Genomic DNA, 54921 nt, shown 5'->3' with positions numbered 1-54921 from the left:
TCCGCTGGAGGCCGGGCTGGAGATCATGTGCATGCCGCCGGGCAAGAAGCTCTCGACGCTGTCGCTGCTCTCGGGCGGCGAGCAGACGCTGACCGCCATGGCGCTGATCTTTGCCGTCTTCCTGGCCAATCCGGCGCCGATCTGTGTGCTGGACGAGGTGGACGCGCCTTTGGACGACGCGAACGTCACCCGCTTCTGCGACCTGCTCGACGAGATGGTACAGCGCGCTGACACCCGCTTCCTGATCATCACCCACCACGCGGTGACGATGAGCCGGATGGACCGGCTGTTTGGCGTGACGATGCAGGAGCAGGGTGTGAGCCAGCTCGTCTCTGTCGACCTCAAGAAGGCGGAAGCGCTGGTCGCCTGATCATCGCTTTCAGAAATGTCGGTCAGGGGGCGCTCCCGCCCGTCTCAGTTCAGAGCGCGTTCAAAAGCTCCGATGTCGGCCAGGCATCCGCAGGCAGACCCAGCCTGACTTGCTCGGCCTGAACCGCTTCGCGGGTGCGGGCGCCGAGGATGCCGTCGATTCCGCCCACGTCATATCCGCGCGCTTCCAGCTTGCGTTGCAGGGACTGGATCTGCTCGCCCGAAAGCGCAGGCGCCGGGTTGCCGGCCTCGTAGACCGGAGCGCCCTCCAGCCGGGTGGCGAAATAGGCAGCGGTCAGCACGTAGGTGAAGCTCTGGTTCCATTCGAAATAGATGTTGAAATTGGGATAGGCGAGGAAGGCCGGGCCGTTGCGGCCCTGTGGCAGCAGGAGCGAGGCGGGCAAATCCGGGGCGGCCAGCGCGCCCGAGCGCGGCGTGACGCCGAGGGCTGCCCATTCGGAGGCGGGCAGGGGGTGGTCCAACCCGGTGCGGGACCAGTCGAGCCCTCCCGGCACGCGCACCTCCTGCATCCAAGGCTCGTTCGGCCGCCACCCGAGCGCGCGCAGCATGGCGCCACCGGACAGGAGCGCATCGGGCACGGAGGTCTTCAGCGTAACCTTGCCGTCCCCATCGCCATCCACCCCGTTTTCGAGAATGTCGCGCGGCAGCATCTGCACCATGCCGATCTCGCCGGCCCAGGCGCCGGTCGTCGTGGCCGGGTCGAAATCGCCGCGTTCGAACAGCTCCAGCGCGGCATAGACCTGCGGCTGGAAAAGCTCGGGGCGGCGGCAATCGTGGCTGAGCGTCAGCAGCGCGTTGAGCGTGTTGAAATCGCCCTGCACCGCGCCGTAATCGGTTTCCAGCGCCCAGAAGGCGAGGAGCACGCCGGGGCTGACGCCGTATTCCTGGCGGACGCGGTCGAAGGTGGCGGCGTGCTTGCGCAGGTTGGCCTGTCCGTTCTGGATGCGGTTCTGGCTGATAACGCGGCGGGAGAAGTCGATGAAGGGCAGCTGGAATATGCCCTGCGCGCGGTCGGCGCGGAGCACCTTGGGGTCCTGCGCGGTGCCGCGGAAGAAGGCGTCCACGTCCGCAGGGGCATGGCCGCGGGAAATCGCCTCGGCCTTCATGGCATTGGTGAAATCGGCGAAGCTGCCGCCGCAGGGGATTTCCGCCACGGCCGCGGTGGCCATCTGGGCGAGAAGAAGCGAGGCGAGTATCCGTTTCATGCGGCTCTCCGATATGCGGTTCGGCGCCACCCTAGCGAAGTGCCCGAGCGCGGCAAGCGCAAGCGGTTGAACTCTCGGTGAAGTGGCGTTCAGCCGGGGCCGATCACATGCGCATAGGAACCCGCGACCTTGCCCACCCGCAGCCCCATGTCGCGCAGCGGTGTTCCGGCGGCGTCGGTCGCGGTGAATAGCCGCTCGGCCGCGCCTTCCTGCAGGATCGTGGCATAATGGAATTCATGCCCCCTGAGCGCGCCCTTCCATGGGGCGCCGGGCAGGGCGGTCAGGCGGCGATAGCCCAGCGTAAGGCGCCGTTTCTGGAACGTGGTGGCCAAAGGGAGCAGGCCCAGCATCTCGTGGCGCTTGCCATCGGCATCGATCAGCCCGTTGCCGAGCGCCATGAACCCTCCGCACTCGCCATAGATCCGCGCGCCGCGCTCGGCGGCTTGCCGCGTCCGCGTCAGGAATTTCTCGGCGCTGGCGAGCTGTCCGGCGAAAAGCTCGGGGTAGCCGCCTGGAAGGAAGACCGCATCGGCCAGCGGGTCCGGCCCCTTGTTGTCAAGCGGCGAGAAGGGGAGGATCTGCGCCCCCTGCGCGTGCCAGTCCGCCAGCAGGTGCGGATAGGCAAAGGCAAAGGCTGCGTCACTGGCAACGGCGATCCGGTGGCCCAGCGGAGAAAGGCGGGGGAAATCTTGCTCGGGCGGGGCCAGCGGGCCGGCGGCCAGCAGGAGCGCGTCGAGGTCGAGCGACTTTTCCACGATCTCGGCGGCATGGTCGAGAAAAGCGTTGAGCCCTTCCGTCTCACCTGCCTGCACAAGGCCCAGATGCCGCTCGGGCAGGTGCAGCGTGCTGTCGCGCAGGATCGCGCCGAAGACATCGGTGCCGGCCTCCTCCAGTGGTCCGCGCGCCATGTCGGCATGGGAACGGGTTCCGGCGCGGTTCAGGATTGCGCCGGCAAGCGGCAGGTCCGGGCGCAGCGCCTGCAGGCCGATGGCCGGTAGCAGCGCCGATTGGCCGGATTTGGCGATGTCGAGCACGAGCACGATCGGCAGGCCGAGCGCCTGCGCCAGGTCGGCCGCCGAGCCCTTGCCGTCGCGCCCGGCATCGAGCACGCCCATCGCGCCCTCGACCACGAGGATTTCGCCGCCCTGCGCCGCCGCCCGCGCCCTGAGCGCATCCGGCGGCATGGCCCAGGCATCGAGATTGACGGAAGGCGCGCCGCAGGCCGCGGCGTGAAAGGCGGGATCGATATAGTCCGGGCCGCTCTTGGCCGCGCGCACGTCCAGCCCGCGCCGCTTCAGCGCCCGGAGTAGTCCCAGCGTCAGGGTTGTCTTGCCCGCGCCCGAAGTCGCGGCCGCAATCACGAAGCCCCTTGCGCTCATGACACCTGACGGGATGCCCCGAGGCCAAGCGGGTCCATGTCGCGGACGGCTTCGCCACGCAGCTGTCCCATCCAGTCGATCACCTGCCGCATCGCGACGACCCGCCCGAGGCAGACGATGGCCGGGGCCTGCATGTCATTGGCTTCGGCCTCGGCGGCTGCCCGCCCGAGCGTTGTCTCCAGCACCTTCATGTCCGGCAGGGTGGCGTTCGAGACGATGGCGAGCGGTTCGTTCGGGTCGCGCCCGGCCTCCAGCAGGTTGCCGGTGATCTGGTCGAGATGTTTCATCGCCATGTACATGACGATCACCGGGCTGCCGCGCGAGAGCGCCTCCCAGTCGATGGCCGAGGGCGTCAGCCCGGATTGATCGTGCCCGGTCAGGAAGGTGACGGCCTGGTTCACGTCGCGGTGGGTGACCGGGATGCCGGCAAAGGCCAGCCCGCCGATTCCGGCCGAGATGCCCGGCGTCAGCCGAATCGGCACGCCGGCTTGCACAAGCGTCTGCGCCTCCTCGCCGCCACGGCCAAAGACGAACGGATCCCCGCCCTTGAGCCTGAGCACGCGCTTGCCGGAGCGCGAGAGCTCGATCAGCCGCAGGGAAATGTCGCGCTGGACGGCCGAAGGACGTCCGCCGCGCTTGCCGGCATATTCCAGCTCGGTGCCGGGACGGCGCCACTCGAGAATGCGCGGGTCCACCAGCGCGTCATGCACGATGATATCGGCGCTGCGCAGTGCATGCAGCGCCTGCAGCGTGAGCAGGCCGGGCTCGCCGGGTCCCGCGCCAACAAGCCAGACGAGGCCGGCCGGGAAGTCGGGCCAGTCATGGTTCGGCAGGGAAATCTGGGTGTCGTCGATCATGGCGCACAGCATATCGCTGCAGAGCGGCAATGGCGAGATGGCGGAGCGCGCTTCTTTCACCCTGTCGCGACATGTCGCAATCCGGCTATACCGCGCGCATGACTCGCAAACCCGCAGGAGAGCTACGCACCGGCTTCACCACCGGCGCATGTGCCACCGCCGCCGCCACCGCCGCGGCGGGGGCGCTGGTGACGGGCGAATGGGTCGACCCGGTGGAGGTCACCCTGCCACGCGGGCAGAAGGTGTTGTTCCCGTTGGAAGAACGCGTCAGCGGCGACGGCTGGGCGCGCGCCGTCGTGGTCAAGGATGCAGGCGACGATCCGGACGTGACCCACGGCGCGCATGTCACCGCGACGGTCGCGCGCGGCGCGCAGGGGCGGGGCCTGCGCTTTTTCGCGGGCGAGGGGGTGGGCACTGTGACGCGCCCCGGCCTTCCGGTGCCCGTCGGTCAGCCTGCGATCAACCCGGTGCCGCGCGAGATGATCGGGCGGTCGCTCTCGGAGCTTGCGAGCGCGGCTGGAATCAGCGCCGATTTCGACGTGACGCTCTCGATTCCCGGCGGCGCGGCGCTGGCCGAACGTACCTGGAACCCGCGTCTGGGCATTCAGGGCGGGCTGTCGATTCTCGGCACCACCGGGATCGTGCGCCCGTTCTCCTGCGCCGCGTGGATCGCTTCCATCCATCGCGGTATCGACGTGGCCCGCGCGGCGGGGCTCACCCATGTTGCGGGCGCGACCGGTGCCACCTCGGAGAAGGTGGCGCAGGCGCGTTTCGGCCTGCCCGATCACGCCATGCTGGACATGGGGGACTTCGCCGGCGGCATGCTGAAATACATCGCCCGCCACCCGGTGCCGCGCGTGACCATTGCCGGTGGCTTCGGCAAGCTGACAAAGCTTGCGCAAGGCGCGATGGACCTGCATTCGGGCCGCAGCCAGGTCGATTTCGAGCAACTCGCCGATCTTGCCGCCACGCTCGGCGCTGACCGGGGGGAGATCGCCACCTGCAATACGGCGAACCAGGCGCTCGGAATTGTCGGGGCACCGTTGGCCTGTGCCGTGGCCGAGGCTGCGCGGGCGCGGGCACAAGCCGTGCTGTCGGACGCGCCGGTGGAGGTCGATGTCCTGATCATCGACCGGGTCGGCAACCTCGTCGCGCTGGCCGATTCCACGGGAGCCCACGCGCCATGAGCAAGCCGCACATCCTGTTGCTGGCCGGAACCGCAGAAGCGCGGCACCTGGCCGAGCCGTTGTCCGGCAGGCCGGTGCGCCTGACCGTGTCGCTTGCCGGGGCCACGCGCAGGCCGGCCCGCTATCCGGGCGAGGTCCGAATGGGCGGCTTCGGCGGCGAAGACGGGCTCGCGGAGTGGTTGATAAAGGAAGATGTCTCGTTGCTGCTGGACGCGACACATCCCTATGCCGAACAGATCTCGGAGAACGCGTTTCGGGCGGCGAAGCGCAAGGATTGCCCACTTCTGCGTTTCACCCGTCCGGCCTGGGAGCCGGAAGAGGGCGAGAACTGGCAGCCTCACCCCACGCTCGCGGCGGCTATAGCGGCGCTTCCGGCAGGGGCGCGGGCGTTCCTTGCCACTGGCTCCGGCTCGCGGGAGGCGGTGGAGATTCGCTCCGACCTCAGCCTGATCCTGCGGGCGATCGAACCGCTCGACGACCTGCCAGACCATGTCGAGGCGCTCATCGCCCGTCCGCCCTTTTCCGAGGCGCAGGAGCGGGAACTGATGAAAAGCCGGGCGGTGACGCACCTGGTGACGCGCAATTCCGGCGGGGGCGGGCGGGCGAAACTTGCCGCTGCCGCCTCGCTTGGCCTGCCCATCCTGATGATCGAGCGGCCGAAGACCCCCGGCACCGCACCTAGCTTTCACGACATTGCGGAAATTCTGCGTGCCGTTGCAGCGTGGCTCGCGCTTGACACGCCTTCCGGCTCGCCCCCATAACCGCCCGACACGAGGTTCCCGGGCAAGCCCCGGGCCAAGAGGGAATGCGGTCACCTGCGATGCGGCAGGCCGAACCGCAGCGGCCCCCGCGACTGTATGCGGCGAGCCGGCCCCCGATGCCACTGGTGCAAGGCGCACCGGGAAGGCCGGGCCGGCGGTGACCCGCGAGCCAGGAGACCTGCCTCGTGACGCCGGCCCCGTGGGCCGGTGCGGGGTGTGTTCCGGGCGGGGTGCCCTGGGCGCGCTCGGGCAATTGCCCGTCCCCGCGTGAGAATATTCCGCACCCGGATACAGGCGCTTCAAAGGAGCCAGACACAATGGCACAGAAGATTCCCGCAACGGTCGTGACCGGCTTTCTCGGAGCCGGCAAGACGACGTTGATCCGGCATCTGGTCGAGAATGCCAATGGCAAGCGCATCGCGCTGATCATCAACGAGTTCGGCGATCTCGGCGTAGATGGCGAGATCCTCAAGGGCTGCGGCATCAAGGGCTGCAAGGACGAGGACGTGGTGGAACTCAGCAACGGCTGCATATGCTGCACCGTGGCCGAGGACTTCCTGCCCGCCATACAGAAGCTGATCGACCGCGACGATGCCCCCGATCACATCGTCATCGAAACCTCCGGCCTTGCTTTGCCGCAGCCGCTGGTGCGCGCCTTCAACTGGCCCGACATTCGCACCCGCGTAACCGTGGACGGCGTGGTGGCCGTGGTCGATGGCCCGGCGCTCTCCGAGGGGCGCTTTGCCGCCAACGAGGCCGCCGTCGATGCGCAGCGCGAGGCCGATGACACCATCGACCACGAGACGCCTCTTTCGGAGCTATTCGAGGACCAGTTGGCCTGTGCCGACATGGTCATCATCAACAAGGCGGACCTGTTGGGCGCGGAGGCGTCGGCCCGACTGACCGAGAAGCTGCGCGGCGAAGTGCGCGACGGCGTGTCCGTCCTGCATTCGGAGATGGGCGTGGTGGATCCGGCGGTCCTGCTGGGGATGGGTATCGGTGCAGAGGATGACATGGACGGGCGCCACGAGGTGCACCACCACCATCACCACGACGACGATGACGACGATCACGATAATGAGCACGCCCATGGCCATGACGAGTTCGAGAGCTTCGTTGTCACCCGCGCCGAGATCCTCGACCCGAAGATCTTCTCCGAACAGGTCGCCGAGGTGATCCGCGCGCATGACATCCTGCGCCTTAAGGGCTTTGCGGCCGTAGTGGGTAAGCCGATGCGCCTGACGCTTCAGGCCGTTGGTCCAAGGATCGATAGTTATTTCGATCGTCCATTCGCCGCCGCCGACCAGCGCGAGACGCGGCTCGTTGTGATCGGGCAGGCCGGGCTGGACCGGCTGGCCATCGAGAAGGCGCTTCAGGTATGACAGATTTTTCCATTCGCCGCGCGAACCCGCGAGAACCCGGGGCGACGTCCCTTCTGAAGGCCAGCCATGGGCTGATGGAGGAGCTGTATCCCAGCGACGCCAACTATTTCCTGCCGATTGACGCGCTCTGCATGCCGGGCATCCATTTCTACGTCGCCGAACGTGGCGGGCGGAGCCTCGGCTGCGCGGCGCTGGCCGAGCGGGAGGGCTATGGCGAGATCAAGTCGATGTTCGTCGATCCGGATGCGCGCGGCATGGGGATGGCCGATCGGCTGTTGGAGCAGTTGACCTCCGTTGCGCGAGAGCGTGGCATCACACTGCTGCGGTTGGAGAGCGGTAAGACGCTCGAACTGGCCCACCGGCTTTATCGCCGGCACGGGTTTGTCGAATGCGAGCGCTTCGGCGAGTATCCCGACAGTCCGCATTCGATCTTCATGGAAAAGGCGCTCTGAATGCATCTGCTCGCGGCCACGCCCGGCCAGGTTTCGGACGGGAGCGAACCGGTCGATCCGGGGCAGTCGCCGGCCGATGTGATCTTTCTCTCGGCCGCTGATACCGAGCTGGCCGCGCTGTCGGAAGCGCGTCAGTCGCTCGGGGAAGAGGCGCCGAGCCTACGGCTGGCCAATCTTGGCTGGTTGTCGCACCCGTTCTCGGTCGACAAGTATATCGGGGATACGGCGGAACGTTCCCGGCTGGTCGTGGTGCGGGTTCTGGGCGGGGCGGCTTACTGGAGCTATGCGGTCGAACAGCTCGCCACGCGGCTGCGCGAAGCGGGTGTGCCGCTGGCGCTCTTGCCCGGCGATGACAAGCCAGATCCGGAATTGTTGTCGCTCTCCACGGTATCCACCGAGGATTGGCAGGCGCTTTGGGCCTACTGCATCGAGGGTGGTCCGCAGAACGCCGCGCGTTTCCTGCTACTGACGCGCCACATGCTGGGCGATGGCGAACGCCCGCCCGAGGCCGAGCCGCTGTTGCGTGCCGGGCTCTACTGGCCGGGCGAGGCGCTGGCCGATCTGAGCCTTTTGCGGCGACACTGGCAGGACGGCGCGCCGGTGGTGGCGATCACCTTTTACCGCGCCCTGTTGCAAGGGGCGGGGCTGCACCCGGTCAACCAGCTGGTCAAGGCGTTGCTCCGGCGTGGGTTGAACCCGCTGCCGGTTTTCGTGGCCTCTCTGAAGGACCCGGTATCGGTTTCGACGCTGGAGCAAATCTTTGCCGAGCACGCGCCGGACGTGGTTCTGAACGGCACCAGCTTCGCCGTCTCTTCGCCCGATCCGGCCCGCTGGCAGCAGGGCGAACGACCGGCTACTGTTCTTGACGCAACCGGCGCGCCGGTATTGCAGGTGGTCCTGTCGGGCAGCTCCGAGGAGGCCTGGGAGGGCGCCGAGCGCGGTTTGTCGGCCCGCGACATCGCGATGAACGTGGCCCTGCCGGAGGTCGATGGCCGGATCCTGACCCGCGCGATCAGCTTCAAGGGGCAGGCCTATTTCGACGAGGCAACCGAATGTGCCATCGCCGCCTATCGGGCGCGCGGCGACCGGGTGCAGTTCGTGGCCGATCTGGCGGCGAACTGGGCGGCTCTGCGCAAGGCCGCGCCGAGCGAACGGCAGGTCGCGATCATCCTTGCGAACTATCCCAACAAGGACGGCCGGCTGGCGAATGGTGTCGGGCTGGACACGCCGGCCGCGACCGTCACCGTGCTGAATGCCTTGCGCAGGGCGGGGTACCGCGTGGCCGGCGCGCCGGGGACATCGGCGGAGCTGATGGAGCAGATCCTCGCAGGCCCGACAAACTGGCTGACCGATCGTGCGGCGCGGCAGGGTGGCGAAACGCTGCCCTTGGCCGCGTACCGTGCGCTGTATGATCGCTTGCCGCTGGACGTTCGCCAATCCATGGAGGAGCGCTGGGGGAGGCCGGAGAACGACCCGTTCTGTAGTGAGGACGGGTTTGCGCTGTCGATCCTCCGCTATGGCAATGTCGTTGTCGGCATCCAGCCGGCGCGTGGCTACAATATCGACCCGGAACAGACATATCACACGCCGGACCTTGTGCCGCCGCATAACTACCTCGCCTTTTACTTCTGGCTGCGCGAGAGCCTCGGGGCGCATGCGATCGTCCACATGGGCAAGCACGGTAACCTTGAGTGGCTTCCGGGCAAGGCGGTTGCGCTCTCGGAGAGCTGTTTCCCGGAAGCCGTGCTCGGACCGCTGCCGCATATCTACCCTTTCATCGTCAATGACCCGGGCGAGGGGACGCAGGCAAAGCGGCGCAGCCAGGCGGTGATCGTCGATCACCTGACGCCGCCCTTGACGCGCGCGGAGAGCTACGGCCCGCTGCGCGATCTCGAAGCGCTGGTCGACGAGTATTACCAGGCGGCGGGCGTGGACCCGCGGCGCATTTCCTACCTGCGCGACGAGATCCTGTCGCTGATGGAGTCGACCGGGCTCGCGGTCGATGCCGGTATCAAGGCGGGCGACGATTCCGACAGCCGGTTGCAGAAGCTGGACGCCTATCTTTGCGAACTGAAGGAAAGCCAGATCCGCGATGGTTTGCATATTTTCGGTGAGGCTCCAGAGGGGCGGTTGGCGACTGATCTGATCGTCGCTTTGACGCGCGTGCCGCGCGGAAACGGGCAAGGCAAAGATGCCTCGCTGCTGCGGGCGTTGGCTGCGGATTACGGTATGGATTTCGATCCGCTTGATTGCGACATGGCGGCACCGTGGTGCGGAGCCCGGCCGGACGCTCTTGCCAAGTTGGACGTTTCGCCTGTTGACACAGGCGACCCGGTGGAGGGGGGGGCGGGCGCGCTGCGCGCGCCCGCCCCCCCCTCCACCCCGCGCTCTCCAAAAAGAGAGCGCAACCCATGGCGCAGCCATGGTGACAGCGTTGAACGGCTGGAGATTTTCGCGGCACGTCTTGTCGCGGGCGAGGAACCTGTGGCACCCGGCCCCCGATCCGCCTTGGTGCTCGAAGGGATCGATACATGGCTGCGCCGGGTGGTTTCGGAGACGGGAAAATCTGAGATCACCGGGCTGTTGCGTTCCTTGAACGGGGAGTTTCTTTCTCCCGGTCCTTCGGGGGCGCCAACGCGGGGGCGGCTGGATGTGTTGCCCACGGGGCGAAACTTCTTCTCGGTCGACAGCCGTGCCATCCCGACCCGTGCCGCCTGGTCACTGGGGTGGAAATCGGCCAGCCTTTTGGTCGAGCGCCACTTGCAGGAACATGGCGATTGGCCGCGCGCCATGGCGCTGACTGCCTGGGGCACCGCAAACATGCGGACCGGTGGTGACGATATTGCGCAGGCGTTGGCGCTGATGGGCGTGCGGCCGAAATGGGACGAGATGTCGGGCCGCGTGACCGGTTTCGAGATCATCCCGATCTCGGCGCTCGGCCGGCCGCGTGTCGATGTCACGCTGCGGGTGTCGGGCTTTTTCCGGGACGCTTTCCCGGCGCAGATGGATCTTGTGGCCTCGGCGGCCAAGGCTGTAATGGAGTTGGACGAGGCGGAGGCGGACAACCCGGCCGCTGCGCGGTTCCGGGCAGAAGCGGCAGAGGTCGGCGAAGCCCGTGCCGCCTTCCGCGTCTTCGGTTCCAAGCCGGGTGCCTATGGGGCAGGGCTTCAGGCGATGATCGACGAAAAACTCTGGGCGAACCGCTCGGACCTGGCCGCCTCCTTCCTCAATTGGGGCGGCTACGCCTATGGCGAGGGCGCCGAGGGGACGGCCGCACGCGAGGATTTCGCCGAGCGGCTGGGGCGGGTTGAGGCGGTGGTCCAGAACCAGGACAATCGCGAGCACGACCTGCTGGATAGCGACGACTACTACCAATTCGAAGGCGGCATGGCCGCGACGGTCGAAACGCTGCGTGGCGAGGCGCCGGAAGTCTATCACAACGACCATTCCCGCCCCGAACGCCCCGTCATCCGTACTCTGGACGAGGAGATTGGCCGGGTGGTCCGTTCCCGCGCCGCCAATCCGAAATGGATCGAAGGCGTCAAGCGGCACGGCTACAAGGGCGCTTTCGAAATGGCGGCGACGGTCGATTACCTCTTTGCCTTCGCGGCCACCACGCATTCGGTGCGCAACCACCATTTCGACCTCGTCTACGACGCCTACCTGGAGGATGACGAAACGCGGGCGTTCATTGCCGAGGTGAATGCACCGGCCTTGCGCGAAATGGCCGAACGCTTTCAGGAAGCGATCGATCGGGGGCTATGGACACCGCGTTCCAACTCGGCCCGCGCACGGCTTGCAGAGTTGGCTCCGTGAGCGCATCAGCTAGGATCGCCAAGGTTTCATTCCGGTGCAGTGCGCGTGCCGTACTGCCCCGCCCGCCCCGAAACAAGAAGACGCAAGCCTGCCAGTGGCGCTTTTGGCAAGGCACTTCCCCAACAGATCAGGAGATTTCCGCATGACCAACGATGTTGAACGCCACAATACCAAGATGGCCAAGAAGAAGGCCGCGCGGGACAAGATCATGGCCGGAAAGACCGAGGAAAAGGGCCTGATCATCGTCCATACCGGCAAGGGCAAGGGCAAGAGCTCGGCCGCTTTCGGCATGATCTTCCGCTGTATTGCCCATGACATGCCCTGCGCCGTGGTGCAGTTCATCAAGGGGGGCATGGATACCGGCGAGCGCAACCTGATCCAGTCGCATTTCGCCGACAAGTGCCAGTTCTACACGATGGGCGAGGGCTTCACCTGGGAGACGCAGGACAAGTCGCGCGATATCGAAATGGCGCAGGCGGCTTGGGCGAAAGCCAAGGAGCTGATCCTTGATGAGACAAACCGCATGGTGCTGCTCGACGAGATCAATATTGCCTTGCGCTACGACTATATCGACACCGCCGAGGTTATCGCCTTCCTCGCCGAGCACAAACCGCCGATGACCCACGTCGTGCTGACCGGGCGCAATGCCAGCGATGCGCTGATCGAGGCGGCGGATCTGGCCACCGAGATGGAGCTGCTGAAGCACCCGTTCCGCTCGGGCGTGAAGGCGCAGGCCGGCGTCGAATTCTGAGCAGAGCGGATATCGGAAAGAGATCCCACCGATGGCACGAAGCTTGATGATACAGGGGGCCGGCTCCAATGTCGGCAAGTCGCTGATGGTGGCGGGGCTGGCGCGGGCCTTCGTGAAGCGCGGGCTCAAGGTCCGCCCCTTCAAGCCGCAGAACATGTCAAACAATGCTGCCGTCACGGTGGATGGCGGCGAGATCGGGCGGGCGCAGGCGCTTCAGGCGTTGGCCTGTGGCGTTGATCCGGTGGTGGATATGAACCCGGTGCTGCTCAAGCCGGAAACCGATATTGGCGCGCAGGTGATCGTGCAGGGAAAACGCGTGGCAACAGTACCGGCGCGGGAATTCTCGGCGATGAAGCCGAAGCTGCTTGCCGCGGTTTTGGAGAGCTTCCAAAGGCTGGGGCAGGAGGCCGATCTGGTGCTTGTCGAGGGGGCGGGCAGCCCGGCCGAGGTGAACCTGCGCGCGGGCGACATTGCCAATATGGGCTTTGCCCGGGCTGCGAATTGCCCGGTCGTGCTGGTGGGCGATATCGACCGTGGCGGCGTGATCGCGCAGCTCATCGGCACGCAGGAAGTGCTCGACCCCGAGGATGCCGCAATGATCGCCGGCTTTGCCATCAACAAGTTCCGCGGCGACCCGACGCTTTTCGACGACGGCTATCGCCTGATCGCGGAGCGCACGGGTTGGCGGGGGCTCGGCGTCGTGCCGTGGTTTGCCGATGCGCGCAAACTCCCGGCGGAGGATGCGCTGGATATCAGCGGTTCGGACAGCAATGGCGCGTTGCATGTTGCTTGCCTCGTGCTGTCGCGGATTGCCAATTTTGACGATCTCGACCCGTTGGGTCTCGAACCGGAGGTCAGGCTGAGCATGATCGAGGCCGGCGACGTGATCCCGCCCGATGCCGACCTCGTGATCATCCCGGGCACGAAATCCACCCGTGGGGACCTCGCTTTTTTGAGGGCACAGGGCTGGGACATCGATATAGCCGCGCATGTGCGGCGCGGCGGGCGGGTGTTGGGCCTGTGCGGCGGCTACCAGATGCTGGGCCGCCGGATCGTGGATCCCGAGGGGCTGGAAGGCCCGGCGGGCGAGACGGAAGGGCTCGGCCTGCTCGATATCGAGACGGTGATGGTACCCGACAAGCGGCTGACACGCGTGCAGGCGCGCCATGTTGCCAGCGGTGAGGCGGTCTCGGGCTACGAAATCCATATCGGGCGCAGCGATGGGCCGGACCGGGCGCGCCCCTTTGCCGAGGTCGCGGGAAGCCCGGAAGGCGCGATCTCGCCGGACGGACGCATCATCGGCAGCTACCTGCACGGGCTGTTCTCGGATGACGGCTTCCGCGCCGCCTTCCTGCGCAGCACTGGCGGGGAGGCGTCCGGATTTGGTTATGACGCGGCTGTCGAGGAGACGTTGGACAAGCTGGCCGATCATCTGGAACGGCACATGGCGCTGGACGCGATGCTGGCGCTTGCCCACCCGATCTGAGCCGGGTCAGTCGAGCGGCGGCACCCGCGAGACAAAATGCCCCTTCACGCCCTGCGGCCACTGGCGAAAGGGCACGATGCCTTTCTCGTTTTCGGCGTGTAGCGTCGCGTATTCCACCAGCGCCTGCGCGTCTTCCTCGGTGCCCTCGAAGCGACCGAGCACATAGGTCATCTTGCCCTCGGCGGAGATTGCCGTGTTGCATCCATGGCCGCAGCCCATCAGGCAAGCCACACCCCGCAGTTTCACCGGCGCATCCTTCGCCGCCGCCTGCACGGTTTCGAGAAAGGCTTCGCCTGTCGGGCTGCCATCCTTGCTGCCGCGTGTCGCTTCGTTGCGGCAGGTTGTGCAGACGGTAATGGTGGTCATCGGATCTCCGCTGGTTTGGCGTTTGCGGGGGATGGAAGCCAGAAACGGCTGCGAGTGGCAAGGAGATTTGGCGGCTCTTTTGCCGGGATCAAGTGCTGGACGCCGTTCGTGAGCCTTGCAGCTGTTCGATTTCGTGCGTGGTACCGATCCTGCGGATCGTGCCTCTGACAGGGATATTTGCTGTCGGAAGAAGTCTCGGGCGCTGCTTGGTTTTCTTCTGACGGGAAATATCTCGGGGGTTTGGGGGCAGCGGCCCGAGTAGTCTACCGTTGAGAGCCAGCGCCCGGTCAAAAGTCCGAGAGACCGGAAGCAGGAAGAATCGTCCCGCTGCATTCCCCAAATCCGATGCGGTAACCATCGCCCTGCGCATGGCCCTGCAAGTTCAGTCGGTCACCGTCCTCGATGAAGGTCCGCTGTTCTCCATCCGTCAACGTCAACGGCTCCTGTCCGCCCCAGGTGAGTTCCAGCAATGAGCCGAAACTGTCTTTCTCAGGTCCGGAAATGGTGCCGGATCCGAGCAGGTCTCCAACCCGCATTGCGCAGCCGGACGACGCATGGTGGGCAAGCTGTTGCGCGGCGGAGTAATACATCTCGCGAGAATTCGTCCGCGTGATTGTCGTGGGTGTTTCCCGCCCGGAAGGGGTGAGCGTCACCGACAGATCGATGTCGTAGAGCATCGGCCCCGGTTCCGCGAGATAGGGAAGCAGCGGCACCTCGCGCGGGGGCGTCGAGCAGCGGAACGGTTCCAGCGCGGCGCGTGTGACGACCCATGGGCTGATCGAGGTGGCGAAGGCCTTGGCCTGAAACGGGCCCAGCGGCTGGTATTCCCAGGCCTGGATGTCGCGTGCGGACCAGTCATTGAGCAGCACATAGCCGAAGATCATTCGGTCGGCTTCGGCAACGGAGATGGGCTTGCCCATCTGCGAAGGCTGTCCGACAACCGTGCCCATTTCCAGTTCGATATCGAGCCGCCGCGACGGACCGAAGTAGGGAATGTCGGCGTCCTTCGGCTTGATCTGGCCCATTGGGCGCCGGATGTCAGTGCCGGATATGACCACGGTGGAGGCCCGACCGTTATAGCCGATCGGGATATGCAGCCAGTTCGGCGGCAACGCATTCTCCGGGCTGCGGAACATGGAACCGACATTGAAGGCATGTTGGCGACTGGAATAGAAATCCGTGTATTCGGAGACTCGGAAGGGCATATGCATCCTCACCTGCTCCATCGGATAGAGATGCGGTAGCACCATCGCCGCAACGTCGCTTTCCTCGCCGAGAAAGCCGAACAGCATCACACGCAGGCGGTCCCAGGCGTCTGGCCCATGCTCCATCAGCCCGTTCAGCGCCGGCTCTGTCAGCCCGAGTGGTTTCAGCAGCCCGGCGCGCTGCATCCCGCCAAGGTCCAGAACCTTGTCTCCGATCGCGGTGCAGCAGCGCGGCGCCTCATCCGTAAGAGAAAAGACGCCATAGGGCAGGTTGTTGAGCGGAAACGGGCATTCGGGTCCGTTTGCCGTCTCGATCCAGCTTCTCAATAGGGTCACGGGCTTCCTCCAGATCTCTTTGGGCGGGCTCGCCTCGGGGCGTATCGTTGCCCTTTCAACGGTATTTTTCTCCGAGGCAACGAACAAGTCATAAACCCCATCCGATCAGGGGGTGAATGGGCCGACAGTCTGGAGCGATGGAAAACGTCTTGCGCTCGCGCCAGCGGCGCGTATCCCTTTGCGCCAACCGGACGACAGGAGCGAGCATGCTTAAAACGACATTGGGAACTTCGGATCTGCAGGTCAGCCAGTTCTGCCTTGGAACAATGACCTACGGCACCCAGACGAGCGAGCAGGACGCGCATCGCCAGATCGACATGGCTCTCGCCGCGGGGATCAACTTCGTCGACACGGCCGAGATGTACCCGGTCAACCCGGTCAAACCCGAGACCATCGGCAAGACCGAGGAGATCGTCGGGCGCTGGATCGCGGAGTCGGGACGGCGCGACGAGATGGTGCTGGCCACCAAGATCATTGGCAACAACAAGGGGCACACGCGTGGTGGGCGCGGGATCGACGGCGAGACCATCGTCGAGGCAGTGGAAGGCTCGCTGCGGCGGCTGCAGACGGACGTGATCGACCTCTACCAGCTGCATTGGCCCAATCGCGGCTCCTATCATTTCCGCCAATACTGGACCTACAAGCCCGGCGATCAAAGCAAGCAGGAGATCGAGGGCAACATGGTCGAGGTGCTCGAAGCCATGCGGGAGCTTCAGGCTGCAGGGAAGGTTCGCCATTTCGGTCTGTCGAACGAGAGCGCCTGGGGCACGTCGGAATGGCTGCGGCTGGCGCGTCAGACGGGCACGCCGGAGATGGTCGCGATCCAGAACGAATACTCGATGATGTGCCGGATTTTCGACACCGACCTAGGTGAACTTTGTGTGCGCGAGAATATCGGCCTGCTGGCCTATTCGCCGCTGGCGACCGGACTGCTGACGGGGAAATACCGTGGCGGAGTGGTGCCGGAGGGCAGCCGGATGTCGATCAACAAGTCATTGGGCGACCGGGTGAACGAGCGCTCGACCGCTGCCGTGGAGGCCTATGCCGAAATCGCCGAACGGCATTGTCTGGACCTTGCGCAAATGGCGCTGGCCTTCTGTGTCGCACGGCCCTTCATGGGCTCGGTGATCTTCGGAGCGACCAGTTCCGCGCAATTGGCACATATCCTTGAAGGCGCGGACTTGACCCTTACGGAAGAGCAACTGGCCGAGATCGACGCGGCCTACCGGTCCCACCCGATGCCCTTCTGATGCCCGGAGCGGTGAGATGCGCATAACGAAACTCCTGTTGGCTGGGGGCCTGGTTCTGGGGGGCTGCATGCCGTCGTCCAAAGCGCCGGAACCCACGGCGCCGCCCGGCACAGCGGCGTTTTTCGAACAGCAGCGCGCCAATTGCGCGGCCCGTGGCGGCACCTTCGGGAACGCCCCGGGCGATGCCAGCAAGATCTGTTTCATCACGCCGAAGGATGCCAACCAGGCCTGTCGGCAGGGCTCCGATTGTGAAGGGCACTGCCTTGCGCGTTCGCAGACCTGTGCGCCCGTCACGCCGCTCTTCGGCTGCCACGAGGTTCTGCTCTCCGGCGGGCGGCGGGCAACGGTCTGCCTGGACTGACCGGCGCCATGGAGCCCTGGATCGCCGCCACCCTTGCCGCCGTCTGTTTCCAGACGGCGCGCTTCGCGATCCAGAAGCGGTTGAAAACGGCGGGCCTTTCGGCGGCCGGGACAACCTGGGCGCGGTTCGTATTCTCGGCGCCGCTGCTGGTGGTCGCCCTGTTCGGTGTGCAGTGGTTATCGGGCGCGCGGTTGCCATTCCCGAACACGGAATTCTGGGCCTATGGCCTGATGGGCGGCGTTGCGCAGATCCTGGCGACGATCTGCGTCGTCGCGCTCTTCTCGCGGCGCAATTTCGCCGTGGGCATCACGCTCAAGAAATCCGAAGTGCTGATGACGGCACTGGTGGGATGGCTGCTTCTGGGAGAGGCGGTGTCGTTGGCCGGTTTCGGCGCGCTGCTGCTCGGCGCGGTGGCGCTGCTGGTGCTTTCCAGGGAACCGGCAGGGCAGGGCGGGGCGCGGCAGAGCCTTGCGCGGCGCCTTCTGACCCCTTCCGCCGTGCTCGGGCTGACGAGCGGGCTGTTTTTTGCGCTTGCAGGCGTCGGCTATCGCGGTGCGATGCTGGCGCTTGGAAACGATCCGCTCTGGCTGCGGTCCGCGCTGGCGCTGACCTTGATCAGCCTATCGCAGATGCTGCTCATGCTGGGCTGGTTTCTCTGGCGCGACCGGGCGGAGATCGCACGCGTGCTCGCTGCCTGGCGGCCGGGGATCGCGATGGGGCTGGCGAGCCTTGGCGGCAGCTACTTCTGGTTCACCGCCTTCGCGCTGCAGAACGCGGCCTATGTCTATGCCGTCGGGCAGGTGGAGCTGCTGCTCAGCATCCTCGGCGGGGCCGTTTTCTTTGGTGAGCGGCTGTCGCGGCGCGAGATCTCGGGGGTGATCCTGTTGGGGGTCAGCGTACTCGTGCTGGCGGTCGTCGTCTGAGGATCAGGCCAGCCGGGTTATGCCGGAGACGACGTCGTCATTGCGTACGAAGGGGACCGTCTTGGGCAGCCCGCCGCGTGCGATCAGCGGCGCAAGTTCGGCCAGCACGACCTCGGTGATGAAGGGCAGGTCGAAATCGCGGGCGCTGACGAGCGGGATCCATTGCAGGTGGCGCAGCTCGTCGCAGGCATGGGTGAAATCTTCCGGATCGCCCTGCACCGCGCCGGCGGAGACGAGGAAGAACCGGGCATCGAAGCGGCGCGGCCGGCCCGGAGGGGTGATCGCCCGGAAAACGTAGGACAGCCCCGCCGCCGACGGCGCGAACCCGGACGCGGCAAAGCCGGCCCAATCGGGGTTGGGCGCTTCCCAGTCGGCCTTGCGACCCAGAACAAGCCCGGTTTCCTCCCAGACCTCGCGGACGGCCCCGGCCAGGAGCGCCGGAACGCGGGCGGGATCGGCCTCTATTGCCAGCCGTCTCAGGCAGGTGCCGTCGGGTTTTCCGGCCAACTTCACCTCGGCATCCGCCGCGTCGATCGCGCCGCCGGGGAAGACGAACTTGTTGGGCATGAAGGCCGCGCCGGAGCCGCGCTGGCCCATCAGAACTTCGGGCCCCGCACGCCCCTTGCGCCACAGGATGACCGTGGAGGCGTCCCGAATGGCGGTCTTGTCGATGGTTTCGGCCATGCGGCGCTCCTGAATCGTTTTGCCTTCAACTTGAAATACCACGTATCGCCTTTTGCGTTCGAGGCGAAGTCGAGAGGCAGGGAAAGGCGATTCCGGTGAAAGGCCAAACGTTCTAGTGGCTGTAGCCGGCGCCGCTGGTATCACTACCGAAGCCATGCATGCGGCGCGCCCATTGCAACCCGATAAAGGCGCCCTTGATCCGGGGCAACAGGTAGAGCGAGAGCGCAATGCACAGGACCGACAGGATCGACGCCATCACCAGCGGTTCTAGATGGAGCCGGGCATAGAAGACGTGGATCAGCGGTGCCAGAAGATGCCCGACGATCAGGATCGTGATATAGGCCGGGCCATCATCGGCCCGCTGGTGGTGGAACTCCTGCTCGCAGACGGGGCAGTGATCGGCAACCTTGAGGTAGCCCGACAGCAGCGGTCCGCGGCCGCAATTGGGGCAACGACGTCTCCAGCCACGCGCCATGGCCGGCCGGACGGGCCGTTCTTCGGGCATTTGCTGAACAGCGCACATATCGAAGCCTTCTCGTTCCTGCCCCTTGGGGCGTTTCCTGTTCGCAGCCCGTAACATGGCACTTTTCGGTGGTTCTTGCAGGGTTTTGCACGGTCTTGCGGCGCGATGTCGCGAAAGGCGTTCTGAAAAAAGTTGCGCAAGGTGCGACGGAACCGCCGCTCCCCGGCGTTGGAGAAGCATAACGAGGCGCAAAACGCCGCGTTCGAGCGAAAAAGAAACCGAGAACAGGAAATTGGAAATGACCCGTATCGTGCTTTTGACAACCGCTATCGTGACCGGCCTCGTCGCCGCGAATTCCGCCGTTGCCTTTGGTGGGCCGATGGGCCCCGGTGAGCGCCCGGGCTTCACGCAGATCGACACCGATGGCGATGGCAAGATCTCGGCCGAAGAGCTGAAGGCATTCCCGGCCGCCCGCGCTACCGAGCGCTTCAAGGCCGCCGATGCCGATGGCGACGGCAAGATCTCCAAGGAAGAAATGGCCGCCGAGATCGAGACCATGAGGGCTGCCCGCGAGAATAACCGCCTGGACAACATGATTGCCCGCTTCGATACCGACAAGGACGGCTTCATCAGCCAGGAGGAAATGGAAGCCGCGATGGGCCAGGGCCGCGCGCAACGTGATCCGGGCGACCGGATGATGCGCTTCGCCGATACCGACAAGGATGGCGCGATCAGCGAGGCAGAATACGCCGCCATGGCCGAGCGGATGCAACAACGCGGGGATCGCTTCGGCGGCAAACGCGGCGACCGCGACGATTTTGGCAAGCGTGGCGAACCTGGTGAGCGCGGGATGCGCGGTGGCCGTGGAGATCAACGCGGCGGCGACTGGATGCCGTTCTGGCGCAACTGAGACTGCCGAGAGAACCTGTTCCGCGCGGCAAGCGGCCGCGCGGGACCTTCCGCAACGGACCATTGCGTCCGGTGGGGGATCAGGGCTAGGCCACGGGTACCATGACCATGCCATTCGATGCCGACTCCGAACTGACGGACGAAGCCCTCCTGGCGCTCTATGCGAGCGGCAACCGGGGGGCGGCGCGTACGCTGACGCTTCGGCTGACGCCGCGGGTCCTGTCGCTGTCGGCACGGATGCTGGGCGACCGCTCCGAGGCCGAGGACGTGGCACAGGAAGCCATGTTGCGGCTGTGGAAGATCGCGCCGGAATGGCGCACGGGCGAGGCGCAGGTCTCGACCTGGCTGTACCGGGTGGCGTCGAACCTGTGCACGGACAGGCTGCGCCGGCGGCGCGGGGTCGGGCTGGACGATGCTTTCGGAGAAGGTGTCGAGCCCACGGACGAGCAGCCCCGCGTCGAGGAGCGGATGCAGACCACGCAAAGGGCCACGGCCTTGCGCGAAGCGCTGGCCGAATTGCCCGAGCGGCAGCGGCAGGCGGTGGTGCTCCGCCACCTGGAGGGGTTGTCGAACCCCGAGATCGCGGCTGTGATGGAAATTGGCGTCGAGGCGGTCGAAAGTCTGACCGCGCGGGGCAAACGCGCATTGTCCGCACTTCTGAAGGGGCGGCGTGCAGAACTGGGGTTGAGCGATGATGGCTGAATTCGAAAAGCAGAGCGAACAGGAACTGGAAGCGCTGTTCAAGGCGCTGCGAGACGAGCCTGAAGAGCCCTCTTCGGACCTTCTGGCCCGCGTGCTGGCGGATGCCTACGAGGCGCAGGATGTGCGGACGGCAGAAGCCGTGCCCGAACCTGCCCCGGTTGCTCCGCAGCCTGCCCGTCGCGGAGGGATCCGTGGCCTGCTGGACATGATCGGCGGCTGGCCGGCGGTGGCTGGACTGGCCACGGCAACGGTGGCCGGGATCTGGATCGGGTATAACCCGCCCGCCGCGCTCGATGACCTGACACTGTCGGTCATGGAAAGCAGCTACAGTTATGACACCAGCCTCGGCTCGATGCTGCCGGTATATTCCGAGCTGCTGGCGGAAGGATAGGAACTGCAGAAGATGACGGATCAAACGCCGATGCCCGAAGACCAGAGCAAGCCGCGCCGCCGTATCGGGCTGCGCGTGCTGTTGTTCGTTTCGCTGGCGCTGAACATGGTGATCCTCGGTGTCGCCGGCGGGGCCTGGCTGAATTTCTCGCGCGGGGAGGACCATCCGCGCCTCATCGCCCGCGATCTGGGGCTTGGACCTTACCTTATGGCGCTCGAACCACAGAGCCGCAGGCAACTCGAGCAGGCGGCCCGCTCGCAGCGTGGCAAGGTCAACGTCAACCGGGCGGAGTGGCGCAATCTCTATACTGAGACCCTTGAGGCGCTGCGCACGGACCCGTTCGACGCGGATCGTCTGCGGGTCGCGATTGCGCGGCAGTCCGAGTTGGCGGCACGCAGTCGCGAGGTCGGGCTGGAGGTGATGGTCTCCCAACTGGAAGCCATGAGCCCCGAGGAGCGCGCCGCTTTCGCCGATCGCCTTGAAAAGGGTGCGCAACGTGGTCCAGCAATGCACGAGGGAAAACGCGGCGAGGGAAAACGCGGCGAGGGCATGCGGACGAATATGCCGCCTCCTCCGTCGCAATGACGAAGGTGCCGGTCACGTTTCTCAACGCCTGATGGCTGTTGCGCTTTTTACGCCGCCGCCTGGCCGGAGGATTTGATCACAACCCGGTTCCGGCCCATGTTCTTGGCGTTGTAGAGCGCCTTGTCCGCCCGATCCAGCAATTCCGACAGCGTTGCATGCGTGCCGGCTGGCCCGCCGCCATCGGTGATCAGGCCGATGGAGATCGTCTGGATCAACGTCATGGGAGCCGCCTGCCCGGTCTTCCGGGGCAGAGTGATCGGCGCGGTACAGACCTTTTCCCGAAGCCGCTCGGCGGCACTGAGCGCGGCGTCCGGAAGGATGTCCGGCAGGATGGCGATAAACTCCTCACCGCCGATCCGCGCCACGAGATCGACGCTCCGCAAATTGTTGCTGAGCGCCTCGGCGACTGTCTTGAGCACTTCGTCTCCGGCCGCGTGGCCATGGGTGTCGTTGACCTGCTTGAAGTGATCGAGGTCTATCATCATTACCGCGAAACTGCGATCATTCGCGATCGCCCGCTCGCGGACACGGGTCAGGTGCGACATGGCATAGCGGCGGTTGTAGAGCCCGGTCAGAGGATCGGTCACGGCCATCTGCAACCCGTCGCGGACCCGCGAACGCAGCCGGTCCCCCTGACGTTTGCGGGCAAGCTGCGCGCGAAGGCGAAGGGCCAGCTCGTCGAAATCGAACGGCAGGTTGATGATGTCCGACGCACCCATGTCCAGCGCCATCGTGGCCGGCATGCGGGCGTCCACATCGACCGCGATGAGAATCCCGGCATGGCGGGTGGCCTGCCGCGAGCGCAGCTCGGACAGCAGCATGAGCCCTTCATTGCTGCGTGAAAGGTCTGCCGCGATGACGTAGAGGTCCGGCAACTTCGGACCGTTTGCGTTCCGCAGGACTTCGCCGGGGGAATGGACTTCGATCTTGTCGTGCAGCTTGCCTTGCAGCCCCCGGCGCCAGGCAAGCGCGGTGGCCTCATCGGCTGCAACAAGGCAGATCCGCCCCGCCGCCACGAATCCGCTCGTCGGTTCGGCAAAGCCGAGTGCTTGCCGGGTGCCTTCACGCAGGGCCAGCTCGGCGGCGACGCCGCGTGCCCGTATCAGCGAGCGGACCCGGGCAAGAAGGCCCAGATCGTCGAGCGGCTTTGTCATGAAATCCTCGGCGCCGGCTTCCAGTGCGGCGATCTTGGAAGCGGAATCGTTGGAGGCAGTTACCATGATCACGGGTATGTCGGCTGTGCGATGGTCGGCCTTCAGCCGCCGACAGACCTCCAGCCCGTCAAGTTCGGGCATGGAAATATCCAGAAGGATCAGGTCCGGTTTGTCCCGCTGCGCCACCTTGAGCGCTTCCGCGCCGCTGCCAGCTTGCAGAACATCATAGGCGGCGCTTGCAAGCTTCACCTTCAGGATGATCCTGTTTGTTGCAACGTCGTCGACGACCAGTATTCTACCGGGCATTGCGCCGCACTCCCCTCGTGAGCTCTCGCGAACTCTTGTGGTACTCATTCTTTGTTGAGATTGGTTAAGGAAACCTTTCTCGAATCTTCACGAGGCGATGATGCAGAGTAATTCCGCCGAAACCTTGGCATTGCTGGCGCTTGCGTGGCTTTCCGGAAACGACGATTTGCTGCCGGTTTTTCTCGGAGCGACCGGTGCGAGCCTGGAAGATATGAAGACGCGGGCAGAAGATGCCGAATTTTTGGGCTCCGTTCTAGATTTCATCATGATGGACGATGCCTGGGTCATGGCTTTCTGCGAATCGCAGGAGCTGCGATACGAGGAGCCGATGGCGGCACGGCAGGCGCTGCCCGGTGGCGCATTGCCAAACTGGACCTAGCAAGGGGCGAAGGAATGTCCGAAATCCGCGGGTTGCTGTTCGACAAGGACGGCACGCTGTTCGACTTCCAGGCGACCTGGGGCGGCTGGGCATCCGATCTCATGCTGGAACTGGGCGAGGGGGACGAGACCCTTGCGGAGCAGCTTGCGCAACGGATCCACCTGAACCGCGCGGAGCGGCAGTTCGCGCCAGAATCCGTCGCGATCGCCGGAACTGTCGACGATGCCGTTGCGGCCCTGCTCCCGGGACTGCCGCATCTCGACTATGACAGGCTGCTCCAATGGATCGTCGCGAGTTCCGAGCGCATAGCGCCGGCACCAGCGGTGCCGCTCCTGCCGCTGTTGGAGCGGTTGCGTGCCGACGGCATGGTGCTCGGAGTGGCAACCAATGACGCCGAGAGCGCCGCTCGCGTGCAGTTGGGCGGTGTTGGTGCATTGAGCATTTTCGATTTCGTCGCAGGCGCCGATAGCGGCTTTGGCGCCAAGCCCGGGCCGGGCCAATGCCTGGCCTTCTGCGCAGCCACCGGCCTGCGCCCGGACCAGGTCGCCATGATCGGGGACAGCACGCATGACCTCCACGCGGGGCGGGCTGCGGGAATGGTTCCGGTCGCGGTTCTGACTGGACCGGCAGGGCACGAGGATCTTGCGCCATTTGCCTCTGTCGTGCTTCCCGATATCGGCCATTTGCCCGGCTGGCTCGCCGGGGGCTGAGGCCGCGTCCTCCGTTTCCGACATGCCCGGTCGCATTCCGGCACTCCGTTGCATCCCACCTGCGGGCATTCTGGAAGGATCAAAGGGGACGCGGAATGAACGGCGACATGAACAGGGAAGCGGAAACTGTCGGGGAGAAGGGCGCGCGCCGCCGGGGGCGCGGCGGTGGGCGTGCCGGAAATGCCCGGCGGCAGGCCGGTGGCGTGATCGAGCAGATGCCCTGGCTTCTCCCGCAGAATACGGACCGGCCGACCGAACCCCTCGGCGAAGAAGGCGTTCTGGCGATTCACGACGGCGCGATGCGGGTTCTCGAGGAGATCGGAATCGAGTTTCTGAACGAGGAAGCGCTCGATCTGTTCCGTGCCGCCGGCTGCCGTGTCGAAGGCACCAATGTGCGCATGGGGCGCGACTGGGTGATGGAGATGGTGCGCGAGGCGCCGGACAGTTTCACCATCACTCCGCGCAATCCTGACCGCCGGATCACGGTTGGCGGGCGCACAATCCTGTTCGGGAACGTCTCGTCGCCGCCGAATTACTGGGATCTGGAACATGGAAAACTGCCGGGAACCCGCAAGCAATGCGCCGACCTCCTGAAACTGACCCAGTATTTCAACTGCATCCATTTCGCTGGTGGCTACCCGGTGGAGCCGGTGGATATCCATGCCTCCGTGCGCCATCTCGACGTGCTCCATGACAAGCTCGTGCTGACCGACAAGGTCGTTCACGCCTATTCGCTCGGGGCTGAGCGGGTCGAGGATGTGATGGAAATGGTGCGGATCGCCGGTGGGCTGAGCCACGCGGAATTCGAAGCCACGCCCCGGATGTATACCAACATCAACTCCACCTCGCCGCTCAAGCATGATGTGCCGATGATCGACGGCTGCCTGCGGCTGATTCGGCGCGGGCAGGCCGTCATCGTGACGCCCTTTACACTTGCCGGGGCGATGGCGCCGGTAACCATGGCCGGCGCCGTGACCCAATCCATCGCGGAGGCGCTGTCCGCGATTGCCCTGTTTCAATGGGTACGCCCGGGCTGCCCCTGCGTGATCGGGACATTCACGTCCAACGTGGACATGAAATCGGGCGCACCGGCCTTCGGCACACCGGAATATATGCGGGCAACGCAGATGACCGGCCAGATGGCGCGGTTCTATGGGTTGCCGCTCCGGGCCAGCGGTTCCTGCGCGGCGAATGTGCCCGATGGGCAGGCCATGTGGGAGACCTCCAACGCACTGTGGTCGGCCGTGCAATCGGGCACCAATATCGTCTATCACGCGGCCGGCTGGCTGGAGGGGGGCTTGATCGCGAGCCCGGCGAAATTCGTCATGGATTGTGAAATTATTCAGCAAATTCAACGGTATTTTGATCCCGCCATTGTGGCGACCGGCCCTGAGGATGTCGCCGTGGAGGCGATTGCCGAGGTCGGCCCGGATGGGCACTACTTCGGCACGCCGCATACCCAGAGCCGATATAGCACGGCCTTCTACCAGCCCATCCTGTCCGATTGGAGGAACTACGAGGCCTGGGCGCTGGATGGCGGCACCTGGACGGCGGAGCGCGCGCATGCGCTCTGGAAGCGGATCGTCGCGGATTTCGAGCCACCGGCGCTGGAGGCCGGTATCGCCGACGAGCTGGCGGAATTCGTCGAGCGGCGGAAATCCGAAGGTGGTGCGCCGACCGATTTCTGATCGCGGTCAGCCGGGCACCTGTTTTCGATTTCTTAAACCCACCAGCCTAGCCTCCTTCGAAAGAAAAGGCGCCGACATGCATGGGTTAGTGAACCGGTCGATCCAGTGTTTCGTTCAGGACAATTACGGGCAGCCCGTCTGGGTGGAAATTGCCCGCCAGATAGAAATTGAGGTCAGCGGGTTCGAATCGATGCTGACATATGAAGACTCCCTCTCGAATGCCTTGATCGAAGCAACATCCGGCCTGCTCGACAAACCGGAGGACATGCTTCTGGAGGATGTGGGGACTTACCTTGTGAGTCACCCGAACACGGAGGCGATTCGCCGACTGCTGCGCTTCGGGGGGCAAACCTTCTCGGAGTTCCTGCTGTCGCTCGATGACCTGCCAGATAGAGTCCGGCTGGCGGTTCCGGATCTTTTGCTTCCGAACCTCGAGTTGCTGGGAGGCGAGGACGGGCAATTCGAACTTCGCGTGGGCGGGCCGGAGCCGCGCTATGCCTGTGTGCTCGTGGGAATCCTGCGTGCCATGGCGGATGATTTCGGCGCTCTTGCCTTTCTGGAACTGGAGAATACGTCGGACAAGGTGCCGATTATCCGCATCAGCCTGCTCGACAGCGCCTTTTCCGAAGGTCGAAGTTTCTCGCTCGCACGCCCGACAGCCAATGCGCCGGAGCCGCAATCATGAGCGGCCCGGATTACATCGCCGTGCCAGTAATGACTGGTCCCGTCGGATGTCCCGCCGCTTTGCCGCCAGTTTCGTTGGACGCGACCTCGCTGCAACGGCTGATGCCCATGCATCTGGTTTTGTCGCAGGATGGCCGGATCCTCCGGCTCGGACGCAGTTTGCGCAAATTACGACCAGATCGGGACTTGGAAGGCGAAGATTTCTTCGAGGTTTTCGAACTTCGTCGGCCACGGGGCGCCCGAAGCGTTTCCGAGCTACTGGCTGTCGAAGGCGGTCGTCTTTCGCTGAATTTGCGCGACCAGGCCCATGGTTGCTTCAAGGGCGTGGTCGTTCCGATGTTCGAAAGTGACGAGGTTCTGCTCAACCTGTCCTTCGGCTTCTCCCTCGTAGATGCGGTGCGCAGCTTCGATCTTACAGCGGCCGACTTTGCCGGAACAGATCTTGCCATCGAGATGCTTTACCTCGTTGAGGCGAAATCGGCGGCGCTCCAGGAATCCAAGAAACTGAACCAGCGGCTGCAGGGGGCAATGATCGCGGCCGAGGAACAGGCCTTCACAGATACGCTGACCGGTTTGAAGAACCGGCGCGCCATGGACCATGTCCTGACCAGGCTCGGTGCGGACGGCATCCCGTTCGGTCTGCTTCATCTCGATCTCGACTATTTCAAACAGGTCAACGATACCCATGGCCATGCCGCTGGCGACGAAGTTCTTCAGGCTGTCGCCAAGATCCTCGTTCACGAGACACGCGAAAGGGACATCGCGGCGCGGGTCGGGGGAGACGAATTCATCCTGATATTTCAGAAGCTTGCCGATGTAACGATCCTGTCCGATATCGCGGACCGGATCATTCGCCGCCTCGAGGACCCGATTCCATATGGAGACTCGCGGCTTCGAATTTCGGGGAGCATCGGTATCACGACCAGTACGCAGAACCCGGCAGCGGACCCCGAAAGCATCCTGGAAACTGCCGATCTGGCGCTCTACGCGTCGAAACGGGCCGGGCGCAGTCGTGCGACCGTCGCGCCGGTCCGATACCATGAAACGAGAAGCGCCGCATATCGGACCGCAGAGCCGTGATTGACTGGTAGCCGAGAAGAATTGCGTGAGTTTGGCCGGTCGGCGGGTAACAGGCACCGCCGAAGCGGAGATCACCTATCTTCAGCCCACGATCATGGCCGCTTAACAGTAGAATCGTGGGTTCAGAATCTTTTGGGACTGCAGAGAAGCGGCCAATTGGGGCGCGAAAGAAATTGTCGTTCAGGTTGTCATGGACTGTATTGACCTCGCCGGTCAGCATATCGTCGCCGTCGCCCCAGAAGGCATTCCAGTCGCCCGGGGATCTGTGTGATACTCTCGCCGGGCAGGAACAAGAGCACCTCGCCGGACTCGAAATTGTACGCGATGCCGTCGCGCATCACGGTGCCGCCGGCGCTTACGTCGAAATTGCCCTCGACGATCTGGGCCCGGCCCGGATCGAGGACGCCAAAAAGAAGGCCCAGTATTTCCGGCGAAAGACGGAGACGATTTCGAAAGTCGAAGCACGGACAACCCAACACCTTGGAACGTGCGAAGAAGCCCTTGGTGCCGGCTGCTGCCGTTCTCTGTTCAGGCGGGGGCAAAGGCTAGGCGAAACTGACGGCGCATGGTGGGACCGAGCTTATCGTCGTCGGCTGCGATCACATCCAAGACGGGAACTCGCTCAACGCCCGATACGACAAGTTCATCAAGCCCTTATGTGGACTAGCGGGCGTTTAGCCCGCAGAAATCATCCATGCATCGTTGAGCCGGTCAAATGTCACCTCGGAGCCCGGAAATACACTTTCCAGTGGACTGGCGAAGGTAGGCAGCTAAATTCTATCCAGCTCCTCTCACAGGGCCAAGATCATGCACCCTACGGAAAAGGTTGTTCGACAATTTCACGAGTCGTGGGATATGCGCGATCCTGATCGCGGCGCAGAGGTAATCGCTGACGACTGCGCTTTCGAGGATATTGCCCGCGGCGAGAAGCTTCCTGGAAAGGAAGCCTACAAGTCGGACTATTTTCGCTGGCGCGAGGCGTTCCCGGACGGACTTTGCAAAGTCGAAAACGTCATTGTCAGCCAGGACGGGCAGTGGGCGACGGTCGAGTTTCGTAACACTGGCACGTATACCGGGGTTCTACGCTCAAGCCTTGGAGATTTCCCGCCGACCGGCAAGAGAGCCGAAGTCCGGTATTGTTCAGTGATGCGCGTCAAAGATGGCATGGTGGTCGAGGGACGAGATTACTATGACAGCGCCACCATCGCTCGGCAGTTGGGACTGATCAGCTGATCGAACAAATTTGCTTGTCTCCGTCTGAGTTTCAAAGGCGGCAAACCAAGCATGGAAAGCAGTCCGTATTGTCCGCATAGGTGACCATCCCGGTTTGCGCCCCCCCCCCGAGACTTCAACTGTTTCGGTTGCCGGGTTCCATGCCGTGTCGAAATCCATCGCGGGCATTCCTTCGCAGATAGATCCCCATGCCGATACGATTCACGAAAATCTGAAGGAGGTCGGCCGGGCAATGGGACCACAAGAGTCGGCGCGGCTGCAGGAGCTTGACCAAGGCCCGACGCTGCATTTTTAGCCGTTCAACCTTCGGTTCGCCGACTGGACGCCCTCTCGGGCTTGCTGGCACGTGCCAGTGGCGGCTCCGCCATCGGGCGAGCATAGTGGTGGCTCTGCTCGGGGAGCTTCTCCAGGTTCAACGCAGAGCGAATCCGATGGTTTTCCATACCTTGCCGTTGCAGATGCTCGGCAATGACAAGGCGACAGGCTTTGAGCAGCTTCGCCGATCCCATGCCGTTGAGAGAGGTTTCAGCCGGAATTTCAGCCTTGAAGCGGTGTTCGAGGTCGATCGCTTCCTGGCGGCTGTCCGTGTAGGCCTTGACCTCAAACGCCATCGGCCAGCCTTCTATCAGCGCGGCGGCCGAGGCGATGTGAATTGCCCGGCTGTGATGCGATCTGGTCGAGGGGACGCCCCGCAACAACCGGTCCACTTCCCGGCAGGCGCGATTGCGAATGGCGGAGAGCTTGCAGGTCGTGCGACCGGTATAGGTCAACCGCCCCTCCGGATAGTCCATGTGGATCTGGTATATCACGTAACAAGGACCATTTTCAGGCCGCTCAACCCGCGCCATGTCACACCTCCCCCTTAAGTTCGGCAGCCGTCTCCTTCTCAAGGCAGCGTCTGGAGGACAGCAATAATAATATATATCAAAAATACACCCTATCAAGTTGCGGCATCAGTCGAGACATATATTCTGCGCGATGGGCTGCGGCATCGGCGGAAAATGGCATCAGCTTGTCAGGCTCGCGAACAAGGCGGGCAGTTTTTCCGGCAGTCGCGCAACTTGGTCCATGATGGTGTAATTATTGGTGCCGAAGACCCGTTTGACATAGCTGTCGGCTTCCGGGTCCAGCGTCAGGCAATAGGTAAGAACCCCTTTCGCCTGCAACTCATCAACCGCCTTTTTCGTGTCGTGGCGCAAGTGTTGCGGGTCGCGCTCGTCGATATCGGCGGGGGCGCCATCGGTCACCAGCAAGATCAGCTTGCGCTGCTCGGGCTGTTTCAAAAGTCCGACCCCGGCATGGCGCAGCGCCGCGCCCATGCGGGTCGAAAGCCCGCCCTTCATCCCGTCGAGCCGCGCCTTGGCCTCGTCGTCGAAGCGCTGGTTGAAATCCTTGAAGCGGTAGTAATGCACGTCATGCCGCCCGTCGGAGGCGAAACCGTGGATCGCGAACGGGTCGCCGATGCCCGACATGGCCGTGGCCACGAGCGTCGCGGCTTCACGGGTCAGCTCCAGCACGGTCTTGTCGCTGCCCGGGGCGGCGTCGTTCGTGCTCTCGGAGAGGTCCAGCAGGAGCGTGACGGCAAGGTCGCGGGAGTTGATCACGTTGCGCATGGTGATGCGCGGGTTGGGCTGCTTGCCCATGCGAATGGCGATCATCGCGTCCACGGCGGCGTTGAGGTCGATCTCGTCGCCATCTTCCATGTTGCGTACCCGTTGCACGCCCGCCGGCGTCAGCATGTCGATGATCTGGCGGATGCGATGCGCGACGGGCCGGTGCTCGGCGAGGATCGCCTCGACATTGCCCGCATCGCCCTTGCTCGCGCGACGTTCATAGACCGTGGCCCAATCCGGCCGGTGCAACTGCACCTGGTAGTCCCACTCGTGGTAGTGGAAGGGGGCCGAGATCGGCTCCTTGCCCCACATGTCGTTGAAGCTGGTCGTCGCTTCGCCAGCATCCTCGTAGGGCATGAACTCGTCCATGCAGACCCAGATCTCCTGCGCGTCGTCCCCGGCCAGTTCGGCATCGACCTCATGGGCCATCTCCATGACGGAGACGTATTTCCGGACCTGCCGCTGGCTGGCCGGGATGTACTCGGCGCCGTGCGAGGCCCAGTCGAACTCCTCGAACTCCCAGACGAAACGGTTATCGTCGCGATACGGGATGCGGATGGCGTTGAGAATGCGCAGGCTCGGTACATCGCGGTTGGCAGCGAAAATGTGGAACAACTCCAGTCCCAGGTGCCAGGACAGGCTATTGTCATCGGAGCGGGCGGAGAGTTCTTCATGGAACTTCGCCCCGAGCGCGTCGAGCGCCTCCCGCCCCGTCACCGCTTTCGGATCGTTCAGCAGGGCCGCAAATTTCTCCAGCCATTCGATGGTTTCATGTTCCGCGCGGTTCTCATGCGAACGCTTCAGCAACCGGCCCCAGAGCTTGGCCAGCCCCGGAAAATCCCGAGCGGCCCGCCACTCCACGCGCGCATCCTCGATCAGGCCGATGAAGAACATCTGCGCCGGTGTCAGTTGCTCGGCGGAGATCGGCGCGGTGGTGTATTGCATATGTGCGGCCTGATGCGCGGCCATGGCGCGGTAAAGCTCGGTCCCGGTCACGTCGCCTAGGTCGTCCAGCGCATCCGGCAGGTGCATGACGTGGTTCTCGATATAGGGGCGGAACCCTTCGTGATCGGCTGCGGTCGGGCGCAGGAAGAAGTCGCGCCCCCAGAGCGCGCGCAGGTAGAAATTCAGCTTCCGCTGGCTGTCGATGAAGAGCGTTCCGCGCCGCTCCTGCTGGAGCATCTTGCGGGAATCGGCGCTTTCCAACGCGAAGTAGCGGGTCAGGTTGGGCAGGTCGCGACGATAGGCTTCCGCCCCGAAATTGGACCAGCGGCGCAGGCCCGAAAGGGTAAGCTTGGACAGAAGCTCGTCGATATTGGAGAGCATGGGCCGCAACCCGCGCGCCGCCTTGGCCGAGAGCGAATGGATCAGCGCGAGGTAGCCACGCAGCAACTCCGGATCGCCCAGACGGCGCGCGGCGGTGGGCAGCGAGGAGACCAGCAGCGCGATCACTTCGCCCGAGGTCATCGAGCTGAGTTTCATCGCCGCGGAGAGGCAATCGCGGATCACGTCCTCGCCGCATTCCTTCACGACCGACGGCATGTTCTCCAACCAGGCGAAAACGAGGTCATGGCCGCGCCCGAGATTGGTGAGCCCCCGCGCGCCCTCCATGTAATCGGACAGGCCCGCCGGGCTCATCACCCGCGCCGCATCGTGAAAGACCGGCTCGATCGTCTCGACCAGCTCGGGCGGCGCCTTGGCGAAACAGTCGCGATAATCATCGAGGGTGATGGTCATGGCGGTCTCCTCAGACGAAGAAGGTTTCCACCGCCGCTTGCAGCGTCTGGCGCATGTCCGGATCGTCGGTCAGCGGTGTGACCAGCGTCATCTGGCAGGCGGCTGTCGGCTCCACCCCTTCGGCGATCATCTGGCCGGCATAAACGAGCAACCGGGTCGAGATCCCCTCGTCGAGCCCGTGCCCCTTGAGGTTGCGCGTGCGGTGGGCAACCTGCACCAGCTTGCCGGCGGTCTCGCTATCGACCCCGGTTTCCCTTGCCACGATCTCGGCTTCCAGTTCGGCTTCGGGATAGTCAAAATCCAGCGCCGCGAAGCGCTGCTTCGTGGACTGCTTCAGGTCCTTCATCAACGACTGGTAGCCGGGGTTGTAGCTGATCACGAGCTGGAAATCCGGATGCGCTTCGAGCAACTCGCCCTTCTTGTCGAGCGGCAACTGGCGGCGATGGTCGGTGAGCGGGTGGATGACGACGGTCGTGTCCTGCCGCGCCTCGACCACCTCGTCGAGATAGCAGATCGCCCCGATCCGGGCGGCGGTGGTGAGCGGGCCATCCTGCCAGACGGTGCCATCCTTGTCGAGCAGGTAGCGCCCGACCAGATCGGAGGCCGTCATGTCTTCGTTGCAGGCCACCGTGATCAGTGGCCGGCCAAGTTTCCATGCCATGTATTCGACAAAGCGCGATTTTCCGCAACCCGTCGGCCCCTTGAGCATCACCGGCATCCGGCGGGCGTATGCGGCCTGGTAAAGCGCGTCCTCGCCGGCGGTCACCCGGTAGAAGGGCTCGGCGCCGACTCGGTACTGTTCGATGTTCTGGACGTTCATGTTCCCTCCCCCAAGCGATCCCCGGCCCGTGTGCTATGAGCCGGGGGCGCAATCAGACCGGCTTGCCGCGAAAGACGACCATTTCCGCGCCCTTGGATTGCTTGTAATTGTCGAAGCCGACCAGCCGGACATGGTTGGCGGGGTGCGCCTTGTGGCAGGCCTCGGCCTCTGCCAGGATCAGGTCCACATCGGTCTCGCCGAACATCGGCAGCTTCCACATGTACCAGTAGTGGTCGAAGGCATTTTCCGGCTCGGTATGCTCCACGGCCGGGTTCCAGCCCTTGGACACGATGTATTCGACCTGCTTGCGGACGCTGTCTGCATCCATTTCCGGCAGGTAGGAGAAGGTTTCGAACTTGCGGCTAGTGACGTCGGAGAGCGACGATTGATAGTCCTGCATGGCGCTCATGGCGGTATCCTTTCGAATGTCTGGTCTGGCCGGCCCGCATGTAGGGCCGGCGGGTATGTCGGGAAGATCAGCGGTGCTGAACATCGAGCTTGTCGACCGTGTCGAACTCGAACTTGATCTCTTTCCAGGTCTCCATCGCGGTTGCGAGCTCTGGGCTGGATTTGGCGGCAGCGGTCAGGATGTCCTTGCCTTCCTTCTCCAGCTCGCGGCCCTCGTTGCGAGCCTGAACGCAGGCCTCGACCGCCACGCGGTTGGCCGCGGCACCCGCCGCATTGCCCCACGGGTGGCCCAGCGTTCCGCCGCCGAACTGGAGCACGGCATCGTCGCCGAAAATGTTGACCAGCGCGGGCATGTGCCAGACATGGATCCCGCCCGAGGCCACGGCGAAGGCGCCGGGCATGGAGCCCCAATCCTGGTCGAAGAAGATGCCGCGGGAGCGGTCTTCCTTGACGTATTTCTCGCGCAGCAAGTCGATCCAGCCCAGCGTCGAGGCCCGGTCACCCTCCAGCTTGCCGACGACCGTGCCGGTATGTAGGTGGTCGCCGCCAGACAGGCGCAGCATCTTGGTCAGTACGCGGAAATGGATGCCGTGGTTCGGGTTGCGGTCCAGAACGGCGTGCATGGCGCGGTGGATATGCAGCAGCATTCCGTTGTCGCGGCACCAGTTGGCAAGCCCCGTGTTGGCCGTGAAACCGCCGGTCAGGTAGTCATGCATGATGATCGGCGCGCCGAGTTCCTTGGCATATTCGGCCCGCTTGTACATCTCCTCTGGGGTCGGCGCGGTAACGTTCAGGTAGTGGCCCTTGCGCTCGCCCGTTTCGGCCTCCGCCTTGTGGATCGCCTCCATCACGAAGTCGAACCGCTGGCGCCAGCGCATGAAGGGCTGGGAGTTGACGTTCTCGTCATCCTTGGTGAAATCCAGTCCGCCACGCAGACCCTCATAGCAGGCACGCCCGTAATTCTTGGCAGAAAGGCCGAGCTTGGGCTTGATCGTGCAGCCAAGCAGCGGGCGGCCATACTTGTTCATGATATCCCGCTCGACCTGAATGCCGTGGGGCGGGCCGCCGCAGGTCATGACATAGGCGATGGGGATGCGCACATCCTCCAGCCGCAAAGCGCGGACGGCCTTGAAGCCGAAGACGTTGCCAACCAGCGAGGTCATCACGTTGACGACCGAGCCTTCTTCGAACAGGTCGATCGGGTAGGCGATGAAGGCATAAAAGGCCTCGTCGCTGCCCGGCACGTCCTCGATGGCGTAGGCGCGGCCCTTGTAGTGATCCAGATCGGTCAGCAGGTCGGTCCAGACGGTGGTCCAAGTGCCGGTCGAGCTTTCGGCGGCCACGGCAGCGGCGGCCTCCTCGCGCGGCACGCCTTCCTGCGGGATGATCTTGAAACAGGCCAGAAAATCGGTGTCGCGCGGCGTGTATTCCGGGGTCCAGTAGGTCTCCCGGTATTCCTTCACACCAGCACTGTAAGACTTCACTCCATCTTTCGGCATCTCGATTTCCCTCCCTGTATTCGAGTGTTGAAACCAGGGTAGTTGACCGGAATGCTAAGTAAAATTAGATTGTATTTATCCAAAACATAGAGAAATACGTATGGTAAAGCTTGTCCCGCCGACCTTCCAACAGATGCGCCTGTTCGAGTCCGTGGCGCGGCACGGATCGATCACGCGGGCCGCCGAGGAGGTGCATCTTGCCCAGCCTTCGGTTTCCATGCAGGTAAAGGCGCTGGAAGAGAAACTCGGCCTTCCGCTGACGGAAAAGATCGGGCGCGCGCTGTTCCTGACCCCGGCGGGGGAGGAGGTCGCGACGGCCTCGCGCGACATCCTCGCGCGGCTTGCCGAGATGCAGGCGACGCTGGAGGATATGCACCGGGAAGTCGCCGGGCCGCTCTCCATTTCGGCCGTGTCCACGGCGAAATACCTGCTGCCGCAGCTCCTGGGTCGGTTCAAGCGACGCTACCCGCGCGTGGAACCACGGATGCAGTTCACCAATCGCGAGACGGTTCTGGCGCGGATCGCGGAAAATGCTGACGACCTCTATATCATCGGGCGTCCGGCCGAAGAGGAGACCGTCATTGTCGAGCCATTCCTGGAGAACACGATTGTCTTCGTGGCCGCAGCCAACCACCCGCTGGCGGGCGCCCGGGGAATTTCTCCGGAACGGATTGCGGCGGAGAAGGTGATCCAGCGCGAGCGGGGGTCGGGCACGCGGCTTGCGGTCGAGCGGGTGTTTCGGGACGCCGGGGTGGAGCTTCCGGCGCATATGGAATTCGACGATGTCGAAGCCATCAAGCAGGGCGTGGTGTCCGGGCTGGGGGTGGCCTACCTGTCGCTCCACTCGCTGCGCCTTGAGCTGGCGGCGGGCGAAGTCGTGGTGCTCGACGTTGCGGGGTTTCCGCTGGAAAGACGGTGGTATGCCGGGCGGCGCAAGGGGCGGCGACTGAGCAATGCGGCGCAGGCTTTCCTCGATTTCATCCAGCAGGAAGGCGATCTCGCCGCGTCCGTCTAGCGATGCGCTTCAGGCCGATACGCCGGCAGTCTGATTGCTTGCCGACAAGAGGTCTCGTAGGAAATCCGGCAAATCCGCCGACCTGTAGCTGTCGGCCCGCCATTGCGCCTCGGAGAAATCCTCCGCCTTCGTGAAGACAGAGGGAACCGCCAGGGTCGCAATTCCGGCACCTCGCGCGGAAAGCAGGCCATTTCGGCTGTCCTCCAGCGCAACGGCCTGCGCAGGCGCGATCTCCAACCGCTCTAACGCAAGCTCATAGACATCCGGTGCCGGTTTCTTGCGGGCAACCTCGTCTCCGGCGGCGATCTCGTCGAACAACGCCTCTGCCGGCTGGCCCCAGCAAGCCCTGCAGAGCGTGTCCACGTTCGGACGGTTGGTCGTGGTGGCTATGGCCAGCCGCAGGCCGGAGCGGCGTGCGCCCGCCACCAGGTCGCGAATGCCCGGACGCAACGCCAGCCCGCCAGCGACGATCATTTCGGCATAACGGCTGGTTTTGGTCGCGTGCAGGGCGGCGATCACTGTATCGGTGGGCTGCTCCGCGCCGATCTCCTGCCGGTAGCGGCGCATCCGCTCCTTGCCGCCGGTCGTCCGCAGCAGGCCGGTGTAATCCTCCCGCGTCCAGTGCCAGTCGAGGCCAGACGCGGTGAAGGTTGCATTGAAGGCCAACCGGTGAATTTCTTCGGTCTCGGCCAGCGTTCCGTCCACGTCGAAGATCAGCGCGCGCAACATCACGCGACCCGCCGTAGCATAGCGTCGATCAGACCGGGCAAATGCGGGTAACGCGAAAACGTCGCTACATAGGGCAGGGCGCTCATCCTGACCTTGCTATAGCCCTCGGTGAAGAAGACGAAGGGAATGCCGGCCCGGCTCGCGGTTTCGCCGTCGATCTCGCTGTCACCGATGAAGAACGCCGGCCCCTCGCCCATGCTCTCCAGTGTGCGCAGGAGTGGCGCGGGATCGGGCTTGTGGACCGGCAGGCTGTCACCGGCGGTGATGGCATCGAAGCAGGTATCGATCTCCAGATGCCGCAGAAGCGCCATGCAGGGACCTAGCGGTTTGTTGGTACACAGGCCGAGGCGGTGGCCGGATTCCCTCAGGCGCGACAGGATCTCGACGGCACCGGGATAGGGCCGGGTGTGCTCGACGGCGTTTTCGTAGAGCGCCATGAAACTGGCAAGAAGGCGGGGCTGTTCGCTTTCCGGAATGCCATGTCTGGCCCGCATCTTCCGGACGAAAACGGCGGTGCCCTGGCCGATGAAGTCACGGGCCTCGCCGAGAGTAATCGGGGCAAGGCCTTCGCCCGTCAGCACCCGGTTTGCGACAGCCTGCAGGTCGGGGGCACTGTCGACGAGCGTTCCGTCGAGATCGAAGACGAGCCGGGCCATCAGGCGACCTTGCCGATGGACTGGGCGGAGTCGCGAATGGTGCGGATGTTCTCGCCATAGGCAGCGGGATTATCCACCGAGCCACCCCGAAATACCGCCGATCCAGCAACCAGCACATCCGCCCCGGCAGCGGTGACGAAGGGGGCGGTGACTGGATCGACTCCACCGTCAATCTCGATATGGATCGGTCGGTCTCCGATCATCGCGCGCAGGGCACGGATCTTGGCCGTCATGTCGAGGAATTTCTGCCCGCCGAAGCCAGGATTGACTGTCATGACACAAACCAGGTCGGTCAGATCCAGAAGGTGTTCAACCGCCTCGGCAGGCGTGCCGGGGTTCAGCGCCACCCCGGCCTTCATGCCAGCGGCCCGGATGGCCTGCAGGGTACGGTGGGTGTGGGGGCCGGCCTCGACATGCGCGGTCAGGATATCGGCGCCCGCCTCGGCATAGGCGTCGATATAGGGATCGACCGGCGCGATCATGAGATGCACGTCCATGACCGTCTTCACATGCGGGCGGAACGCTTTCACCGCCGGCGGGCCGAAGGTGAGATTGGGAACGAAATGGCCATCCATCACGTCCACATGCACCCAGTCGGCCCCCTGAGCCTCGATGGCACGGATCTCGGCGCCGAAATTGGCGAAATCGGCGGAGAGGATGGACGGGGCGATCTTGATGGAGCGGTCGAAGGACATGGAGATCTCCTGCCTGTGAATCTGTTGCGCGTGAGTGTTCTTGCCAGGAAGAAGGGCAGGCCGCGCGCCCAGGCGGGGCGGGCCTGCCCGTGTGTTCAGTTCAGGCGGCGCGGGCGGTTGCGGGATGCGGATCGAGCGTGCCGGCGGCATAGCGGGTTGCCATGTCGTCCATCGGGATGATGCGGATCCGGCTGGCACGTCCAGCGGTGCCGAAACGTTCGAAACGGTCGCGACAAAGCTCCTGCATGGCGTCGCGTGCGGGCTTGAGGAATTTGCGCGGGTCGAACTCGCTTGGGTTCTCCTGCGCGACCCGGCGGAACTGCGCGGTCATCGCCATGCGGCAGTCGGTATCGATATTTACCTTTCGCACGCCGTGACGGATGCCGCGTTCGATCTCTTCGACTGGCACGCCATAAGTCTGGGGCATCTCGCCGCCATGGGCGTTGATGATGTCCTGCATTTCCTGCGGCACTGAGGAAGAGCCGTGCATGACCAGATGCGTGTCCGGCAGGCGGGCGTGAATGGCCTCGATCACGTCCATGGCGAGGATGTCGCCGGTGGGCTTGCGCGAGAACTTGTAGGCGCCGTGCGAGGTGCCGCAGGCGATGGCCAGCGCGTCGACCTTGGTATGGGCGACGAAATCCGCGGCTTGATCGGGGTCCGTCAACAGCATGTCGTGGCTGAGCTTGCCCTCGGCGCCGTGGCCGTCTTCGGCCGCGCTCTCGCCGGTCTCCAGCGAGCCGAGAACCCCCAGCTCGCCTTCGACCGAGGCACCCACCCAATGGGCCATGCGCGAGACGCGTTCGGTGATGGTCACGTTGTAGTCATAGGAGGCCGGCGTCTTGCCATCGGCTTCGAGCGAGCCGTCCATCATGACGGAGGTGAAGCCATGCGAGATGGCAGTCATGCAGGTGGCCTCGTTATTGCCATGGTCCTGATGCATGCAGAGCGGGATGTTGGGATAGATCTTGGCCAGCGCCTCGACCATCTTGGCCAGCATGATGTCGGTGGCATAGCCGCGCGCGCCACGCGAGACCTGCATGATCACCGGGGCGTCCACCTCCTTGGCCGCCTCCATGATCGCCTGTCCCTGTTCCATGTTGTTGATGTTGAATGCCGGTACGCCATAGCCATGCTCGGCGGCGTGATCCAGCAACTGCCGGAGCGTGATCAGTGCCATGTTCAGTTCCTCCCCATGAGTTTCATTGCGCTGTCGGTGATCGCATCGGTGGTAATGCCGAAGTGGCGATAGAGATCGGGGGCCGGGGCCGAGGCGCCGAAGCCAGACATGCCGACAAAGCCGTCATTGCGTTCGAGCATGATTTCCCAGCCCTGCCGTATGGCGGCCTCGATGCCGACGCGCGGGGCAGTCCCGCGCACGGCGAGCCGGTAGGCCGGTGATTGGGCGGCGAAGAGCTCCAAGCAAGGGGCCGAGACGACCGCAGCGCGGATGCCCTTCTCGGCCAGCCGCATTGCCGCGTCGAGCGCCAGTTCCACCTCGGATCCGGTCGCGATCAATGTCACGTCCCGCGCCGCGGCGGTTTCCATCAGCACATAGGCGCCGCGGGCCGTCAGGTTGGCGTCGTGATGGCGCGTACGCAGGGTCGGAAGCCCCTGCCGCGACAGACAGAGCGCCGTCGGCGTGCTCTCGGAGCTGGCCGCGATTTCCCAAGCCTCGGCCGTTTCCACCGCGTCCGCCGGGCGGATCACGTTGAGATTGGGCATGGCGCGGAGCGAGGCGATGGTTTCGACCGGCTGGTGGGTCGGGCCGTCCTCGCCCAGTCCGATGGAGTCGTGCGTCAGCACATAGGTGACCGGCTGCTCCATCAGCGCCGAGAGGCGGATCGCCGGGCGGCAGTAGTCGGCAAAGACGAGGAAGGTTCCGCCATAGGGAACGAAGCCGCCATGCAGCGAGATCCCGTTCATGATCGCGGCCATGGCATGTTCGCGCACGCCGTAATGGATGTAGTCGCCAGAGAAATCGCCGGGCGTGACCGGGCGCATCGCGCTGGTTCGGGTGTTGTTGGAACCGGTCAGGTCGGCCGAGCCGCCAACCGTGTTGGGCAGGGTGCCGTTCACGATCTCCAGCGCCATCTCGGAGGCCTTGCGGGTGGCGACCTTGGGAGCGTCTTGGGAAAGCTGGTGTTTGTAATTGCCGAGAGCTGCGGCCAGCGCCTCTTTATCAGGCCGGGCGAGGGATTGGCGGAAGCCGTCGGCCATTGGCGAGGCGGCAAGCCGCTTCTTCCAGACCGCGCGTGTGTCGCCGCCACGGCGGGCAACCTCGCGCCAGGCCTCCTGCACCGCGTTCGGGATCTCGAAGGGGGCATGCGGCCAGCCGAGCACCTCGCGGGCGGCGACGATTTCCTCTGCCCCGAGCGGTGCGCCATGGGTGGCCGCCGTGCCCTGCTTGTTGGGGGCGCCGAAGCCGATGATGGTCTTGCAGGCGATCATCGAGGGGCGCGGATCGGCCCGTGCGGCTTCGATGGCGGTGGCAATCGCCTCCTTGTCATGCCCGTCCACGGCCTGCACATGCCAACCGGCGGCGGTGAAACGGGCAGCCTGGTTGGTCGAGGTCGAGACGTCGGTGGAGCCGTCGATGGTAATGGAATTGTCGTCCCAGAAGAGGATTAGCCGTCCGAGGCCCATATGGCCGGCAAAGTCGATGGCTTCGTGGCTGATGCCCTCCATCAGGCAACCATCGCCCGCGAGCACATAGGTCCAGTGATCCACCAGGTCGCCGCCGAAGCGGGCATTGTGCATCCGCTCAGCCAGCGCCATGCCGACAGCTGTCGTGACACCCTGGCCGAGCGGGCCGGTGGTGGTCTCGATCCCCTTGGCATGGCCAAATTCGGGGTGCCCGGCGGTGCGGGATCCCATCTGGCGGAAATTCTTCAGCTGCTCGATATCCATATCGTCATACCCGAGCAGGTGGTTGATCGCGTAGACCAGCATCGAGCCATGGCCCGCGCTCATTACGAAACGGTCGCGGTCGGGCCAGAGATGGTCCTTCGGGTCGACATTCAGGAAGCGGTTGAAGAGCACGGTGGCCACGTCGGCCAGCCCCATCGGCGCGCCGGGATGGCCGGAATTCGCGGCCTGCACGGCGTCCATGGCGAGCGCACGGATGGCGTTGGACATAAGGTCTTCGGTGGCTGTCGCAACAGCGGTCTCGATATTCATTTCTGAGGGCTCCTCAGGCGCGGCGGGCTTCGTGGACGAGGCGTTCGACCATTGGGGTAAAGATCAGCTGCATGGCGAGATCCATCTTCCCACCCGGGATGACGATGGAATTGGCGCGGCTCATCCAGCTGCCCCCGATCATTGAGGTGAGATAGGAAAAATCGATCCCACGCGGGTTCTTGAAGCGGATCACGACGAGGCTCTCGTCCGGCGTCGGAATCCAGCGGGCGATGAAGGGGTTGGAGGTGTCAACAATCGGCACGCGCTGGAAATTGACGTCCGTCTCGGTGAATTGCGGCGTGATGCAATGCACATAGGCATGCATCCGGCGCAGGATCACATCCGTGACGGCCTCGGTGGAATAGCCCCGGCTGTCGCGGTCGCGGTGGATCTTCTGGATCCATTCGAGATTGATCACCGGCACGACGCCGATCTTCAGATCGGCCAGCTTCGGCAGGTTCACGGTGTCATTGGCAACCGCCCCATGCAGCCCCTCGTAAAAGAGCAGGTCGCTGTCATGCGCGAATTCGGCCCACTCGGTAAACTCGCCGGGCGGTACGCCATAGCGCTCGGCCTCCTTGTCGTCATGCACGTAATGGCGGGTGCGCCCTTTGCCTGTCTCGCCATATTCGCGAAAGACGCGTTCCAGCTCGCCCAACTCGTTGGCCTCGTAGCTGAAATGGCTGAAGGTCGGGTCGCCGGCATCGTAGTGTTTCTGCAGCTCGGCCTTCATCTCGGCGCGGTTGTAACGATGAAAGGCGTCGCCCTCGATCGAGACAGCCTTTATGCCTTCGCGGCGAAAGATCTGGTCGAAGGTGTGCTTGACCGTGGAGGTGCCCGCCCCGGAGGAGCCGGTCACCGAAATGATTGGATGCTTCTTGCTCATTGGGCGTTTGCTCCCTTGGGCGATACGGATGTGAGTGGTGGAACGGGGTCAGAGGCGGAACAGGCCGCGCTGACCGAAAAGTGCCGAGACTTCCTGGTCGGGTAGGTCGTGATAGGCGGTGACGCGCTCGACCTTTTCGGTGGTGCCGAAAACGAAGGGCGTGCGGGCGTGCAGCTCGCTGGCCATCTGCCCCATGATCGCGTCGCTGCCATCGGTGGCGGCCCCACCTGCCTGTTCGATCAGGAATGCAATTGGCGCGCATTCATAAACCATGCGCAGACGCCCGCGCTCGTACCCTTTCCGGTTGTCGGTGGGGTAGAGAAAGATGCCGCCACGGCTCAGGATGCGGTGGGTTTCGGCCACGAGCGAGGCCACCCAACGCATGTTGAAATTCTTGCCGCGCGGACCTTCGATCCCGGCAAGGCAATCGTCGATATAGGCGCGAATGGGCTTGGACCAGTGACGGTAGTTCGAGGCGTTGATTGCAAACTCGCTGGAGCCTTCGGGAATGGTCTTGGCCGGATCAAGCAGGCGGAACCTGTCGCTTTCCGGGTCCAGCACATATTGCTGAACGCCCTTGCCGAAGGTCAGCATCATCTGGCTCTGCGGCCCATAGATCACGTAGCCCGCGGCGATCTGTTCGCAGGCAGGCCGCAACACGCTCGCCTCGGCGTCGTCCTTGGCCTCGTAAATCGAGAAGATCGTGCCGATGGAGACATTCACGTCGATATTCGACGAGCCGTCCAGCGGGTCGATGGCGACCACGTAGCGCCCGTCCGGGTCCATCGCTTCGACATGGTCGCGCTCCTCGGAGGCATACCAGCGGACGCCCGTTCCCTTCAGCGCAGTCGAGAAGGCCTCGTCGGCCAGCACGTCCAGCGCCTTCTGGGTGTCGCCATCGGTGTTCTCGCCCACCTCGTGGCCGAGAGACTGTCCGAGCCCGCCGCGCCGGATGGTAAAGGACAGGTTCCGCGCCACCCGCGCCAACGCATCAAGAGGCGCGCGCAGATCTTCCGGGACCTGGGTCGTGTCGATTGAACTGGCTATCTCCAACATCGCGGCCTCCCCTCCAACGATTCAAGAACAGCTTTCATATTCAATTTTTTGAGTTATAAGTGAATTTAAAAGATCAGAACTGTTGTTTCAGAAAATCTAATGCATCGCCTGAACGCCCTGACTTTCAAACAGTTGCGCGCCCTGCGCGCGGTGACCGATCTGCGCTCCATCAGCCGGGCCGCCGAAGAGCTTGGCCTGACGCCGCCCGCGGTTCACAGCCAACTCAAGGCGCTGGAAGAGAATTTCACCTGCGCCATGCTGCACCGGACGGGGCCGGAGGCCTTTGCGCCAACGCCGGAAGGGGCGGCCCTGCTGGTTGCTTTCGACAAGGCGGAGGCAAGCCTTCGGCAGGCCGTCTACATGATCGAGGCGCTCCGCAGCGGCAAGGCGGGCACGGTTGTTTTGGGCGTGGTCAGCACGGCGAAGTATTTCGCCCCGGAACTGGTTGCGCAGCTGAAGCGGGAATTGCCCGAGGTCGACGTCAAGCTGAAGGTGGGCAATCGCGGGGAGATCCTGTCGGGCCTCGAAGACCGGGCCTTCGACCTTGCCCTGATGGGGCGGCCACCCCGCAATCCGCCGGTTTCGGCTACGGTGATCGGTCCGAATCCGCATCTTCTCGTCGCTGCTGCCGATCATCCGCTGGCCGGGCGCGAGAGTGTTTCGGCCGAGGAAATCCTGGCCGAGCCCTTTCTGGCGCGCGAATACGGCTCGGGAACACGGGTGCTCAGCGAGCGCTTCCTGTATGGGCTCGATGCCGGCGATCCGGCGGAAGTGATCGAGATGTCGTCCAACGAGACCATCAAGCAATCGGTGATCGCGGGGCTCGGAATTGCCATCCTTTCCCAGCATACGATTACCGAGGAGCTGCATTCGGGGCGGCTGGTGGCCTTGCGCACACCCAATATGCCCATCCTGCGCAAATGGTTCCTGCTTTACCCTGCCGACCGGCCGCCTTCGGGGGCTGCGGGCGAGGTCCATGACCGGATCCTGGCCTTGGTTGAACCGATCTTCGCGCGCACGCTCAGTTGAGGGGGGGGGCGCCGGTCCGCGCGCTTGAGAATGCAACGCGACCTGCTAGCATCGGTCTGCGGCGCCGAGCAGGCCGCGCGGCGCGCAAGGGGGAGGCGCATCGATGATCATTGCTCTGGTTCAGATTCCGCTCGACGGACCACGACGGACACGGGAGGCAGTGATCGCCCAATCGCTCGAGTCCACGAAGATCTTTCACGAGGTGAAGGGGCTGCGCCGCAAGTATTACCTCGACAGCGAGGCCGGCGGCGGCGGGATCTACGAGTTTGCCACCCGCGAGGATGCCGAAGCCTGGTTCAACGAGGGCTGGGCGGACTGGATGGAGGGACGTTTCGGCGTGCGTCCGGTGCTGACCCTTTTCGACAACCCGGTCGTGCTCGACAACGTGGCCGGCGAGGTCAGGGTGGACGGCAAGCCGGTTACGCCGCCTTGGGGTGCGACGTGATAGTTGGCCCGTCCGCTTCCACCCGCGGAAATGCGGGCGGAAGCGGCAGGTTTTCCCAGATCGCATGCACGGTCCGGGCAAGGGAAGCGAGAGATCAGATGGTGACGAGGACGTTCCGGAAGGACCACGGGTTCTGCCGGTCCAGTTCCTCGGGGAACAGGGAAAGCCTGTCCTTGAGCGGCGTCCAGTCGGTGAAATAGCCCTTCACCGGCCCGAGATAGGGCGATTGCACCCCGAGGCAGAAGCGGAAATCCATCTCGTCGGTTTCGACAATGCCCGCTTCTGGGTTGGCCAGGGCCCAGGCCATTCCGGCCAGCACCGCCGAGGTGACTTGCAGGCCGGTCGCGTTCTGCTGCGGCGCGAGCGCCCGGGTCTCTCCAATGGAAAGCTGCGAGCCATACCAGTAGGCATTCTTGCGGTGACCGAAGAGCAGCACGCCAAGCTCGTCGACGCCATCGACGATATTGCTCTCGTCGAGAACCTGCATCTCCGGCTGCGCCGCGCCGCCATTGCCGAACATCTCGTGCAATGACAACACGGCGAGGTTCGCGGGGTGATAGGCATAGTGACAGGTCGGCCGATAGGCGACACCACCCTCGGCATCCCGGACCGTGAAAAAGTCCGCGATCGAGATCGCCTCATTATGGGTCACCAGGAAGCCGTATTGCGGCCCCGGGGTCGGGCACCAGCTGCGCACGCGGGTCGCGGCTCCGGGCTGTTCGAGATAGATGGCCGCCTGGCAGCCTTCCTCGTGGCCCTTTGCATTGGCGGGCATCCAGCTCTCGCTGGTGCCCCAGCCGAGCTCGGCCGGCTGCAAGCCCTCCGAGATGAACCCCTCCACCGACCAGGTGTTGACGAAGACATTCGCCGGTTTGGGCGCATCCGAGCGCTGCGTATCGCGCTCCGCGATGTGGATGCCCTTGACGCCGACGCGCCGCATGAGCCGCGCCCAGCCATCGCGATCATTCGCGGCGGGCTCGTCGATATCGGCACCCACCGCCTCCGCGACATCGAGCAACGCCTGCTTGACGAACCACGACACCATGCCCGGATTCGCGCCGCAGCAGGACACCGCCGTCGTGCCGCCGGGATTGGCCGCCTTTTCCGTCCGCACGGTTTCGCGCAGGGCGTAATTGGTGCGCGCGGCATTCCCGGCTGTCTCGTCGAAATAGAAGCCCGGCCAGGGCTCGATGACCGTGTCGATATAGAGCACGCCAAGCTCGCGGCAGAGCTTCATCAGGTCGAGCGACGAGGTATCGACAGAGAGGTTCACGCAAAATCCCTGCCCTTCTCCGGCCGTCAGGTAGGGCGTGAGCAGCTCGCGGTAGTTCCGGCGCGTGAGCTCGACCGCGATGAAGCGGTAGCCGCGATCCTCGACCAGGGCACGGTCCTTGTCCACGGGATCGATCACCACCAGCCGGTCGGGATCGAAATCAAAATGGCGTTCGATCAGGGGCAATGTGCCGCGACCGATGGAACCAAAACCGATCATCACCACGGGGCCGGTAATCTTGCCATGGTTGGGGTATGTCTTCTCTGTCATCCGTTGCTGTGGCCACTGGCAAAGCCGGGCCGCTCCTTTCTGTCGAGTGTGGTTTCCGTCAGGCGGCCCGGGACGCGGTTGCGCGCTCGGGGACAGCCTGTGTGATGCTTGGGCCGCAGGGGCGCAGAACCCCGTGGGCATGATCGAGCGCGCCCGGCTCCAGGGGCAGGCCAAGCAGCCGGTGGCGTTCGAACGGACCGGGCATGTGCAGCCGGCGCGCGTGGCGGGCATGAAAGCCGAAGCGCTCGTAGTAGGGCGGGTCGCCCACCAGAACGACGGCGCGGAACTCCTGTGCGCGCAACGTCGCCAGAACCGAGTGCATGAGCGCGGCTCCGATGCCGAGGCCTTGCCGCGTCGGATCCACCGCGAGCGGGCCGAGCATCAGCGCCCCGCTCAGGCCGCCAGCGCGCACATGCCACAGCCGCACGGTGCCTACCAGGCCGCCGGGCGCCTGGGCGACAAGGGACAGCGCGGGCAGACGCCCCTCGCGCAGCCGTTCCGAGCTGCGCGAGAAGCGAATTGTGCCCATCGTTGTGTCCAGAAGCGCCTCGCGCGCCGGCACGTCGGTGGGGTGCTCGGCGCGGATGACAAGTTCCACTGCGGCCGCATTGGCTGCGAAGTCCCGCGCCATCAGAGGATGACCGAACGCAGCGGCGGGAAGCCGTTGAAGGCCTGCGCCGAATAGGTCGTTGTATAGGCGCCGGTCCCCTCGATCAGGATCTCGTCGCCCACGGTCAGCGTAGGCGGCATCGGGTAGTGGTTCTTTTCGTAGAGTACATCGGCGCTGTCGCAGGTCGGCCCGGCGAGGATGCAGGGCGCCATCTCGATCTCCCGCATCGAAGCGCAGTCGAAGGAGGAGCCGAGCTCCGCCAGCAACGACAGGATCTGCGGCGCGGGGTTGGCATTCACAGCGTAGAAGATACGCGTGTCCGGCAACGCATGGGCAAAGGACAGGTAGTTCTCGCGCACGATATCGGTGTCGACGATCAGGCAGGGCTCGTCGAACTGGTTCGCGTTGATGTAATCGGCGATGCGGGCGGACGTCATTGTGGCCTCTCCATCCAGACAAGTGTTTGAACCCGGCCGTCCCCTTGGCCGTTGCGCGGGCCGTGGACGCGCCGCGTAACGAATCGAGAAGACAACCGGACCCGGCGCCGCAGAACTGCGAAACCGGCGCGATCAAGCGCTGTCTTGGATTGGAGCGGTAATCCCGTCCGCACGTCCGACAACAAAGGTGTGCCGCTTTGAGGCTGGCTTTGGACACCAGCGCAGGCAAAGGGCCCTACCGTCGTTGCTTCAAGGCGCCCGGCGAGACATCCAACCTTCCCGCCTCGATATGCCTGGACATATCGATGTACCGTCGACCTAACCCGCCACCCGCCTGCGTTTTACGCAGACTTGATCGACTTCGAAGTATTCGAGCCAATCCGACGTTTGGACCGTGGGCGCCCACAGGCACGTGCGACCTTGGGCTGAGCGGGCATGTACCGCAATTTCGACGTTTTGCAATGCGAAAAAGCCCGCGCCAGGGAGATTTTCCGCAGGCGATGCGAACGCCTCCGGCATGGGGGTGTTTTGTGCGTTCCAAGAGTTTTTCGGGGGCGGCTAAGGGAGTTGCAGCACGATCCGCATGCACCCTTCCGGTCCGATCTCCAGCACTCGCGCGCCGTCATGGGGACGACGGGGGGAGTGGTAAGGTCAGGATTCGCATTCTGTTTTGGAAAGCAGGTTCCGGTGGATTTTTCGTGGCGACCCCTACAGGCGCCAATTCCTATTCCTGCGGGTTCCAGTGCGGCTTCCTATGCCATTAAAAAAAGATGATTTTGTTCCCTAACGTCCTTTTGAGTTCCAACTTGTTCCACTATGTTGTGGGGGAGCTAATGGGGGAACCAATGCCCGCTGAAATCAAGCCCACCCGCAAGGCTCTGACTGCCGCTGTTGTCAGTTCTGTGAAAGAACCCGGCAAGTATCACGACGGCAAGGGAACTGGCCTCTTTCTGCTGGTCAAGCCGACCGGTGGGCGCTTCTGGGTTCAGCGCATCGTCATCCGTGGCAAGCGCCGGGAAATGGGACTGGGTAGCCCGCCTGTCGTCACGCTGGCCGAAGCCCGCGAGCAGGCGTTGGAAAACAAGCGCATTGCACGTGCGGGCGGTGACCCGCTCGCAGAGAAGCGGAAGGCAAGGGCGGTTCTCACCTTCGAGGAAGCCGCCCGTAAGGCACATGTCGAGTTGTCCCCGACCTGGAAGAACCCGAAAGACCGCGCGGCGTTCCTCTCAACTCTGGAAAAATACATTTTCCCGCGTTTCGGCTCGGTTGCTTTGCCAGAAGTCACCAGTGCCGACGTTCGGCAGGCCATCTTGGCCGCGCGCGAGAAGGTGCCGCATGTTGCGCGAAAACTGGTTTACCGCGTGTCCTATGTTTTCAGATGGGGGATTGCAGAAGGAATGTGTGCGAACAACCCCTCGACAGCCGCAACGCTCGCTCTGCCCAAGGTGGAACGGAAGCCCAAGCACCGCAAGGCGCTGCATTACTCGGAAGTTGCCGGATGTATTGAAACGGTCCATGCTTCACGGGCATGGAAGGCAACCAAGCTGGCGATTGAGTTCCTTATTCTGACCGCCAGCCGTTCGGGCGAGGTGCGCATGGCGCGCTGGGATGAAATCGACATGAACACCGCGACATGGGAAATCCCCGCTGACCGGATGAAGATGCAGCGCCCGCACCGAGTTCCCCTGCCTGCCCGCGCGGTGGAGATACTGACCGAAGCTCAAAGCCTGCGCGATGGGTCCGGCCTCGTCTTCCCCAGTCTGCGCGGCAAGGTGCTCTCAGACATGACGCTTTCCAAGCTGGTCAAGGAACTCGGCTTCGATGCCGACATTCACGGCTTCCGCACGTCATTTCGCACATGGGCGCAGGAACGGACAAATTACCCCCGCGAGGTTGCCGAGGCCGCGTTGGCGCACAAGACCGGCGATGCTGTGGAGCAAGCCTATGCGCGCTCGGACGTGTTCGAGAAGCGGCGGAAGATGATGGAGAGTTGGGCGGCGTATCTGAGCGAGACGGACGCCAAGGTTGCGAGGATTGGTTGATGTTCTATTTGGACGGTTGGGTTTCAGCGCCTGAGTGCTTCTTTCTAATCTATGACCAAATGGAAGAGCAGGTTCCTGGCTCGACTGACGAGTCGCTAGACAAGGTTCGGGAAGAGTTTTGGAACTTTTGCTGGACTCTCAATGAGGCTGGCATCCTCTTGCCAAACGGTCAGGAGGTCCGGGTGGATCGTTTTTTTCTCCGAACCATCAGCCGTCATGGCTCCAATCATGAGTCTTTCGACTACCGGACCGGGATTGTGACGTTCGGCGAGGCGCGGGTTGGGGTTGGCTTCCGCATGCTCCACGCTCTGAGTATCGCGGCGCTTCGTGCGCGCGAAGAACCGACGGACAAAGAACATGGCCGAAGGTCGCAATGGATTCTGATCTTCACGTTCGTGTTGCTCGTTACCGGATATACTTCGTTAATTTTGGCGCTTGTTTCATTTGGGCTTTGGGTTCCTTGGCATGAAGTCGGTAGAGAAGTGGCGATAGAGCTAGCATTTGCTGGCAGCGTTGTGCTCGTCGCAGCTTACGTTCTACTAACTCGCCTTCTCCCGCACAAAGCCACCACAACCTTAGCTCCCAAGCCATGGGGCGGTTTTTCAGGCGGTTCACTGATGTTTCGAAAGAAGGATGTTGTCGAGTATCTTGATCGACCGTCGGACGAGGTCGCTGGAGACGGGAGCGTTGCAGCCGTTGCGAATAGAATTATAGCGGATTGCCGTAGGGGATATTTCCCTAGAAAAGCAGATGCTGCCACCCGCCATGCCCCCCCTGGCATGTCGCATCGAGCCTTCTTGGCTGCGTGGGAAAAGGCTCGGGAACTGTACCCTGAGCTTTCCAAGCCGGGAAACTGGAAGTCAAAACAGTAAGTTACGGAATCGATGCGCCGTATCGAAACGCTTTTCGAATTGTGCCGCCTATTTCCACGGCTGGTTGTGTTCATCTTGTTCGGCATGTTCCACAACAACCCAAGGACATGCGACATGGCAACAAGCTCCGAACAGAACCAAGACCGCTTCCAACGCCGACCGGCAGTTGAAGCAATGACCGGCCTTTCGCGGTCGTCCATCTATTCAAAAATGGACCCGCGCAGTCCGCAACATGACCCCGAGTTTCCGAAGCCCGTGCGGCTCGGAAAGCGCGCGGTCGCGTGGCGCGAAAGCGATATTCTCGCCTGGATGAACGGCCGCCAAAGCACGGCTGCCTAAACGAAACCCCGCAAAGTCCGGCGAGACCATGCAGGGTGTATTCGTTTCAGCGTCCAACTGAGATGTACCGCAACTGCCTCGCCGCTTCAATGCATGAGGCTATCGAATGCAGAAAATCAAGGCATACAGGGTCCAGAATGGGTCCGACGATCCGTTTCGGATCAACATCACCGGCCGCGTCAACTGGGCCATGGAACAACTACTCGCTGCTGGCGACAACGGTTGCACGCCAATCTTTCATCCCGCTCCACGCTGGAGTCACTACATCTGGGTTTTGCGTGGCGAATGCGTGGAAATCGAGACCATCCATGAACCGCACGAAGGCGAGTTTCCGGGGACACATGCGTGCTACGTTCTTCGCTCTCAGGTTACACCTGTGACCGGCTACAGTTCCCAGGTGGCGGCATGAGCAAGACCTACCACCCCGACCCGCGCGAAATCCAAATCCGGTTTCTCGCCCGCCGCTATGGCCTCACCCGGCAACAGGCCGAACTGCTGGCGGACCATTGCTATGGGGAGCGCCGCGCATGAATGCACTCCCGAACTTCCGCACCGACCACCGCGAAGAAGCGGACGGATACCGGGGCGAGGTGTTCCGGCATGGCAACTTCCGCGTTGCCGAATGCCGGGATGGTCTCCAATGGCTTTTGCAACGCAGGAGCGGCACCAAAACCATGGGGGGAGCGCGATGGCGCACCCTCGCCTACTGTGTGACCCGCGAAGCCTTAACCCGCCTCTACCAAGCCCACAGCGGCGCTGTTGCGCCCGAACTGGCCGACCTGCCGCCGCACATTCGGCACCGCGCGGACCGACCTTTCCGCCGAATGGACAAGGGAGCGTGAGCAGATGGGAGTATTCGCGCAACATTCCGAAGCCTATGCGGATGCTGGCTTACCCGCCTTTCCGGTGGATACACTCCACAAACGCCCCGCCGTGCGAGGTTGGCAGAAGGCGACGCCGCGTCTCGCACGCACATGGGCGCATGTCGAAAAGCTGGGCAATGCAGATGGGCTTGGCATCGTCATGGGCAAGCCTTCCGGCATCACCGAAATCGACGTGGACGCGGCAAGCGAGGCTTGGCTTGCCGCTGCGGTGGAGCGGTTCGGGGAAACCCCGATTGTCATCGGCACCGCCACCGGAAAGGCAAAGCTCTGGTATCGTCACAATGGGGAGGACCGGAAAATCCGGCCCTTCCGCAACCAACCGATAGACGTGCTGGGCGGTGGCTTCACGATAGCGCCACCCTCATGGCGGGAAGACCTTGGCGCGGCCTATGCCTTCCGCTCCGGAGGGCTTGGCGACATTGCAAACCTTCCCACAATCCGCGCCGACGCGCTGGGTTTCGACCGTCCTGCCGAGACCGTCCAGACCGGCGAGCGCAACAACCATCTCTGGCGCTACTGCATGACCCAGGCGCGCTATTGCGACGACGTGGAAGCGCTTCTGGATGTGGCCGCCTCGTGGGCAAGCACTTTCCCCGATCCGCTGCCAGTTGCAGAGGTGGAACGCACCGCCCGCTCGGCATGGAAATACGAAGCGGCGGGCCGGAACTATGTCGGCCTGCGCAAACCCCAACTGTCAGAAGGAGACCGCATCATGGATGCTTTGATAGACAAGCCCGACGCGCTGGTGCTGTATCAGCTTCTTGTTCGCTGGCACCAGAACAAGTCGGATTTCTCAATCGCACCCCGCGCCATGAGCGAGGCCGGAAACCCGCCCTGGTCTCGGCAACGGATTGCACGCACGCGCGATGTGCTGCTCGAACGGCGGTTTCTCGAAGAATTGCGCGCGCCAAGCCGACACCGAAGCGGCCTCTACCGGCTCCGCACTTGGTGGCCCGTATCTGGGAATAATCACTATACACCCTTTTCCCCCGCCTATGGGGAAGGCAGGCAACCTGGAGGGCGCGCTAGTGACCGGGATTAAATCGGCGCCAGCGCCCATTACGCAGACTTTGCGGGCGCTCTTGCAGGGTGTCGCTTTCGCGGTGTCGGCGGTGACCGGCTGAGACCTGAAAAACGGCCTGCGCATGTTGTGCAGGTTCCCACATGATTTCGGTAAAATCTGAGGCACTACATGGGCGGAATGGGTAGCGGGCGGCACTGGCACATTGGCGCCAGGAGCACGACGGAAGACTATCGGGCGATAGACGTGCGTTGGCTGGGGCGCGAGGGCATGATGCGTCCGGGCTATTCGGGCAACATCACATGGTCACGCAATGGCGGAGTAGTGGCATCGGTCGGTATCGCCTCGGAACCGGGGCGCATTGTCTTGGATTACCGGTCCCGAAGCGTGGGCGAGGATTGGGAAAGCCTGCGCTACAGCGTCCATCTCGACGCCACGCCCTGCAACATCGGCGGGGCGCGGCATTGGTTCCTCTGCCCCGCCCAAGGCTGCGGGAGGCGGGTTGCGGTGCTCTATGGCGGACGGATATACGCTTGCCGTCATTGTCACCAACTGGCCTACCCGTCCCAGCGCGAAGACGCGGGCGAAAGAGCGGCACGGAAGGCGGACAGGATACGCGGGCAACTTGGCTGGAAACCCGGCATTCTGAACGGCCCGGAACTCTGCAACAAACCCAAGGGGATGCACTGGCGGACGTTCGAGCGGCTGAACCACCACCACGACAGGTTCGTGATGCAAGCGCTGGGCGGTATCGCGGCTAAATTCGGTTTCGCGGACAGGCTGCCGAGTGCCCGAAACAGGCCGAAATAGGAATTTGCACCGACGGGTCCATCGTCACCAAACGAGCGATGTGCGAGTTGGGTACCAACAGCGGCTACCTGCGCATTCCTGCCGTTTGGCGTAATCTGGCATTGTCCGGAATGCCAAGTGTTGTGGCCATTCTTTCGTGTCACAGTGCGTAAGCATCTGACATCATTTGTGCGGTTCGGGGGGGGGTGGGCGCAATCGGTCGGAAAACGAGAGTTGCCGCTGATCCATATCATCGTTCGAAGGGCCAAAACCCAGTATAGTTTGGCTGCTTGATTGGGTGCGGCCCCTACTGGGAGGGAGAGATGCCAAAAACAGTCACTTTGCAAAACGAAACACTTTGGAGATCATGCATTCTGCGTGGGTGGCGATACCGGGCAGAACACATTCTTGTGGCAGTCGCTTTGATGCTGCTCGAACCCACGGAGGCTCGGGCGGATTTCACGCTGACCATTCTGCATACCAATGACTTCCACTACCGCATCGGGCCGATTGATCGACTTGACAACGACTGTCCGTCCGATGCGGTCGCTGCCGCAGATTGCATCGGGGGATCAGCGCGCCTCAAGGCAGCGATTGCCGCCATCCGAGAACGCGACGACCACGTGGTGCTGCTCGACGCCGGCGATCAATTTCCCAGCCCCGCATACCCGACCGACTTCGATCCATCACTGTCGGCCGAGTTGATGAACCGGATGGGATATGATGCCATGGTCCTTGGAAACCACGAGTTTGACGAAGGTCCGGAGGTTCTGGGTGAATTCATTAGCGGCCTGAGATTTCCCGTTGTGGTAGCCAACGCCGATCTGTCCAGCCATCCGCAACTGGACGGCAAGACATACGGCTCGGTCGTGCTGGAACTCGGCGATGAGCAGCTTGGCGTGATCGGATTGACGCTGCCGCATAACCGGGAGTGGCGAAAGTACACCCCAAGGATCACGGGTAGGGATGCGACGGAAGCGCTGCGCGCCGAAGTCGATAGTCTGGCTGGCAAAGGCATCAACAAAATCGTTCTGATCAGCCATTCCGGCTTCGGAGGGGACCTGTCGCTTGCGGCCAAGAAAACGGGCGTCGATGTGATTGTCGGCGGCCATTCCCATACTTTCCTGTCAGGCAGCGATCCCCGGGCAGAGGGGCCTTATCCGCGAATCTACAATGGAGTAGCCATTGTGCAGGCCTACGCATTTGGCGCATATCTCGGCGAACTGGAGGTGATATTCGACGACGACGGCAAGGTGGTCGAGGCAGTTGGAGAACCCATACCGCTTGATCAAAATGTCGCCGAGGATGAGGAGATCATGCGCCTGATCGCGGAAACTGCCAGATAGAGAATGCAGTCTCGTGTCCAACCGCTACCGGTCATCTGATAATTTCTTACAGATGTCTGCAAGGTCGGCATTCCCGACCTTGAGACCAGCGCCCGACACTTTCCGATACCCAAGGAGCACCGGTCCTGGGCCGCGAGGTCCGGTAACTGCGCTTTGCAGACACTTGGCTTTTGTGGGTTCTTCGCTCATGCAGCA

General features: G+C 63.7%; 56 protein-coding genes, 1 pseudogene and 1 riboswitch (1 of these 58 only partly in view). Of the genes and pseudogenes, 33 read left to right on the top strand and 24 right to left on the bottom strand.

Annotated elements, in window-relative coordinates:
* Window positions 1-370: the final stretch of a chromosome segregation protein SMC gene (smc, locus tag AX756_RS11450; protein ID WP_068311290.1), read on the top strand. 3086 nt of this gene lie to the left of the window's left edge; only the last 370 of its 3456 coding nucleotides appear in the window; its start codon lies beyond the left edge, outside the window; it ends in the stop codon at window positions 368-370.
* Between the two features lie 49 nt (window positions 371-419).
* On the opposite strand, the gene AX756_RS11445 is transcribed toward smc, so the two are convergent.
* From AX756_RS11445 to cobA, 3 genes are all read right to left on the bottom strand, one after another.
* Window positions 420-1595, bottom strand: a complete 1176-nt coding sequence (locus tag AX756_RS11445) for a lytic murein transglycosylase (protein WP_068311288.1) — start codon at window positions 1593-1595, stop codon at window positions 420-422.
* Window positions 1596-1684: 89 nt separating this feature from the next.
* Window positions 1685-2974 carry a cobyrinic acid a,c-diamide synthase CobB gene (locus AX756_RS11440; protein ID WP_068311286.1) on the bottom strand — a complete coding sequence of 430 codons (1290 nt, stop codon included), beginning with the start codon at window positions 2972-2974 and terminating at the stop codon, window positions 1685-1687.
* Window positions 2971-3831, bottom strand: a complete 861-nt coding sequence (gene cobA, locus AX756_RS11435) for a uroporphyrinogen-III C-methyltransferase (protein ID WP_068311607.1) — start codon at window positions 3829-3831, stop codon at window positions 2971-2973. Before cobA ends, AX756_RS11440 begins: the two co-directional genes overlap by 4 nt.
* Window positions 3832-3929: 98 nt before the next feature.
* Here cobA and AX756_RS11430 point away from each other — a divergent pair, with 98 nt between their 5' ends.
* The 7 genes from AX756_RS11430 to AX756_RS11400 all read left to right on the top strand — a co-directional run bounded on the left by AX756_RS11430 (window position 3930) and on the right by AX756_RS11400 (window position 13666).
* Window positions 3930-5018, top strand: coding sequence for a cobalt-precorrin-5B (C(1))-methyltransferase (locus AX756_RS11430; RefSeq protein WP_068311605.1), 1089 nt, complete (start codon window positions 3930-3932; stop codon window positions 5016-5018).
* Window positions 5015-5779, top strand: a complete 765-nt coding sequence (locus tag AX756_RS11425; protein WP_068311284.1) for a cobalt-precorrin-6A reductase — start codon at window positions 5015-5017, stop codon at window positions 5777-5779. The genes AX756_RS11430 and AX756_RS11425 overlap by 4 nt, the downstream gene beginning before the upstream one ends.
* Window positions 5775-5979, top strand: a riboswitch (cobalamin riboswitch). (Overlaps the previous gene by 5 nt.)
* Window positions 5980-6096: 117 nt before the next feature.
* Window positions 6097-7161, top strand: coding sequence for a cobalamin biosynthesis protein CobW (cobW, locus tag AX756_RS11420; RefSeq protein ID WP_068311282.1), 1065 nt, complete (start codon window positions 6097-6099; stop codon window positions 7159-7161).
* Window positions 7158-7613 carry a GNAT family N-acetyltransferase gene (locus tag AX756_RS11415; RefSeq protein ID WP_068311280.1) on the top strand — a complete coding sequence of 152 codons (456 nt, stop codon included), beginning with the start codon at window positions 7158-7160 and terminating at the stop codon, window positions 7611-7613. The genes cobW and AX756_RS11415 overlap by 4 nt, the downstream gene beginning before the upstream one ends.
* Window positions 7614-11429 (top strand): cobaltochelatase subunit CobN, encoded by a 3816-nt coding sequence (gene cobN / locus AX756_RS11410; RefSeq protein WP_068311279.1) that lies wholly within the window; start codon window positions 7614-7616, stop codon window positions 11427-11429. It begins immediately after the preceding gene.
* 142 nt (window positions 11430-11571) lie between these two features.
* Entirely contained in the window at window positions 11572-12180 is a 609-nt protein-coding gene (gene cobO / locus AX756_RS11405; RefSeq protein WP_068311278.1) for a cob(I)yrinic acid a,c-diamide adenosyltransferase, read from the top strand.
* A gap of 31 nt (window positions 12181-12211) precedes the next feature.
* Window positions 12212-13666, top strand: coding sequence for a cobyric acid synthase (locus tag AX756_RS11400; protein WP_068311277.1), 1455 nt, complete (start codon window positions 12212-12214; stop codon window positions 13664-13666).
* A gap of 6 nt (window positions 13667-13672) precedes the next feature.
* Here the strand turns inward: AX756_RS11400 and AX756_RS11395 are convergent, their stop codons facing one another.
* Both AX756_RS11395 and fahA read right to left on the bottom strand, forming a co-directional pair.
* Entirely contained in the window at window positions 13673-14032 is a 360-nt protein-coding gene (locus AX756_RS11395; protein WP_068311274.1) for a DUF1636 family protein, read from the bottom strand.
* Window positions 14033-14319: 287 nt separating this feature from the next.
* A complete protein-coding gene (gene fahA, locus AX756_RS11390) occupies window positions 14320-15573 on the bottom strand; it encodes a fumarylacetoacetase (protein WP_068311272.1) in 1254 nt (417 codons plus the stop codon).
* A 206-nt stretch (window positions 15574-15779) separates the two neighbouring features.
* Here fahA and AX756_RS11385 point away from each other — a divergent pair, with 206 nt between their 5' ends.
* The 3 genes from AX756_RS11385 to AX756_RS11375 all read left to right on the top strand — a co-directional run bounded on the left by AX756_RS11385 (window position 15780) and on the right by AX756_RS11375 (window position 18107).
* Complete coding sequence (locus AX756_RS11385; RefSeq protein ID WP_068311270.1) at window positions 15780-16823, top strand: aldo/keto reductase; 1044 nt, start codon at window positions 15780-15782, stop codon at window positions 16821-16823.
* 67 nt (window positions 16824-16890) lie between these two features.
* The gene (locus tag AX756_RS11380; RefSeq protein WP_156461470.1) at window positions 16891-17184 is read left to right on the top strand and encodes a hypothetical protein; all 294 of its coding nucleotides are present in this window, start codon (window positions 16891-16893) and stop codon (window positions 17182-17184) included.
* A gap of 8 nt (window positions 17185-17192) precedes the next feature.
* Entirely contained in the window at window positions 17193-18107 is a 915-nt protein-coding gene (locus AX756_RS11375) for a DMT family transporter (protein ID WP_068311267.1), read from the top strand.
* A gap of 3 nt (window positions 18108-18110) precedes the next feature.
* Here the strand turns inward: AX756_RS11375 and AX756_RS11370 are convergent, their stop codons facing one another.
* Both AX756_RS11370 and AX756_RS11365 read right to left on the bottom strand, forming a co-directional pair.
* Entirely contained in the window at window positions 18111-18791 is a 681-nt protein-coding gene (locus AX756_RS11370; protein ID WP_068311265.1) for an NUDIX hydrolase, read from the bottom strand.
* A gap of 112 nt (window positions 18792-18903) precedes the next feature.
* A complete protein-coding gene (locus AX756_RS11365; RefSeq protein ID WP_068311259.1) occupies window positions 18904-19314 on the bottom strand; it encodes a DUF983 domain-containing protein in 411 nt (136 codons plus the stop codon).
* Between the two features lie 238 nt (window positions 19315-19552).
* Here AX756_RS11365 and AX756_RS11360 point away from each other — a divergent pair, with 238 nt between their 5' ends.
* The 4 genes from AX756_RS11360 to AX756_RS11345 all read left to right on the top strand — a co-directional run bounded on the left by AX756_RS11360 (window position 19553) and on the right by AX756_RS11345 (window position 21841).
* Window positions 19553-20164, top strand: a complete 612-nt coding sequence (locus AX756_RS11360) for an EF-hand domain-containing protein (RefSeq protein ID WP_068311257.1) — start codon at window positions 19553-19555, stop codon at window positions 20162-20164.
* A gap of 101 nt (window positions 20165-20265) precedes the next feature.
* Window positions 20266-20865 (top strand): RNA polymerase sigma factor, encoded by a 600-nt coding sequence (locus AX756_RS11355; RefSeq protein ID WP_068311255.1) that lies wholly within the window; start codon window positions 20266-20268, stop codon window positions 20863-20865.
* The gene (locus AX756_RS11350; protein ID WP_156461469.1) at window positions 20858-21256 is read left to right on the top strand and encodes a hypothetical protein; all 399 of its coding nucleotides are present in this window, start codon (window positions 20858-20860) and stop codon (window positions 21254-21256) included. Before AX756_RS11355 ends, AX756_RS11350 begins: the two co-directional genes overlap by 8 nt.
* Before the next feature lie 12 nt (window positions 21257-21268).
* Entirely contained in the window at window positions 21269-21841 is a 573-nt protein-coding gene (locus AX756_RS11345) for a periplasmic heavy metal sensor (protein WP_068311251.1), read from the top strand.
* Window positions 21842-21888: 47 nt separating this feature from the next.
* On the opposite strand, the gene AX756_RS11340 is transcribed toward AX756_RS11345, so the two are convergent.
* Entirely contained in the window at window positions 21889-23301 is a 1413-nt protein-coding gene (locus AX756_RS11340) for a diguanylate cyclase (protein ID WP_068311250.1), read from the bottom strand.
* A 100-nt stretch (window positions 23302-23401) separates the two neighbouring features.
* Between AX756_RS11340 and AX756_RS11335 the strand changes: the two genes are divergently transcribed.
* The 5 genes from AX756_RS11335 to AX756_RS11315 all read left to right on the top strand — a co-directional run bounded on the left by AX756_RS11335 (window position 23402) and on the right by AX756_RS11315 (window position 27842).
* Window positions 23402-23680: a DUF3572 domain-containing protein gene (locus AX756_RS11335; protein ID WP_082739080.1), complete on the top strand. Its 279-nt coding sequence runs from the start codon at window positions 23402-23404 to the stop codon at window positions 23678-23680.
* 14 nt (window positions 23681-23694) lie between these two features.
* Window positions 23695-24390, top strand: coding sequence for an HAD family hydrolase (locus AX756_RS11330; RefSeq protein ID WP_068311247.1), 696 nt, complete (start codon window positions 23695-23697; stop codon window positions 24388-24390).
* A gap of 95 nt (window positions 24391-24485) precedes the next feature.
* Window positions 24486-26078 carry a trimethylamine methyltransferase family protein gene (locus AX756_RS11325; protein ID WP_231701040.1) on the top strand — a complete coding sequence of 531 codons (1593 nt, stop codon included), beginning with the start codon at window positions 24486-24488 and terminating at the stop codon, window positions 26076-26078.
* Window positions 26079-26154: 76 nt separating this feature from the next.
* A complete protein-coding gene (locus AX756_RS11320; protein ID WP_068311246.1) occupies window positions 26155-26763 on the top strand; it encodes a heme NO-binding domain-containing protein in 609 nt (202 codons plus the stop codon).
* Entirely contained in the window at window positions 26760-27842 is a 1083-nt protein-coding gene (locus AX756_RS11315; RefSeq protein WP_231701039.1) for a GGDEF domain-containing protein, read from the top strand. The genes AX756_RS11320 and AX756_RS11315 overlap by 4 nt, the downstream gene beginning before the upstream one ends.
* Before the next feature lie 112 nt (window positions 27843-27954).
* On the opposite strand, the pseudogene AX756_RS26770 reads toward AX756_RS11315, so the two are convergent.
* Window positions 27955-28158 (bottom strand): annotated as a pseudogene (locus AX756_RS26770) (D-lyxose/D-mannose family sugar isomerase); the annotation flags it as partial.
* 491 nt (window positions 28159-28649) lie between these two features.
* On the opposite strand from AX756_RS26770, the gene AX756_RS11310 reads away from it, so the two are divergent.
* On the top strand, window positions 28650-29075 hold the full coding sequence (locus tag AX756_RS11310; RefSeq protein ID WP_082739063.1) for an ester cyclase: 426 nt from the start codon (window positions 28650-28652) through the stop codon (window positions 29073-29075).
* A gap of 299 nt (window positions 29076-29374) precedes the next feature.
* Here the strand turns inward: AX756_RS11310 and AX756_RS11305 are convergent, their stop codons facing one another.
* From AX756_RS11305 to AX756_RS11285, 5 genes are all read right to left on the bottom strand, one after another.
* The gene (locus tag AX756_RS11305; protein WP_156461468.1) at window positions 29375-29923 is read right to left on the bottom strand and encodes a hypothetical protein; all 549 of its coding nucleotides are present in this window, start codon (window positions 29921-29923) and stop codon (window positions 29375-29377) included.
* Window positions 29924-30082: 159 nt separating this feature from the next.
* Window positions 30083-32425: a nitric oxide reductase activation protein NorD gene (locus AX756_RS11300; protein ID WP_068311242.1), complete on the bottom strand. Its 2343-nt coding sequence runs from the start codon at window positions 32423-32425 to the stop codon at window positions 30083-30085.
* Window positions 32426-32435: 10 nt separating this feature from the next.
* Window positions 32436-33245, bottom strand: a complete 810-nt coding sequence (locus tag AX756_RS11295) for a CbbQ/NirQ/NorQ/GpvN family protein (RefSeq protein ID WP_068311241.1) — start codon at window positions 33243-33245, stop codon at window positions 32436-32438.
* A gap of 52 nt (window positions 33246-33297) precedes the next feature.
* Window positions 33298-33654 carry a ribulose bisphosphate carboxylase small subunit gene (locus AX756_RS11290; RefSeq protein WP_068311240.1) on the bottom strand — a complete coding sequence of 119 codons (357 nt, stop codon included), beginning with the start codon at window positions 33652-33654 and terminating at the stop codon, window positions 33298-33300.
* A 67-nt stretch (window positions 33655-33721) separates the two neighbouring features.
* On the bottom strand, window positions 33722-35152 hold the full coding sequence (locus AX756_RS11285) for a form I ribulose bisphosphate carboxylase large subunit (protein ID WP_068311239.1): 1431 nt from the start codon (window positions 35150-35152) through the stop codon (window positions 33722-33724).
* Between the two features lie 100 nt (window positions 35153-35252).
* Here AX756_RS11285 and AX756_RS11280 point away from each other — a divergent pair, with 100 nt between their 5' ends.
* Entirely contained in the window at window positions 35253-36167 is a 915-nt protein-coding gene (locus AX756_RS11280; RefSeq protein ID WP_082739062.1) for a LysR family transcriptional regulator, read from the top strand.
* Between the two features lie 9 nt (window positions 36168-36176).
* On the opposite strand, the gene AX756_RS11275 is transcribed toward AX756_RS11280, so the two are convergent.
* The 7 genes from AX756_RS11275 to AX756_RS11245 all read right to left on the bottom strand — a co-directional run bounded on the left by AX756_RS11275 (window position 36177) and on the right by AX756_RS11245 (window position 43360).
* Window positions 36177-36896: an HAD-IA family hydrolase gene (locus AX756_RS11275; protein ID WP_068311237.1), complete on the bottom strand. Its 720-nt coding sequence runs from the start codon at window positions 36894-36896 to the stop codon at window positions 36177-36179.
* On the bottom strand, window positions 36896-37552 hold the full coding sequence (locus AX756_RS11270) for an HAD-IA family hydrolase (protein WP_068311235.1): 657 nt from the start codon (window positions 37550-37552) through the stop codon (window positions 36896-36898). Before AX756_RS11270 ends, AX756_RS11275 begins: the two co-directional genes overlap by 1 nt.
* A complete protein-coding gene (gene rpe / locus AX756_RS11265) occupies window positions 37552-38247 on the bottom strand; it encodes a ribulose-phosphate 3-epimerase (protein ID WP_068311601.1) in 696 nt (231 codons plus the stop codon). The genes AX756_RS11270 and rpe overlap by 1 nt, the downstream gene beginning before the upstream one ends.
* A gap of 100 nt (window positions 38248-38347) precedes the next feature.
* On the bottom strand, window positions 38348-39427 hold the full coding sequence (gene fba / locus AX756_RS11260) for a class II fructose-bisphosphate aldolase (RefSeq protein ID WP_068311233.1): 1080 nt from the start codon (window positions 39425-39427) through the stop codon (window positions 38348-38350).
* A 2-nt stretch (window positions 39428-39429) separates the two neighbouring features.
* On the bottom strand, window positions 39430-41427 hold the full coding sequence (gene tkt / locus AX756_RS11255) for a transketolase (protein WP_068311231.1): 1998 nt from the start codon (window positions 41425-41427) through the stop codon (window positions 39430-39432).
* A 13-nt stretch (window positions 41428-41440) separates the two neighbouring features.
* Entirely contained in the window at window positions 41441-42313 is an 873-nt protein-coding gene (locus AX756_RS11250) for a phosphoribulokinase (protein WP_068311229.1), read from the bottom strand.
* Window positions 42314-42361: 48 nt separating this feature from the next.
* On the bottom strand, window positions 42362-43360 hold the full coding sequence (locus tag AX756_RS11245; protein WP_438938399.1) for a class 1 fructose-bisphosphatase: 999 nt from the start codon (window positions 43358-43360) through the stop codon (window positions 42362-42364).
* Window positions 43361-43468: 108 nt separating this feature from the next.
* Here AX756_RS11245 and AX756_RS11240 point away from each other — a divergent pair, with 108 nt between their 5' ends.
* Complete coding sequence (locus AX756_RS11240) at window positions 43469-44398, top strand: LysR family transcriptional regulator (protein ID WP_068311225.1); 930 nt, start codon at window positions 43469-43471, stop codon at window positions 44396-44398.
* Window positions 44399-44501: 103 nt separating this feature from the next.
* Complete coding sequence (locus tag AX756_RS11235; protein ID WP_068311223.1) at window positions 44502-44843, top strand: hypothetical protein; 342 nt, start codon at window positions 44502-44504, stop codon at window positions 44841-44843.
* Between the two features lie 94 nt (window positions 44844-44937).
* Here AX756_RS11235 and AX756_RS11230 read toward each other — a convergent pair whose 3' ends face one another.
* Genes AX756_RS11230 through AX756_RS11220 form a run of 3 tightly spaced genes read right to left on the bottom strand, consistent with a single transcriptional unit; the run spans window position 44938 to window position 47433 of the window.
* Window positions 44938-46386: a homospermidine synthase gene (locus AX756_RS11230; RefSeq protein WP_068311221.1), complete on the bottom strand. Its 1449-nt coding sequence runs from the start codon at window positions 46384-46386 to the stop codon at window positions 44938-44940.
* 58 nt (window positions 46387-46444) lie between these two features.
* Window positions 46445-47017, bottom strand: coding sequence for a GNAT family N-acetyltransferase (locus AX756_RS11225; protein ID WP_068311219.1), 573 nt, complete (start codon window positions 47015-47017; stop codon window positions 46445-46447).
* Window positions 47017-47433: a hypothetical protein gene (locus AX756_RS11220; protein WP_068311217.1), complete on the bottom strand. Its 417-nt coding sequence runs from the start codon at window positions 47431-47433 to the stop codon at window positions 47017-47019. Before AX756_RS11220 ends, AX756_RS11225 begins: the two co-directional genes overlap by 1 nt.
* An 845-nt stretch (window positions 47434-48278) precedes the next feature.
* Between AX756_RS11220 and AX756_RS11215 the strand changes: the two genes are divergently transcribed.
* The 9 genes from AX756_RS11215 to AX756_RS11180 all read left to right on the top strand — a co-directional run bounded on the left by AX756_RS11215 (window position 48279) and on the right by AX756_RS11180 (window position 54726).
* On the top strand, window positions 48279-49475 hold the full coding sequence (locus tag AX756_RS11215) for a tyrosine-type recombinase/integrase (protein ID WP_231701038.1): 1197 nt from the start codon (window positions 48279-48281) through the stop codon (window positions 49473-49475).
* Entirely contained in the window at window positions 49475-50347 is an 873-nt protein-coding gene (locus tag AX756_RS11210; protein WP_068311212.1) for a hypothetical protein, read from the top strand. The genes AX756_RS11215 and AX756_RS11210 overlap by 1 nt, the downstream gene beginning before the upstream one ends.
* 12 nt (window positions 50348-50359) lie before the next feature.
* Window positions 50360-50686, top strand: coding sequence for a helix-turn-helix transcriptional regulator (locus AX756_RS11205; RefSeq protein ID WP_321186425.1), 327 nt, complete (start codon window positions 50360-50362; stop codon window positions 50684-50686).
* A gap of 106 nt (window positions 50687-50792) precedes the next feature.
* On the top strand, window positions 50793-51095 hold the full coding sequence (locus AX756_RS11200; RefSeq protein WP_068311210.1) for a winged helix domain-containing protein: 303 nt from the start codon (window positions 50793-50795) through the stop codon (window positions 51093-51095).
* On the top strand, window positions 51092-51217 hold the full coding sequence (locus tag AX756_RS26635) for a hypothetical protein (protein ID WP_269432950.1): 126 nt from the start codon (window positions 51092-51094) through the stop codon (window positions 51215-51217). The genes AX756_RS11200 and AX756_RS26635 overlap by 4 nt, the downstream gene beginning before the upstream one ends.
* On the top strand, window positions 51214-51528 hold the full coding sequence (locus AX756_RS11195) for a hypothetical protein (RefSeq protein ID WP_068311208.1): 315 nt from the start codon (window positions 51214-51216) through the stop codon (window positions 51526-51528). Before AX756_RS26635 ends, AX756_RS11195 begins: the two co-directional genes overlap by 4 nt.
* Window positions 51529-51532: 4 nt before the next feature.
* Window positions 51533-52612, top strand: a complete 1080-nt coding sequence (locus AX756_RS11190; protein WP_068311207.1) for a bifunctional DNA primase/polymerase — start codon at window positions 51533-51535, stop codon at window positions 52610-52612.
* A gap of 150 nt (window positions 52613-52762) precedes the next feature.
* Window positions 52763-53401: a hypothetical protein gene (locus tag AX756_RS11185; RefSeq protein WP_068311206.1), complete on the top strand. Its 639-nt coding sequence runs from the start codon at window positions 52763-52765 to the stop codon at window positions 53399-53401.
* A 404-nt stretch (window positions 53402-53805) separates the two neighbouring features.
* The gene (locus AX756_RS11180) at window positions 53806-54726 is read left to right on the top strand and encodes a metallophosphoesterase (protein ID WP_068311203.1); all 921 of its coding nucleotides are present in this window, start codon (window positions 53806-53808) and stop codon (window positions 54724-54726) included.
* Window positions 54727-54921: the final 195 nt, after the last annotated feature.

The sequence above is a fragment of the Aliiruegeria sabulilitoris genome (assembly GCF_001558155.1).
Taxonomy (GTDB): Bacteria; Pseudomonadota; Alphaproteobacteria; order Rhodobacterales; family Rhodobacteraceae; genus Tropicimonas; species Tropicimonas sabulilitoris.
The sequence above is the reverse complement of the archived record's forward strand: the minus strand, read 5'-3'. Positions and strand labels throughout refer to the sequence as shown.

Excerpts from the sequence above, each read along its gene's own strand:
- AX756_RS11445 (WP_068311288.1), bottom strand. The coding sequence starts at position 1,595 with ATGAAACGGATACTCGCCTCGCTTCTTCTCGCCCAGATGGCCACCGCG.
- AX756_RS11440 (WP_068311286.1), bottom strand. The coding sequence starts at position 2,974 with ATGAGCGCAAGGGGCTTCGTGATTGCGGCCGCGACTTCGGGCGCGGGC.
- cobA (WP_068311607.1), bottom strand. The coding sequence starts at position 3,831 with ATGATCGACGACACCCAGATTTCCCTGCCGAACCATGACTGGCCCGAC.
- AX756_RS11430 (WP_068311605.1), top strand. The coding sequence starts at position 3,930 with ATGACTCGCAAACCCGCAGGAGAGCTACGCACCGGCTTCACCACCGGC.
- AX756_RS11425 (WP_068311284.1), top strand. The coding sequence starts at position 5,015 with ATGAGCAAGCCGCACATCCTGTTGCTGGCCGGAACCGCAGAAGCGCGG.
- cobW (WP_068311282.1), top strand. The coding sequence starts at position 6,097 with ATGGCACAGAAGATTCCCGCAACGGTCGTGACCGGCTTTCTCGGAGCC.
- AX756_RS11415 (WP_068311280.1), top strand. The coding sequence starts at position 7,158 with ATGACAGATTTTTCCATTCGCCGCGCGAACCCGCGAGAACCCGGGGCG.
- cobN (WP_068311279.1), top strand. The coding sequence starts at position 7,614 with ATGCATCTGCTCGCGGCCACGCCCGGCCAGGTTTCGGACGGGAGCGAA.
- cobO (WP_068311278.1), top strand. The coding sequence starts at position 11,572 with ATGACCAACGATGTTGAACGCCACAATACCAAGATGGCCAAGAAGAAG.
- AX756_RS11400 (WP_068311277.1), top strand. The coding sequence starts at position 12,212 with ATGGCACGAAGCTTGATGATACAGGGGGCCGGCTCCAATGTCGGCAAG.
- AX756_RS11395 (WP_068311274.1), bottom strand. The coding sequence starts at position 14,032 with ATGACCACCATTACCGTCTGCACAACCTGCCGCAACGAAGCGACACGC.
- AX756_RS11385 (WP_068311270.1), top strand. The coding sequence starts at position 15,780 with ATGCTTAAAACGACATTGGGAACTTCGGATCTGCAGGTCAGCCAGTTC.
- AX756_RS11380 (WP_156461470.1), top strand. The coding sequence starts at position 16,891 with ATGCCGTCGTCCAAAGCGCCGGAACCCACGGCGCCGCCCGGCACAGCG.
- AX756_RS11375 (WP_068311267.1), top strand. The coding sequence starts at position 17,193 with ATGGAGCCCTGGATCGCCGCCACCCTTGCCGCCGTCTGTTTCCAGACG.
- AX756_RS11370 (WP_068311265.1), bottom strand. The coding sequence starts at position 18,791 with ATGGCCGAAACCATCGACAAGACCGCCATTCGGGACGCCTCCACGGTC.
- AX756_RS11365 (WP_068311259.1), bottom strand. The coding sequence starts at position 19,314 with ATGTGCGCTGTTCAGCAAATGCCCGAAGAACGGCCCGTCCGGCCGGCC.
- AX756_RS11360 (WP_068311257.1), top strand. The coding sequence starts at position 19,553 with ATGACCCGTATCGTGCTTTTGACAACCGCTATCGTGACCGGCCTCGTC.
- AX756_RS11355 (WP_068311255.1), top strand. The coding sequence starts at position 20,266 with ATGACCATGCCATTCGATGCCGACTCCGAACTGACGGACGAAGCCCTC.
- AX756_RS11350 (WP_156461469.1), top strand. The coding sequence starts at position 20,858 with ATGGCTGAATTCGAAAAGCAGAGCGAACAGGAACTGGAAGCGCTGTTC.
- AX756_RS11345 (WP_068311251.1), top strand. The coding sequence starts at position 21,269 with ATGACGGATCAAACGCCGATGCCCGAAGACCAGAGCAAGCCGCGCCGC.
- AX756_RS11340 (WP_068311250.1), bottom strand. The coding sequence starts at position 23,301 with ATGCCCGGTAGAATACTGGTCGTCGACGACGTTGCAACAAACAGGATC.
- AX756_RS11335 (WP_082739080.1), top strand. The coding sequence starts at position 23,402 with ATGCAGAGTAATTCCGCCGAAACCTTGGCATTGCTGGCGCTTGCGTGG.
- AX756_RS11330 (WP_068311247.1), top strand. The coding sequence starts at position 23,695 with ATGTCCGAAATCCGCGGGTTGCTGTTCGACAAGGACGGCACGCTGTTC.
- AX756_RS11325 (WP_231701040.1), top strand. The coding sequence starts at position 24,486 with ATGAACGGCGACATGAACAGGGAAGCGGAAACTGTCGGGGAGAAGGGC.
- AX756_RS11320 (WP_068311246.1), top strand. The coding sequence starts at position 26,155 with ATGCATGGGTTAGTGAACCGGTCGATCCAGTGTTTCGTTCAGGACAAT.
- AX756_RS11315 (WP_231701039.1), top strand. The coding sequence starts at position 26,760 with ATGAGCGGCCCGGATTACATCGCCGTGCCAGTAATGACTGGTCCCGTC.
- AX756_RS11310 (WP_082739063.1), top strand. The coding sequence starts at position 28,650 with ATGCACCCTACGGAAAAGGTTGTTCGACAATTTCACGAGTCGTGGGAT.
- AX756_RS11305 (WP_156461468.1), bottom strand. The coding sequence starts at position 29,923 with ATGGCGCGGGTTGAGCGGCCTGAAAATGGTCCTTGTTACGTGATATAC.
- AX756_RS11300 (WP_068311242.1), bottom strand. The coding sequence starts at position 32,425 with ATGACCATCACCCTCGATGATTATCGCGACTGTTTCGCCAAGGCGCCG.
- AX756_RS11295 (WP_068311241.1), bottom strand. The coding sequence starts at position 33,245 with ATGAACGTCCAGAACATCGAACAGTACCGAGTCGGCGCCGAGCCCTTC.
- AX756_RS11290 (WP_068311240.1), bottom strand. The coding sequence starts at position 33,654 with ATGAGCGCCATGCAGGACTATCAATCGTCGCTCTCCGACGTCACTAGC.
- AX756_RS11285 (WP_068311239.1), bottom strand. The coding sequence starts at position 35,152 with ATGCCGAAAGATGGAGTGAAGTCTTACAGTGCTGGTGTGAAGGAATAC.
- AX756_RS11280 (WP_082739062.1), top strand. The coding sequence starts at position 35,253 with ATGGTAAAGCTTGTCCCGCCGACCTTCCAACAGATGCGCCTGTTCGAG.
- AX756_RS11275 (WP_068311237.1), bottom strand. The coding sequence starts at position 36,896 with ATGTTGCGCGCGCTGATCTTCGACGTGGACGGAACGCTGGCCGAGACC.
- AX756_RS11270 (WP_068311235.1), bottom strand. The coding sequence starts at position 37,552 with ATGGCCCGGCTCGTCTTCGATCTCGACGGAACGCTCGTCGACAGTGCC.
- rpe (WP_068311601.1), bottom strand. The coding sequence starts at position 38,247 with ATGTCCTTCGACCGCTCCATCAAGATCGCCCCGTCCATCCTCTCCGCC.
- fba (WP_068311233.1), bottom strand. The coding sequence starts at position 39,427 with ATGGCACTGATCACGCTCCGGCAGTTGCTGGATCACGCCGCCGAGCAT.
- tkt (WP_068311231.1), bottom strand. The coding sequence starts at position 41,427 with ATGAATATCGAGACCGCTGTTGCGACAGCCACCGAAGACCTTATGTCC.
- AX756_RS11250 (WP_068311229.1), bottom strand. The coding sequence starts at position 42,313 with ATGAGCAAGAAGCATCCAATCATTTCGGTGACCGGCTCCTCCGGGGCG.
- AX756_RS11240 (WP_068311225.1), top strand. The coding sequence starts at position 43,469 with ATGCATCGCCTGAACGCCCTGACTTTCAAACAGTTGCGCGCCCTGCGC.
- AX756_RS11235 (WP_068311223.1), top strand. The coding sequence starts at position 44,502 with ATGATCATTGCTCTGGTTCAGATTCCGCTCGACGGACCACGACGGACA.
- AX756_RS11230 (WP_068311221.1), bottom strand. The coding sequence starts at position 46,386 with ATGACAGAGAAGACATACCCCAACCATGGCAAGATTACCGGCCCCGTG.
- AX756_RS11225 (WP_068311219.1), bottom strand. The coding sequence starts at position 47,017 with ATGGCGCGGGACTTCGCAGCCAATGCGGCCGCAGTGGAACTTGTCATC.
- AX756_RS11220 (WP_068311217.1), bottom strand. The coding sequence starts at position 47,433 with ATGACGTCCGCCCGCATCGCCGATTACATCAACGCGAACCAGTTCGAC.
- AX756_RS11215 (WP_231701038.1), top strand. The coding sequence starts at position 48,279 with ATGCCCGCTGAAATCAAGCCCACCCGCAAGGCTCTGACTGCCGCTGTT.
- AX756_RS11210 (WP_068311212.1), top strand. The coding sequence starts at position 49,475 with ATGTTCTATTTGGACGGTTGGGTTTCAGCGCCTGAGTGCTTCTTTCTA.
- AX756_RS11205 (WP_321186425.1), top strand. The coding sequence starts at position 50,360 with ATGCGCCGTATCGAAACGCTTTTCGAATTGTGCCGCCTATTTCCACGG.
- AX756_RS11200 (WP_068311210.1), top strand. The coding sequence starts at position 50,793 with ATGCAGAAAATCAAGGCATACAGGGTCCAGAATGGGTCCGACGATCCG.
- AX756_RS26635 (WP_269432950.1), top strand. The coding sequence starts at position 51,092 with ATGAGCAAGACCTACCACCCCGACCCGCGCGAAATCCAAATCCGGTTT.
- AX756_RS11195 (WP_068311208.1), top strand. The coding sequence starts at position 51,214 with ATGAATGCACTCCCGAACTTCCGCACCGACCACCGCGAAGAAGCGGAC.
- AX756_RS11190 (WP_068311207.1), top strand. The coding sequence starts at position 51,533 with ATGGGAGTATTCGCGCAACATTCCGAAGCCTATGCGGATGCTGGCTTA.
- AX756_RS11185 (WP_068311206.1), top strand. The coding sequence starts at position 52,763 with ATGGGCGGAATGGGTAGCGGGCGGCACTGGCACATTGGCGCCAGGAGC.
- AX756_RS11180 (WP_068311203.1), top strand. The coding sequence starts at position 53,806 with ATGCTGCTCGAACCCACGGAGGCTCGGGCGGATTTCACGCTGACCATT.